At 61.4% G+C, this 46,598-nt stretch carries 41 protein-coding genes and 2 pseudogenes; 14 read left to right on the top strand and 29 right to left on the bottom strand.

Annotated elements, in window-relative coordinates; genetic code table 11:
* Together F4U95_RS24990 and F4U95_RS21650 are read left to right on the top strand one after the other, a co-directional pair.
* Positions 1-520 (top strand): annotated as a pseudogene (locus F4U95_RS24990) (hypothetical protein); the annotation flags it as partial.
* A gap of 33 nt (positions 521-553) precedes the next feature.
* On the top strand, positions 554-1,462 hold the full coding sequence (locus tag F4U95_RS21650) for a S1/P1 nuclease (protein WP_161600428.1): 909 nt from the start codon (positions 554-556) through the stop codon (positions 1,460-1,462).
* A 584-nt stretch (positions 1,463-2,046) separates the two neighbouring features.
* Here the strand turns inward: F4U95_RS21650 and F4U95_RS21640 are convergent.
* Entirely contained in the window at positions 2,047-2,331 is a 285-nt protein-coding gene (locus F4U95_RS21640) for an HU family DNA-binding protein (protein ID WP_120253611.1), read from the bottom strand.
* A gap of 468 nt (positions 2,332-2,799) precedes the next feature.
* Here F4U95_RS21640 and F4U95_RS25470 point away from each other — a divergent pair, with 468 nt between their 5' ends.
* Positions 2,800-3,168: a hypothetical protein gene (locus F4U95_RS25470; RefSeq protein WP_161600427.1), complete on the top strand. Its 369-nt coding sequence runs from the start codon at positions 2,800-2,802 to the stop codon at positions 3,166-3,168.
* A 298-nt stretch (positions 3,169-3,466) separates the two neighbouring features.
* Here F4U95_RS25470 and mobF read toward each other — a convergent pair whose 3' ends face one another.
* The 4 genes from mobF to F4U95_RS21615 form a co-directional block, all read right to left on the bottom strand.
* Complete coding sequence (gene mobF / locus F4U95_RS21630) at positions 3,467-6,409, bottom strand: MobF family relaxase (RefSeq protein WP_120253338.1); 2,943 nt, start codon at positions 6,407-6,409, stop codon at positions 3,467-3,469.
* Positions 6,406-8,406: a type IV secretion system DNA-binding domain-containing protein gene (locus F4U95_RS21625; protein WP_120253339.1), complete on the bottom strand. Its 2,001-nt coding sequence runs from the start codon at positions 8,404-8,406 to the stop codon at positions 6,406-6,408. The genes mobF and F4U95_RS21625 overlap by 4 nt, the downstream gene beginning before the upstream one ends.
* Positions 8,403-8,705 (bottom strand): hypothetical protein, encoded by a 303-nt coding sequence (locus F4U95_RS21620; protein ID WP_120253340.1) that lies wholly within the window; start codon positions 8,703-8,705, stop codon positions 8,403-8,405. Before F4U95_RS21620 ends, F4U95_RS21625 begins: the two co-directional genes overlap by 4 nt.
* Positions 8,706-9,138: 433 nt before the next feature.
* On the bottom strand, positions 9,139-9,369 hold the full coding sequence (locus F4U95_RS21615; protein ID WP_120253341.1) for a hypothetical protein: 231 nt from the start codon (positions 9,367-9,369) through the stop codon (positions 9,139-9,141).
* A 408-nt stretch (positions 9,370-9,777) separates the two neighbouring features.
* Here F4U95_RS21615 and F4U95_RS21610 point away from each other — a divergent pair, with 408 nt between their 5' ends.
* The gene (locus F4U95_RS21610; RefSeq protein ID WP_188117316.1) at positions 9,778-10,128 is read left to right on the top strand and encodes a hypothetical protein; all 351 of its coding nucleotides are present in this window, start codon (positions 9,778-9,780) and stop codon (positions 10,126-10,128) included.
* A gap of 86 nt (positions 10,129-10,214) precedes the next feature.
* On the opposite strand, the gene F4U95_RS21605 is transcribed toward F4U95_RS21610, so the two are convergent.
* Positions 10,215-11,192: an SLOG family protein gene (locus tag F4U95_RS21605; RefSeq protein WP_120253342.1), complete on the bottom strand. Its 978-nt coding sequence runs from the start codon at positions 11,190-11,192 to the stop codon at positions 10,215-10,217.
* A 470-nt stretch (positions 11,193-11,662) separates the two neighbouring features.
* On the opposite strand from F4U95_RS21605, the gene F4U95_RS21600 reads away from it, so the two are divergent.
* Positions 11,663-12,142 (top strand): SRPBCC domain-containing protein, encoded by a 480-nt coding sequence (locus F4U95_RS21600; RefSeq protein WP_120253343.1) that lies wholly within the window; start codon positions 11,663-11,665, stop codon positions 12,140-12,142.
* Positions 12,143-12,322: 180 nt separating this feature from the next.
* On the opposite strand, the gene F4U95_RS21595 is transcribed toward F4U95_RS21600, so the two are convergent.
* The 4 genes from F4U95_RS21595 to F4U95_RS21580 all read right to left on the bottom strand — a co-directional run bounded on the left by F4U95_RS21595 (position 12,323) and on the right by F4U95_RS21580 (position 14,424).
* Positions 12,323-12,610 carry a DUF5983 family protein gene (locus F4U95_RS21595; RefSeq protein ID WP_120253344.1) on the bottom strand — a complete coding sequence of 96 codons (288 nt, stop codon included), beginning with the start codon at positions 12,608-12,610 and terminating at the stop codon, positions 12,323-12,325.
* Positions 12,611-12,650: 40 nt separating this feature from the next.
* On the bottom strand, positions 12,651-12,866 hold the full coding sequence (locus F4U95_RS21590; RefSeq protein WP_120253345.1) for a DUF6117 family protein: 216 nt from the start codon (positions 12,864-12,866) through the stop codon (positions 12,651-12,653).
* On the bottom strand, positions 12,866-13,870 hold the full coding sequence (locus F4U95_RS21585; RefSeq protein ID WP_120253346.1) for a DUF2493 domain-containing protein: 1,005 nt from the start codon (positions 13,868-13,870) through the stop codon (positions 12,866-12,868). The genes F4U95_RS21590 and F4U95_RS21585 overlap by 1 nt, the downstream gene beginning before the upstream one ends.
* An 89-nt stretch (positions 13,871-13,959) precedes the next feature.
* Positions 13,960-14,424 carry a DUF736 domain-containing protein gene (locus tag F4U95_RS21580; RefSeq protein WP_120253347.1) on the bottom strand — a complete coding sequence of 155 codons (465 nt, stop codon included), beginning with the start codon at positions 14,422-14,424 and terminating at the stop codon, positions 13,960-13,962.
* Between the two features lie 390 nt (positions 14,425-14,814).
* On the opposite strand from F4U95_RS21580, the gene F4U95_RS21575 reads away from it, so the two are divergent.
* Together F4U95_RS21575 and F4U95_RS21570 are read left to right on the top strand one after the other, a co-directional pair.
* Complete coding sequence (locus F4U95_RS21575) at positions 14,815-15,198, top strand: hypothetical protein (RefSeq protein ID WP_145986313.1); 384 nt, start codon at positions 14,815-14,817, stop codon at positions 15,196-15,198.
* 157 nt (positions 15,199-15,355) lie between these two features.
* On the top strand, positions 15,356-16,642 hold the full coding sequence (locus F4U95_RS21570) for a HEPN-associated N-terminal domain-containing protein (protein ID WP_120253349.1): 1,287 nt from the start codon (positions 15,356-15,358) through the stop codon (positions 16,640-16,642).
* Positions 16,643-16,719: 77 nt separating this feature from the next.
* Here F4U95_RS21570 and F4U95_RS21565 read toward each other — a convergent pair whose 3' ends face one another.
* Positions 16,720-17,481, bottom strand: coding sequence for a hypothetical protein (locus tag F4U95_RS21565; RefSeq protein ID WP_120253350.1), 762 nt, complete (start codon positions 17,479-17,481; stop codon positions 16,720-16,722).
* Between the two features lie 246 nt (positions 17,482-17,727).
* Between F4U95_RS21565 and F4U95_RS21560 the strand changes: the two genes are divergently transcribed.
* Positions 17,728-21,672 (top strand): PIN domain-containing protein, encoded by a 3,945-nt coding sequence (locus tag F4U95_RS21560; protein ID WP_150412179.1) that lies wholly within the window; start codon positions 17,728-17,730, stop codon positions 21,670-21,672.
* 256 nt (positions 21,673-21,928) lie between these two features.
* Here F4U95_RS21560 and F4U95_RS21555 read toward each other — a convergent pair whose 3' ends face one another.
* The 4 genes from F4U95_RS21555 to F4U95_RS21540 form a co-directional block, all read right to left on the bottom strand.
* Positions 21,929-22,129: a hypothetical protein gene (locus F4U95_RS21555; RefSeq protein ID WP_232016355.1), complete on the bottom strand. Its 201-nt coding sequence runs from the start codon at positions 22,127-22,129 to the stop codon at positions 21,929-21,931.
* A gap of 149 nt (positions 22,130-22,278) precedes the next feature.
* Complete coding sequence (locus tag F4U95_RS21550) at positions 22,279-22,809, bottom strand: hypothetical protein (RefSeq protein WP_120253355.1); 531 nt, start codon at positions 22,807-22,809, stop codon at positions 22,279-22,281.
* Positions 22,810-22,869: 60 nt separating this feature from the next.
* Complete coding sequence (locus tag F4U95_RS21545) at positions 22,870-24,060, bottom strand: DUF932 domain-containing protein (RefSeq protein WP_120253356.1); 1,191 nt, start codon at positions 24,058-24,060, stop codon at positions 22,870-22,872.
* 150 nt (positions 24,061-24,210) lie between these two features.
* Complete coding sequence (locus tag F4U95_RS21540; protein WP_232016357.1) at positions 24,211-29,358, bottom strand: lactate dehydrogenase; 5,148 nt, start codon at positions 29,356-29,358, stop codon at positions 24,211-24,213.
* A gap of 120 nt (positions 29,359-29,478) precedes the next feature.
* Here F4U95_RS21540 and F4U95_RS24985 point away from each other — a divergent pair, with 120 nt between their 5' ends.
* A complete protein-coding gene (locus tag F4U95_RS24985; RefSeq protein WP_161600426.1) occupies positions 29,479-29,691 on the top strand; it encodes a hypothetical protein in 213 nt (70 codons plus the stop codon).
* Between the two features lie 200 nt (positions 29,692-29,891).
* Here the strand turns inward: F4U95_RS24985 and F4U95_RS21535 are convergent, their stop codons facing one another.
* From F4U95_RS21535 to F4U95_RS21485, 10 genes are all read right to left on the bottom strand, one after another.
* Positions 29,892-30,281, bottom strand: a complete 390-nt coding sequence (locus tag F4U95_RS21535; protein WP_120253357.1) for a type II toxin-antitoxin system VapC family toxin — start codon at positions 30,279-30,281, stop codon at positions 29,892-29,894.
* A gap of 14 nt (positions 30,282-30,295) precedes the next feature.
* The gene (locus tag F4U95_RS21530) at positions 30,296-30,562 is read right to left on the bottom strand and encodes an antitoxin (protein ID WP_120253358.1); all 267 of its coding nucleotides are present in this window, start codon (positions 30,560-30,562) and stop codon (positions 30,296-30,298) included.
* Positions 30,563-30,743: 181 nt separating this feature from the next.
* On the bottom strand, positions 30,744-31,529 hold the full coding sequence (locus F4U95_RS21525; protein ID WP_120253359.1) for a PRTRC system ThiF family protein: 786 nt from the start codon (positions 31,527-31,529) through the stop codon (positions 30,744-30,746).
* A complete protein-coding gene (locus tag F4U95_RS21520) occupies positions 31,519-32,178 on the bottom strand; it encodes a PRTRC system protein A (protein ID WP_170267513.1) in 660 nt (219 codons plus the stop codon). Before F4U95_RS21520 ends, F4U95_RS21525 begins: the two co-directional genes overlap by 11 nt.
* Entirely contained in the window at positions 32,178-32,996 is an 819-nt protein-coding gene (locus F4U95_RS21515; RefSeq protein WP_120253360.1) for a PRTRC system protein B, read from the bottom strand. Before F4U95_RS21515 ends, F4U95_RS21520 begins: the two co-directional genes overlap by 1 nt.
* Positions 32,983-34,095: a hypothetical protein gene (locus F4U95_RS21510; protein ID WP_246171672.1), complete on the bottom strand. Its 1,113-nt coding sequence runs from the start codon at positions 34,093-34,095 to the stop codon at positions 32,983-32,985. The genes F4U95_RS21515 and F4U95_RS21510 overlap by 14 nt, the downstream gene beginning before the upstream one ends.
* A 72-nt stretch (positions 34,096-34,167) precedes the next feature.
* Positions 34,168-34,374, bottom strand: a complete 207-nt coding sequence (locus tag F4U95_RS21500) for a PRTRC system protein C (RefSeq protein WP_120253362.1) — start codon at positions 34,372-34,374, stop codon at positions 34,168-34,170.
* A 48-nt stretch (positions 34,375-34,422) separates the two neighbouring features.
* Positions 34,423-34,845, bottom strand: coding sequence for a PRTRC system protein E (locus F4U95_RS21495; protein ID WP_120253363.1), 423 nt, complete (start codon positions 34,843-34,845; stop codon positions 34,423-34,425).
* A gap of 35 nt (positions 34,846-34,880) precedes the next feature.
* Positions 34,881-36,527: a ParB/RepB/Spo0J family partition protein gene (locus F4U95_RS21490; RefSeq protein WP_211364029.1), complete on the bottom strand. Its 1,647-nt coding sequence runs from the start codon at positions 36,525-36,527 to the stop codon at positions 34,881-34,883.
* A gap of 139 nt (positions 36,528-36,666) precedes the next feature.
* A complete protein-coding gene (locus F4U95_RS21485; protein ID WP_232016361.1) occupies positions 36,667-37,590 on the bottom strand; it encodes a DUF7146 domain-containing protein in 924 nt (307 codons plus the stop codon).
* Between the two features lie 222 nt (positions 37,591-37,812).
* Between F4U95_RS21485 and F4U95_RS24660 the strand changes: the two genes are divergently transcribed.
* Genes F4U95_RS24660 through F4U95_RS21475 form a run of 3 tightly spaced genes read left to right on the top strand, consistent with a single transcriptional unit; the run spans position 37,813 to position 40,361 of the window.
* The gene (locus F4U95_RS24660; RefSeq protein ID WP_161600425.1) at positions 37,813-37,953 is read left to right on the top strand and encodes a hypothetical protein; all 141 of its coding nucleotides are present in this window, start codon (positions 37,813-37,815) and stop codon (positions 37,951-37,953) included.
* Positions 37,954-38,005: 52 nt separating this feature from the next.
* Entirely contained in the window at positions 38,006-38,665 is a 660-nt protein-coding gene (locus F4U95_RS21480) for a lasso peptide biosynthesis B2 protein (protein ID WP_120253366.1), read from the top strand.
* 1 nt (position 38,666) lies between these two features.
* Entirely contained in the window at positions 38,667-40,361 is a 1,695-nt protein-coding gene (locus tag F4U95_RS21475; RefSeq protein WP_120253367.1) for an asparagine synthase-related protein, read from the top strand.
* A 27-nt stretch (positions 40,362-40,388) separates the two neighbouring features.
* Here F4U95_RS21475 and F4U95_RS21470 read toward each other — a convergent pair whose 3' ends face one another.
* Positions 40,389-42,404 (bottom strand): Atxe2 family lasso peptide isopeptidase, encoded by a 2,016-nt coding sequence (locus tag F4U95_RS21470; RefSeq protein ID WP_211364028.1) that lies wholly within the window; start codon positions 42,402-42,404, stop codon positions 40,389-40,391.
* Between the two features lie 14 nt (positions 42,405-42,418).
* On the bottom strand, positions 42,419-43,423 hold the full coding sequence (locus tag F4U95_RS21465; protein WP_232016666.1) for a TonB-dependent receptor domain-containing protein: 1,005 nt from the start codon (positions 43,421-43,423) through the stop codon (positions 42,419-42,421).
* Positions 43,424-43,479: 56 nt separating this feature from the next.
* Here F4U95_RS21465 and F4U95_RS21460 point away from each other — a divergent pair.
* Together F4U95_RS21460 and F4U95_RS21455 are read left to right on the top strand one after the other, a co-directional pair.
* Positions 43,480-43,608, top strand: a pseudogene (locus F4U95_RS21460) (ATP-binding protein); the annotation flags it as partial.
* 29 nt (positions 43,609-43,637) lie between these two features.
* Positions 43,638-44,192 (top strand): P-loop NTPase family protein, encoded by a 555-nt coding sequence (locus F4U95_RS21455; RefSeq protein ID WP_120253370.1) that lies wholly within the window; start codon positions 43,638-43,640, stop codon positions 44,190-44,192.
* A gap of 494 nt (positions 44,193-44,686) precedes the next feature.
* On the opposite strand, the gene F4U95_RS21450 is transcribed toward F4U95_RS21455, so the two are convergent.
* Positions 44,687-46,135 (bottom strand): hypothetical protein, encoded by a 1,449-nt coding sequence (locus tag F4U95_RS21450; RefSeq protein WP_150426840.1) that lies wholly within the window; start codon positions 46,133-46,135, stop codon positions 44,687-44,689.
* A gap of 65 nt (positions 46,136-46,200) precedes the next feature.
* The coding region (locus F4U95_RS21445; RefSeq protein WP_150426839.1) for an IS66 family transposase at positions 46,201-46,598 on the bottom strand (398 nt) is incomplete at its 5' end.

The raw sequence follows: 46,598 nt of genomic DNA, 5'->3' as shown, positions 1-46,598 counted from the left end.
CGTGCTCGCTCCCTGCGCCAGCACAATCTCAACTTCACGCAGCTTGCCGATGATCTCTTCCGGCTTGTGCTTCTTGCTCGGCATTCAATGTCCCTTTCATGGTCCAGACTATCATAGTCTCTGGGCCACTCAGCGGGGGGCAGATCACCTATTCGAATCGCAATATGTGAGCGCCATCGGCCTTACGGTAGATGATATCCGCTCCCTAATGCCGACTACCGCTCCTTTGCCTGGCGACTTGTTCGATCATGTAATCGGATTTCTCAACCGAAGCGGCGACCAGATGGAGCATGTCTACGTCCTGGAGAAACGAGGTGCGCTCGACAATCCCAAGGACAAGGACGCCCGCCGCCTAGTCTATAAAACTGCCAGCGCCGGGGCAACGATGCTGCGGGACATGATCGACCGCGCGTGGCGCGAGGCAGCAACAACGAGGCCTGAAGTGGTTGATCCGCTGGATCCGAACAATGAAGATTTCGACCCGGAAACCGGATCAGCTCCTCCGCCAAAGGCGCGCTGAGCGCCTTCTCAAAATCACATCATGGAGTATGCTATGGCCAGCCTGTTCAAACAGCTCTGTGCGATGATCTTCGCATCCCCCTTACTCATCGTCTCCGCACAGCAGCCAGCAGCTGCTTGGACCCGCACCGGTCACGCCGCAATCGGCTTTGTCACGGAAGCGAAGCTCAAGACCGACAATTGGGTAGTCTGGAAAAAGCTCGCAGCCCTGCTGGGCGCAGCCAATCTCTATGACGAGGATATCGCAGGCTGGGCAGACGATATGCGGGCGAACTATCCCGATGTAGCTCATTCAGTGCGCATTCCCGTACTCGGCGCGATACCTGCAGCGTCAGACCCCGCCTGCTTTCCCAGTCAGCCCAATGTCATGTGCGCGGACAAGGCGATCGCTTATTATTCCGCGATACTCAAGAATGAGGCTAACGCGCCGGCACAGCGTCTGGAGGCGCTCAAGTTCATCCTCCATCTGGTAGGCGATCTCCATCAGCCGCTGCACGGAGCAGAGCCGGGCGGATATAATGAGGTGCTCATTGCAGGCGGGGTCCTCGCCCCGACAAACCAGAATGGTACATGGGTCTATCCAACCATCCACGGGGTCTGGGACTATTCCATCGTGAAGCGTCACGGCAAGACAGCGATCGGACTGGGGCAGGAACTTTGGACCAACACGGTCAATCCGCCAGTAGGGTTCACCCCGCGAGACTGGGCCGTCGAGAGCCGGAACCTGGCAAAGCAGCACCTCTTCCTCGATCCTGCCAACCCCAGCGCCAACGATGCCAACAAGGTGACGATATGTGGCGGACGCACGGGAACTGCTTGCCCGTCCAATCCGGAAACCCTGCCAGCGGATTATGAAACCAGGCAATATGCCTTGGCAGTCTATCGGATGAAGCAAGCTGGCCTGCGGCTAGCCGAGCTTCTGGTGAACTTGCTCACGCCTTAAGCTGGCTGTGTACCCGCAATTTCATGAGCGCCGGGTGCGGAAAATTCGCGTCCGGTGCATCCAGCCGACGCCATCGGCTTTCTTGATGATGGGATCGGCGGGGAGAAACGATTGGATAAGAGTATCGGTGAGCACGGATCAGGACCCCTGAAAACCGTGCGCAGGACTTAAAATCCTGAAGCTCGAACCAACAGACTTACCAACAAATCTCATGGTAACCACCTGGGCGTGATGATCCTGTGTAAGATCATGGTTCGGCCGATGTGCTGGGTTGTGCGTGGGGTATTGGTCCCTGCTTTTGGCGGGACGGCGCAAAGCCTAGGGTCACTATGTTTGCGAAGTGTTATGCGTTGGTTGCGGGAGTAGGATTATAAATCATTGCGCAGGTCTTTGAAATTAAGTAAATCTACAACAATTGTAATTAGAAAAGTTCAACTATTTAACCAACAACCAAATTGAACCTCTTGAGACAAATTGAACCATTGTGAAATCAATGTCAATTACATTATCTAATCTCGCACATGACCGAATGGTCACACGTAGAAATCCGTAAAACACCTTCGGAATTGATTATTTTTGGCCAATCAGCGAACGGTGTTCAATCGTTCTATCATTTGCCTACTTGCCTTAAAAAAAGGTCGGTTTTTGGCTTCAACCGCCACCGGCTCGCCAGTCCTGGGGTTGCGGCCTGCACGCGCTCCATAGCTTCTCACGGAAAAGATTCCGAAGCCGCGTAGTTCTACGCGGCCACCAGAATTGAGCTGGCCCACGATCGCTCCGAAGAATGCTTCGACGATCGTCTCGACCTCACTTTGGGTCAGCCCCGGATTTTCCTCAGCGATCCTATCAATCAAATCAGATCGTACCATATTGCTTTCCTGCCCCGTTAGGTCGGGGCACACTGGCAGAGATGCTAAAGCCCGGAAAGATGCGTTTCTATCGTGCCCTTTGCACGACACGCCCTGTGCAACATATAAGGTCCAATGATGCTACCGTGTACCTGCCTTGCCAGCCCTGCGCAGAAGGAGCAACCGCCGCCGAGCTGCCGGGGACAAACTTGCAATTGTTACTCCATCAGACTGTCCGCAAGTGGCCGTAACAATCTTGTCACCGCGTTCAGTCGAATCGACAGGCTTTATTTTGAATTGCCGGCGCAATCGCTTCAGACGAGTAGATCTAGGCGCTGACAATTTGCATATCCCTTTACTGCAAGGCCCGTCGTGGCGTGCCGCATGACCGCTGGCTGCGAATGCTTCCGATCCGCAAAAATATCTGACTGTTCCGCTCGTCAGTTCGTTTGTCCGCCAGGCACCTCTCGGCTCCGACGGCCGCGCGCCATGATCACTGGCGGCCACCGGTTCGGGGCCTATCATTGTTGCGCACTGGAGAAGGTTCTTTTTCAAGACCCAGCGCGTGATGAAGCTGCATCAGCCTATCTGCTCGCACAGGATTTGGAAGCGCCAAAAAATCCGGACGAGGAAATGTCGACGCAACCGCATCGACTATCTCGCCCCGGTACTGCCAAAGACGTCCCTGCCGAACCGCGCGCGCAGGTGCTCGGCGACGCGAAGGCTATAGCGCCTCTGCCGCCAGGCAGTCGGGCTATGATAAATCCCTACCGCCTTCCAGAAGTCATTGGTCGTCGAAAGGCCGGAGAGGAATATCCAACGCGCGGCTTCTGTATTGAAACAGGCGTCATGTTTTAGCCAATGCCGCGTCTGCCGGTCTGACTGGCCTGTGAGCTTTGCGATCCTGGGAACCCACCAGCTGTTGATCTGGAGCGGCCCCAGATCATGGCTCCCGTTCGCATTGGGAACCTCCGCGCCTATCCAGCCTCCCTCCTGATCGCGAAGTCCCCATAATGTCCGCTCGAGCCACGTTGCGCCCCTTGAGGCGGCCTTGATGCAGCGAGCAATCTGGGCGGCCTCGGAGCGGCTTTCGCCGGCAACGGCATGGGGGGTGGACGCGCACATCGCTATCCACAACGCGATTGTGAGCCGGCACTTAGCGATCAGGACCATGATCGCCTCCCCGGTCACGAGCCTGCTTCTGCACATCGCATGGCGGCGGTCGGCTTCCATCGGCCTCGTTGCTCGCCATCATTTTCGTCAGGTATTGGTCCAGTTGGTGCGCTATGTTCAAGGCTCCCGAGGCCAGTCGTGCAGGCAATCCGTGGTCGCCTGATGACCGGCGGCGCAGCCGCGCTTCGAGCAGACGATCGCGCGACTGCGTGCGTCCTTCCAACTGCTCGCTCTTGAGGCTTGCAATATGTTCCGGGTAGCGGCGGGCGAGTTGATCGGCGTGGTCGCGGTCGAGGCGCCCCAACCCCTCTAGCGCCGATGTTTTCGCCCCCGAAGTCCGCTCCAGCTTCTCGACCAGCCTGTCCCGGTCCTGGGTCCATAGCTTCACGCCAAGGCGCGCCCGGGTGATCGCCGTATAATAGTTCTGGCCGTTGACCAGCGGCGAGCCCAGCGGAGCCAGGACATAGACGCGTGCATAGGTGCGCGACTGGGCCGAGTAGATGGTCTCTGCATAGCCATGATCCCAGCTCCTGTGTTTCGACAGGTCGATGTCCTGGACGCTGCCGTCCTTGTCCCAGCGGATGGTGGCAGTACTGCCCTGCAACATCTCGACAGTGCCGCGCTGCGCATTCTTGACCCCAAGCTCATGGGACACGAGGCGCCACTGGATGCGATCGCCTTGCGCCAGATCACGGTTCTCGGAAACGAACACATTGACCTGTCCGCCTTTCGTTAGCCTCGGATCCCAGCGCAGGATGCGGCCATGCTCGTCGACCAGCCTTACCATCGGTCGACCGCGTTCATCCCGCGCCAGCCCCAGCACCCGATATTCCGTATGACGGGCAAGGCCGGCCCCGGCCTGATCGCGTCCGAACGTCACGACCTGTCCCTGTGCATAGAAGCGCGCGAGATGCTTCTCCTGCTCGGACAGACCTGCCGGAGACAGAATGCCAAGCCGCGTATCCTGCGCCGCTATCGCACCCTCGCGCTGCAATACCTCGCGCACCTGGGTATTGACGATCAACCGGGTCGCATTGTCGAGGACGAGGATATTCGTGGATCCCCGCGTTTCAGGCCGAAGGCGCGTCCATTCTCCTACCAGTCCCTTGGCGAGGGCCTCAGCATCGTCGCCCGCTACCACCTTGTCGAGCTGATCGAGAGATCCTGCATAATCGCCTGCGCGCGCCCGCGTCACCGCCTCCTTCATCCGCGCAGTCTCCTGACGGCGCGATTCAGTAAGATGCGCCGTCGACATGCCAAGACGCTGCATCAACCAGAAGGCTTTCCCCTGTTCGATCGCACCTGTCTGCTGGTTGTCTCCCAGGAGGATAAGCCGGGCGCCGGTCCTGCGGCTGATTTCGAGAACCCGTAGTGCCTGACGATTGCCCAGTTGCCCGGCCTCGTCGAGAATGAGGACGTCGTTGGTCGTGAGGCCGTGGCCGCCCCTTGCAAGAAGGCTGGCTACTGTCTGCGACGGTATCCCGGCAGTATCGCCGAGATTGGCCGCGGCCGACGACGTCGGTGCTAGGGCGTGGAGGATGATCCCCGGCTCGGATGCCTGCCGCAGGGATGCGATCAAAGTTGATTTGCCGGCACCGGCGACACCGTGAACCGCCGATACCCGATCGTTGCTACGCGCCGTATCGACCAGCGCTCGTTCCTGTATGGGCGACAGTCCGGCTGTCTCTAAGACTTCTAACAATCGATCGGATGACGCGATCGGCCGAGCATCTCCCATTGCCAGCGCCAGATGCTGCGCCAGCGCCTGCTCGTAGCGAAGCGAGCGCCTGGTCGCCCGCCCGCGGGTCAGAATCTGGTCTCCCGTCTGTTCCCGGGTGGCGAGCAGCTTTCGACGGACCTCATGCCCTTCCAGAAGCGGCCGCATGTCGGAAAAACGCACTTCCCCTACATGGGCAGCCAGTCCCGTCGTGATCAGTCGCCCCAGCGGATTGACCGCTTCCCGTCCTTCCGTCTGCCGCACTCCAAACAGGGCGGCGCGAGCGGCATCGGCCGGCGCAACAGGCCATATTTTCTCGCCCTGTTGTTCGGCTCTCAAGCGCAGGTCATCTAGTGTCAGGGCATGACCGCCAAGGCGCGTGCGCCATTGCAGATGCAGAGCCTCAAGTCCGACCTTCTCTTTTGCTCCCCTCGTTGCACAGAAGGACTGGCGACGGGCCGCCTGCCCCTCGAAACCATGTTGGCGCGCATGCGTATCGATCTGCTCTGCGCGCTGCGACATGGACTCTATGAGCTTTTCCGGGACACCCCGTATTTCGAAGAGGCCTCGCCTGGGATCGACCATGACATCATAGCCCAACGACCGCAGACCATGCGCGAGTTCGTTCCGGTAGATCTGGCCCGAGCTCATCTGTTCTGCGAACATGGCGCGGGTCTCAAGGCTCGCCATTGTCGCGCCTTCTTGCCCGTTCGTCATGTTGAGGACGACGACATGGGTATGAAGATGCGGGTCGAGTTCGCGGCTGGCGTGCTCGGTAAACCGCGCCCACAGCAACCGACCGGTCGTCTCGTGCCGGATTTCTCCGTCCTCCCGACGGCGCAACTGGGCATGTTCTTCGAGCCAGGACAGGGCCGCACTCACCGATCGCTCGTGGACGGTTGCAATACGGTCGTCACCGACCGCTAACGCCATGATCGACACCGACTTGGGAGCGCTCAGTGCGAAGTCCCAGCCGGGATGATGCTCGATACCCTCCTTGCGATGCCGGCCCAAATGCTGTCCGGCTACCTCCCCGCGCAGGAGCTGCTCGAAGATCTTGGCATCGACCTCGCCTGAGAGACCCAGCTCATCGGCTAGCTTGCCGCCCCATTCAGACCCTTCGGTGCCTCCCTTGGTATAATAGTCACCAACCGAATAGTAACGTGCGATGTTGCCGGCCGTGCCGGACAGGCGTCGGGGATGCATCATGCCGGCCTCGAGCGACTGCGGGCACCGCCCTTACGGCCATGCTGGGACAGATCAAAGCCGGTAGGTCGACCGAGCAACGGGGCCGCAGGAGCATCCGGTATGATGGCCGCCGGGACTAGAGATCTTGACCTGCCCATATCGACAGGCAGGCTGTCCCTGACATGATCTGCCTCGAGCGGAAGCTCCAGCCCTGCGTCCGTCGATTTGGCAGCTCGCGCTCTCTTGCGCGCCGGCTTTGGCGGCTCCGAAGGGGAGTCATCGGGTGGAGCGATGGACAGCCTGACGGCCGGCGCTGTCCGTTCCTCGAAGGCGGGAAAGCATGTCGGCTCACGGTTGTAACTGTCGCAAAAGCGCGCGACCGGGAGGTCCCGGCCGAATCGCAGGAACCCGGTCAAGTTGGGCAGGTTAGTGACCTCGGTATGCATCACCAGCGGGCGGGTCACCTGCATGCGCGAGAGATTAACGCCATCACGCATGTCATTGACCCCGTAGGACATGCCTTCATTGGCTTCGACCTGTTCCACCTGCCCCAGATTTTCGGAAACATGTTTGGCCGTCGGGGTATCATTCGCCCTCAGCGCCACCCAGGTCGAGCAGTAGCCGGTGATCGCGGCGGCATCCTGGATACCATAGGTCGCCTCGAGCTGCGGATAGCTCTGGAACCCCAAAATCCCGCACCCGCCATATTTGCGGGCGCGCGCCAGAAAGTCCGAGAGCGACGGCAGCTTCTGGAGCGTGGGAAGCTCGTCAATCACGCAATAGAGTCGGCGATCCCTCTCTGGATCCAGACTCATGATGGCGCTGATGGCGATGTCGAGCCAGACGGTGATCAACGGACGAAGGGAGGGAAGCTGATCGGCCTTCACCGTGATGAACAGCCAGCTGTCGTCCTTCTCGTCGGCCACCCAGTCACGGATCGAAAAGCCATCGAGCGTATCGTCGAGATAGGAGAAGCTGCGCATGACCGACGCCAGTTCAGCGCGGATCCCCGCTGATGTGCGGTCTCCTTCGGTCGATATAAAGGCGGCTGCGTCCGTTCCTTCGGCGAAGGTGGCGAGGTCCTTCAGGGGCGACCGCAGGATCGTGTCGAGCAGGACGGAGACCAGCATTCGCTTGTCGCGCGCCAGCTTGCGAAACACAGCCACGAGTGTGCCGCGCGCGGCCTTTGCCCAGAAGGGATCACCCGACTTGTCGGGTATCGTGGACTCCGCGATCTGGTCGTAATGATAGTCGCGCGGGACATCGACCCAGGGCGACCAGCTGTCGGCGCGGGCGTCCAGAGGGTTCAAAAGGATGTCGTGCCCCGGGCGGTAGAATTTTTCGACGAACGTGCCTGCCGCATCATAGACGATCGCCCGCCGCCCTTCCTTGCGAATGCCGGCCAGCATCTTGACGATAATGTTCGTCTTGCCGGTCCCAGGGGCACCGCAGATCAGGATATGCTCGGGTTCGAAGGCATCGGGTACGGGAATTCCCCCGATCGCGAAGCTGCCTTTGCGGTGTCGCCAGAGCATTCGTCGCAGCTGACGAGGCGAACCGAAGCGCGCGCCGCGCAGGAACTGGTTGGATCCCAGGCCCCTTCCCGTCCTGGTAAAATAGAACCAGGCCCAGAAGAGCATCAGCAGCGCGAAAGCGCCGACCAGCGCGGCCCCGACAAGCAGATGATGCTCCATCGCCAGAAGCGTCTTTGTGGCAACCCCGGACTCCAGAAAGGTGTCCGAGTTGGTCCAATATTCCGGGCCTGTCGGCGCCCGGAACTGCATCGGAGCGCCGCCTGGAACATCGCTCTTGAGCGTGGCCTCGACGATCTTGAACGAGACGTAGCGCTGATAGTCGCTGGCCTTTTCCAGGATGTACCACAAGGTGCCGCCGACCCAGATGACGAGGCTTGCCGTCAGGGTCTGGAGAAACACCTGCGTGGTCATCCGGACATTGTGGACGATGGCCTGCCCGCCCCTCGTCCATGAACCCAGCGTGTCGTTGCGGAAGATGCTCATGAGCGCTCCTCCACGGGATCGATCAGCCCCCGCTCGAGGAGATGTTTGCGAGCGTCTGCGACGCCTCTTGCCAGAAGGTCGGGATGCAGCCCACTTACATAGGCGGCGACGATCGCGAAGGTCTGGATGTTGGTGGAAAGCAGCTCGTCGAAGCGACCATGATAGCCGCCGGCGTCCATGCCTTCATAGCGATCAAGGACGCTGCGGACATAGTCCGCGACATTGGTATCGGAGGCGCGAGCGCCAGCGACGAGACGCTCGTAGAGCGCGTCATTGAACCTGATTGTAACCCTTGCCAAGCGCCGAACTCCTGTTCGTCGCCTGACCGCGTTGTCGATGAAGCCTGCTGCTGGTAGCCGTTTTTCCACATGATATCAAGAGCCTGCCTATCATGTCGGCAAGGGTGGGCGGCTGCCGGATGTTGCCAAGGAGGAACAATATCTTAGCCGGATGTGGCCTTTTGATGACTGCTCATCTGTGCCACCGGCACCGATATGTGCCAGCCTGGCATGATCGGTCACTAGCGGTCAACGCGCGCAAATACGGGCGATTGGCGCCCGCAGCACCCGTGCGTACGGTGCATTACAAACGGCCCTGGGCCGTGCGTCCTGCCTTCGCAGCGGCTCGCCCGCTGCGCCAGTCTCGTGCCGGCAGGCGCGGGGCTTCCCCGGAGGGGATTTGCGACGACCGCGCGTGCAGGACGGTGGCAAAAAAGAGGGGCTTGCGCCCCCCTCACTCGTAGCTCCATCGGTTCTCGTCCAGATGATCGAGGCGGCTGTCCAGCTCCCAGATTGTCATGTGCAGTTCCTCCATATGGCGATAGCGGGCCCAGTCCCGCTCCCGGGCCGTCATCGCCGTCCAGTCGATCATGTCCACATACATGCCGCGTCGGTCGAGTATCCTTTCCACCGCCCGGATCTCGCGTTCCAGCCTCGTAATAAGTTGCGTGCGCGTCTCCATCATTCGTCTCCTTCTTGACATGAGGAGAGCCGCGCGGCGGGCGGAGCAGAGAGGGTCAAGGATCGCGAAGCGACCGCGCAGCGGGCGACGGGGGTGCCGATTTTGTCGGGACCGGAGCGCCAGCGAAGGCCCCGGCAAAATTGGGGGCACCGTCGATCCTTGAGGCTCTCTGCTCCGTCCGCCATCCTGGGCCTCAAGAGAGAGAAGAACTTACCCGCGGCAGCAGTCCGGGAACGCCCTCAATGGGCGTTGGCGGGCTTCATCGTGCAACGCCTGTGCCTGACTCTAGGCTCGATCATGCCTCGCCCTTGGCAAGGCACGATCCGCAGCACATCGACATTGCGCTCTTCGCGCGGATCACCGATAAATAGGGACGGCGGGCAGACCTCCTTCTTTTGCAAGGAGCCATACATGCCCAAGATGAATGACCGTGAACGGCTGGCCAAACTCATGACCGACCAGCAACGGCTGTCGCAGGAAACGCAGGCGGTCCGCAGGTCGCTGCGCGCCCAATATGGCGCGCTTGCTGCCGACATGGAGGTGGAAACGCTTACCGAACGCGAGTTTCGCGATCTGATCAACGAGGCCATTCGCGTCGGCGGCCCTGCGGCCATTGCAGCCCTTAAGGCCCTCTCACCCACAGCCGCCAAGACCGGCCCCGCGCAGGAACAGCGGCCACGCCAAGAGCATGGCGTAGCCGTGCGCAGGAGGCCGGCGACTCCTCAGGGCGCAGCATCGCCGGGCGACGGGACCGGCCTTTAGGCCGGGTCCCTGAGCCGGGCGACCTCTGCCCTCTCGACAAAAAAGAGCCGGCGAGGAAGGCGCACCTCCCTCGCCGGCTGCCTGTCTCACCGGGGCGCCTGCCCGGCCTTTACGAAATAGTGGCGCGGCACGCCGGCGGCGCGCACCAGTCGCCCCAGATGCGATTGCAGGCCGTTGCCTTCGCAGACGATCGCCTCCACCGGCTTCAGTCCCATCAGCGCCTCATTGCGCGCGAACCCCGCCCGCTGGCCCAGCTTGCTCCATTTACGCAGGTCGATCGGCACCAGCTTGACGTCGCGTGATGCCGCCCAGGCGGCCGCAATGGCGTCGCATCCGGTTTCCTGCGCCGTGGTGACCAGTGTCATCGCCGGAATGCGCGCCCGGATCAGGTCCAGCCGCTCCCAGAGCTGCGCATAGTCGGTCCATTCCGCGCCCCCTGAAAAGAGCACGACCGGCCCATCGGGTGCGTGGGCATCCATGCGCTTGCGCCGCCTGGCCGCCAGGAAATCGATCCCCGATATCACCGAGGCGGTGCGCTTCCCCGATACCAGCGTGGCGCGGGGCGCGGACCAGGGCTTGCCCGTTTCGGCGTGGAACATGGCCGCTGCGTGATCGCGCATACACGCCACTGCATCGCGCGCTTCGTCCAGCCCGTTGCAGAGCGCCTGCGCCTCCTCCAGGCTGGTCGTGGCAATCTCGCTCCCGTCCTGTTCGCGGATCAGGCGCCCGACCTGCATTGCTGCCCGGTCCGCCTCACCATCCAACTGATCCGCCACCTTGTGGAAGCTGTGCACGATGCCCCATGCCAGGCGTTGGGCCAGGGGTTCCAGGCGGCTGTCCCGCAGCAGGTCGAACAGCGTCGTCACCAGCATTTCGACCCCCAGCTGCGCTGCCAGCGGGTCCGGCATCTGCGCACTGATAGCCTCGTCGGTGGCGCCGAGACGGACCTGATCGGCAGTTTCGGCAAAGGCGCCGGCGTAGCTGCCGGCGGGCGTCTGCGTTTCTGCGAGGAAGACCTCGGCGACATCGGCGAAGCGGGCGACAGGTTCGATATATGCAGTCATCTTGACCTCCTTGACTTGAAGAGGTCTCCCTTCCGGCACGGGCTCCGAGCGGCGGGGTCAAGGATCGCGCAGCGACCGCGAAGCGGCGGTGGGGGTCACGATTTTTCCTGGCGGCCACCGCGCCGGAGACGCGTGCCCAACGTCCGCCCCGCCAGGAAAAATGGTGGGGCCCCGCCGTCCTTGAGGCCGACGCGGTCCCGTGCCACACTAGAAGGACTTGAGAGAGAGGAAGAGCTGCCCTGCGGGGGGCTCGATGCCCCCCGCAGGGCACAGATACGCACGCTACGTCTGCCTCTGCTCCCCTTCTACCTTCGATCCCGTTTGCGCGCAGCGCCACTGTGGGAACGCTGCCACGGCCAGGGAGCGATCGGCATGGCATCTTCATGCGGGCTGGCGACAGACGGCCCGCATCAGCCTAATATGGGCCTAGGGCAAATCAGGCTTATAACGAGACAAGGGGCGAACGAACGTTGCGTGAGGCAAGGAATGAGGCGCGAATCGACAAGGCGTCGCGGGTGATATTGGCAAGTGCGCGGACCTTGTATCGTGCTTTCCTCGACGCCGAGATGATGGCCAACTGGCGCGCGCCCGAAGGCATGACAGCGCAGGTGAGCGACTTCCGGCCGCAGGCCTGTGGCGGCTATCGCATGGTGCTTCACTATGACGATCAGCGAAACGAGGCGTTCGGCAAGAGCGGGCCAGGCAAGGATGCGGTCGAGGTCCGTTTCGCGCAGATGCTCCCCGAGGAGAAGATCGTGGAAGAGGTGCGGTTCGTTTCGGACGATCCCGCCTTCGCCGGTGTGATGACCCTGGTCACGACCTTCGAGAAAGATCGGGATGGAACGAGGGTCACCTTCAGTGCCCATGACGTGCCGGAGGGAATTTCCGCTGCGGATCATGCTCTGGGCATGGCGCAATCCCTGCTCAACCTTGCGCGGCTGACGGAGTAGTCGGCCGGCATTTAAGCGTCGCGAACAGGTCGATCCCCTGCGCACCTGGGGCCAGAGGGCATCGCGACAATGGATCTGCCGGGCCTGGCCCATCTCGGATCCTCCATCCTTGCAATATAAAAAAAGGGCCGCCGGACGATGCCGGCGACCCACTGGTCGAAGGCAAGGCGAAAAGCCCGGCTACCAGCTGAAAGTCCGCAGTGCGGCGACGGTATCCCCGTCGCAATCGAAGAGGATGTACGCACATCCCAGGGACCGGGCGAAGCGCTGGATCTCCACCAGGTCCGGCGGGATGATCGGCGCGATGTCACCCTCGACCGCATAGGTCGAGACGAACCAGCCATACCAGGTCGATGCGGCCGTAAGGGGTTGCTGCTCGACAGGCAGCGCCGCCCAGGCGGTCAGCAGTTCCGATGTGGCATGGGTCACATGCGCTGTGGAGAGGACAAGATGCGTGCCGATTTCCACCGGTACGGCACCTCGCGGAGAACCGGGCCACGCCGGCGGCTCAGGCGGGCGCAATATAGGCCTCGTAAGGGTTGCCGTCATGCAGATGACCAAAGGGCGTCATGACATAGTCGGTGCCATCGCTTCCGACCGCGCACAGGACATAGCGCGGCTCGCCGGTCACCGCGTCGGTGCATTCGAGCAGCGCGAGATCATCCTGCTTTGCAGCGCGCACCAGCGTCTCGAAATTGCGTCTGTAGCCATCGGGGATCGCCATTACGCCCTCCCCCCTGCCAGTCGGTCACGCAGTCCCACGTCGGGCGCCTGGTCGCATTTGCGAAAGGCGTGGATCGGCACGCCCTCCTCGCGCATGAGCTGATAGAGGTTCTTCTGCACGCCCGATCCCTGGCACAGCACAGCCTCGACGGGGCGCAGCGCCAGGAGCTTGCGGTTACGGTCGAACGCCTCCCTCGCGCCCGATCGGTAGAGCTTGTAGGCCACATGGGGCACCTTCACGCCGGGCCTGTCGGCCCAGCCGGCCGCGATCGCGTCGGCACCGGTTCGCTGACCGGTCGTCACCAGCGTCATGTGCGGCACGCGCGCGCGGATTTCGTCGAGCTTGGCAAAGAGGATATCGGTGTCATGCCATTTGGCGGGGCCTGAGAAGATGACGATCGGCCCCTGCGGCAGGTGCCGCTCGCGCGCCGCCAGTTGCCGCGCGCGCAGGAAGTCGAGCGCATCGATATGGGAGGCGCTCCGGTTCGACGTCCGGCTGCCGCGCGCGGGCGACCAGGGCATGCCCGACATGGCGCCATACATATCGGCCGCGAAATCGCGCATGGTCTCGAGCGCCTCGCGCTGTTCGGTGACGCTATGGCAAAGCAGCTGTTTCTCCTCCAGTTCGCGGGCATAGACCTCGCTCATGTCGGGAGCGCGCGCCATCTCCCCCAGCTCGCGGGCAAGGCCATCTTCGCGGCGTTCAAGCTTGCCGGCTACGAAGTGAAAGGAGTTCACGAAACCCCAGGCGATCTCGGCGGCCAGCGCTTCGAGGCGCGTATCGCTCAGGAGATCGAACAGGCAGGCGATCACGCCACCGCAATCGGCCTGGACGGCGAGCGGTTCGGGCATGTCGAGTTCGGCGGGTGCTTCGCCCGGCCCGGCGATGGTGAGCCCCAGGGGCTCGCCGAATATCGCCTGGAAATCGGGCGTTGCGGTCATTTCCGCGTAAAGTTGCTTCAGGTCGGCGAACTGATGGACGCTTTGAGAATGGGTGCGGGTCATGGCCCTGCTCCTCATGGCTGGCACAGGAAAAATGGGCCGGAGGCAGCCACGCTGCCCCCGGCCCGGTTCATGGCGAACGGCCGATGCCCTCAATAGGGGACCTCGTCCGCCAGATCGGCGCCCGCGCCCATCAGCTCGCCATTGCTGTCGGCCGTGCTGTCGCCGAAGTCGTCCTCGCCGTCGGGCGCCCCGCCGCGCTGCGCCCCACGGCTCACCGGAGCGAACATGTCGCGAGGCTGCTGACGGCGCCAGGCGACGCGAAAGCCCTCCTGCGCATCGCCGAACAGGGCGATCGGGAGCGGTTCGGGCAGGCTCGGATCGTCGATCGAACCCTGGAGGAAGGCCTCGCCGGTGGTGTTCTTGGCGAAGGCTTCCCAAAGCGCGCCCACCTGCACCCAGCGATTGCCGACGTTGAGTGCGAGGATTTCATAGACGGGCGCCCGCTCGTGCATGCTCTCGACCTTGCGCAGCCCAAGCCGGGGCAGATCCATCGTGCGGGTTGCGATCCAGCCCTGCAGACGGCCGTTCATGGTCTTGAATTCACCGATGTTCATAAGACTTATCCTTTGACGCATGTCGCTTTCGGACCATTCCGAACCGACATCCTCAAAAGTCCCTCTCTTCTCTCTGTCCCGTCCTCACCCCCGCCGCTGCCGCCGCCCGCGCGCGCGGGCGCAGGCCGCCGCCGTCGCTACCCTCCTCCTGCGACAATGCTGCCCCTTGGCCTTGGCGCTGCTCTTCGCCGCCACTTGCCCCCGCCAGTTCTTCCTCCGGCAGTCGACCGTCACCCGACAGGGCCGAGACCCGGCGCAGCAGGGGCTCGGTCGGCGCGCAGCGCCGATAGGGCGACGGTGCCCGCGTAGCGGGCAGCCGCCACGCGCCTTCACCCTTGCATTGATGTTCCTCCTATGTTCTCAACGGAGCGTCCCTGGAGAATCCAACTCATGCATGCCTGGCTCAGCACCTATGACCATAATCTCCCGCTCATTGATGTGATCGCCGATCCTGCCGCAGACCCTGTCGCGGTGCGCCTTGCGGCCCTGTCGCTTCAGGTGGGCCTCGACAGCGGTTTCATACAAGCCGAGGCTGTGGCTGACGCAGTATCGCAGTTGTGGATGGAGGAGGAGAATGGGGTCAGCAATGCGCACAGCGAGGGTCGAAGGGACCTGGCAAGGCTTCTCGAGAGCGCCGATGATTATGTAATCGGTCTCTATCGATGCGTTGGTCCCCTCCCCATCGCGGCGGCAGCCACCCTGCTCCATGCTCATGCCAGAATCATGCGGGACCGAGCCGACATGATTGGAATGCTGCGCGCGGCCACAGCCTGACATCTTTCCCTGGCGGCTCCACGCAGACCCGTTGGATGCGCGGTCGCTGGACACCCTATCTTCACTTGCTCCAGATTAACCGGGGCGGTCTCGGCAACGGCTGGTGCGGAGCACCGGTTCAATGCCCCCAAGGGCGTGCGCGAAAAAGGAATAGCCTGTGAATTTCGGTGATGAGCTGAGCTGGGCCGATTGGGCCGACGCGATGGTGTCGCAGGGACAGAGCGATGTCAGCGGCAGCGATCCACGGCATGTCTGCGGAACATGCCTTGCCGATGAAGGTCTGGCCGAGGCGGCGGCGACACTTGCGGGTGCCAGACAATGCGATTTTTGTGGCCGCCGGTTCCGCTCCGAACGGGCAGTGTCGATCGATCTGATCGCAGCCTATATCATGGGCTGTATCGCGCAGGATTATGATATTCCTGAAAATGTCCTCTTCCTCGATCCGGAGAGCGACAATGGCTGGGCTGGAATGACCTGGGACAAATGGGAGATCGTCCAGGACCATCTCAGCACGGAATGGGAGGTCGCCGAGGCGGTCAGCTCCATTCTCGATGATGACAGGCAATGGTGTGAACGCAATCCGGGTCAATGGCTTCCCAGCCGCCAACTGGGCGAGGCCTGGGAAAGCTTCAGTCGTTATGTGAAGCATAGTTCCCGTTTCATGTTCCTTCGGGAGGACGAGCAGCCCAGGGGGTATCATGATCGACAGGATGATGACTTCGTGCCCGCGACCGCCATGCTCGATCTGCTGGGCGACGCGGTTCGATCGGCCGGTCTCATTCGAACATTGGGAACCGGCACGCGCATCTATCGTGCGCGTGCTGTAGGAGAGGGTCAGCCGTGGCACCGTTCTGCCGCAGACCTTGGCCCACCACCTGAAAGTGACAACGGCCCGCCGGCCGGGCGTATGAACGCGGCGGGCATCGCCATATTCTACGGTGCGCTCGATCCCGAAACGCCGCTCCACGAAGCTTTGCAGAGCAATGGCCGGGTTGCGATGGGCGTCTTCTCGCCCCTGCGACCTTTACGCCTGCTCGATCTATCCGGTCAGGCGCCGCTTCCCTATGTCGGGATATTCCATAATGCCACCCGTGGCCAGCGCGGTCTCGCACAGTTCATGTCGGCATTCATTGACGACATCGCCAGGATTTCGGCGCGCGATGGGAGGGAGCATATCGACTATGTGCCCGCGCAGATCGTGACGGAATATTTTCGCAGGGTCTTCCGGATAGATGATGCAGCTCTCGACGGTATCATCTATCCGAGCACCCGCAGCGCGCAGGGCCGCAATATAGCTTTGTTCGTGCAGCGGGACGATATCCAGGGTCTGTCCCGGTGGGGCGAAACACTCCGCTTCCGCCCCCGGCTTTCCAGTTTCTTCAACGTGACGGCGGTGGATGGCGTCGTTCAAGGTTGGGATGAGGTGGCAAGGTCGAGTCTGTGACGGGGATCAGTGTGCCAATGCGAAGCCGATCCAGATTCCAAGACATCCGCAATCATGCTGCCTGCGATAGCGCGTGATCACCTCCCAGCCGCAAATCTTCGCAGGCGGGAGAATTCCGCAGAAGTCGGCAGCACGCATGTCACCACATAATGGGGCTGCAGTTCGTCACCGACACATCGGATATATTGTGCGACAACGCGCAGGGCTGGATTGAACCGCCGACGGGGCCAACCCATCGCAGCCTCCAGGTCAGGTGCCGAAAAGGACTGTTCCGCGCGATGGGTCACCAGATAGGCAGCCAGAAGCCTGGCATCCTCTTGCGGGTCCCAGCCCATGATAGGAGGGTCGAACGCCTCATAGGCGTGCTCGGTCAGCTCGATCAGCCCGGAACCGCCAAAGGAGTCGAGACTTTTCACGAGCCCATAGCCTTCAAGATCGGCAATGGCGTCCTCGATATCCTCGCGCGAAAAAGATGAATCTGCTGCTACCAAACTGTCGACATCCACATAGTCGGGGATACCGTTGCTGCAATTTTCAGTGAGGTAGCTCGCCACGAATGCCTGGGCGCCCGAAAATGTGACCTTCTGTCCGCGATCGGGACGAGACAGCTGTTCCACCGTATCCGTCAAGCCATTGACGCTATCGGTGACCTCGCCTTCCCAGCGTTTGCGGTCATTACTCTCAGGGTCAGGCACGAGGCCATCGATGAGTTCGGTAACCGCAGATCCTACGACCGGGATCGCGCCCGCCAGGGCCTTTGCCGCATGGCGGCCGGCCTTGGCGCTGCTATACTCCAGAGGCGGCTTGATCGTCCCGATGGATTGACTTTGCTCGTCCATTTTCGCGGCTCCTCCATGAAGCGCTTGTCGGAACCTGGACGATACAAAATGAGAACAAATAAGAAAAGACGTTCCGCCGCTCGACGACAAGTTTCGCAATGTGCATTCGCCGAGTACAAGACATTTCGGATGCGCGAGAGCCAGGGGCTATGCCGACCCGACGCGGCACCTGCCTCATGCTGATTATCGGCCGTCAGGCCGCAATCAGGGCTTCCAGATCAAAGCAGGAACAATTATGCTCGTTGCATGTCCGTTACATCGCGAGAGTTGTCAGCGCCAAAGCACTGGCAGGAATTTGAAAATCTGGCGTTCGATGTCTACCGCAGGATGTGGAAGACGAATGATGCCGAAATGCACGGACGCGAGGGGCAGCCGCAGGCGGGTGTCGACGTCTATGGTACGGATCGTATCGAAGGTCGCTTCACCGGCGTGCAATGCAAAGGCAAGGATGGCGATCTCCAGGCTGCTGTCACCGAGAAGGAACTCAGGGCAGAAGTCGCCAAGGCTCGCAACTTCCAGCCGCCTCTCGATGTCTTCATTCTGGCGACCACGGGCCCTAATGATCAGGCGCTCCAGCAGGTCGCGCGACAGATCAGCGTAGAACATGCCAAGCTTGGATTGTTCGAGGTCCGGTTCACCGGATGGAAGACGCTGCGCAATCTGGTCTCGGACCATCAGGACGTGCTCCTGAAATATTATCGTGATGTAGCGCCGGTCGACGTCGTCGAGCAGATCGCCGAGTCATCACAGCAAAATGCCGCTGGCTTTGAGCAGACCCACACGCTGGTGCGCACGGCGATCAAGATGATGTCGGATATCCGGGCAGGATCGGACGACGATGCGCTCGCAGCCCAAGTGTCTGAAACCAGCAAGCTCATCAGCGATGGCTCTCCTCGCGCCGCGATCAGGGCGCTTGAACGCCTCATGGCCAGGGAGGCGGAGAACGCCAGCCCACTTGCACGATATCGGATGCTGGCCGGCCTTGGTAACGCGCATTATGCGCTGGGAGATGAACCGCGCGCGATCGGCCTGTTCTATGAAGCCTTCGACGCCTATCCTGACTATCCCAATGCGCGCGCCACAAAGGCATTAGCGCTGGCGATGGAGGGCAAGCGAGACGAGGCAGAACCGATTGCGACAGCCGCCTTCAAGGATGATCAGAGCTCAGCGAGAAATGCGAGCATCTGGATCGATACGCTTGCATCAGGCACGGCTGTCGCCGACATCGAAGCACAGCTACCGCCCGAGTTGACAGCATCAGCCGATATTCAACTGCATCTTGGATTGCGGGCACGCGAGAATGGCGATGATGCGGGGCATCTGGCTTATGCCGAGGCGGCTTTGCGCATCGAGCCGGACGATTGGCGGATGATGTCGTCGGTCGCAGAAGCATTGGTGCAACCCCTGGCCGCAGTTGAAGCTTTGGGCATCACCCATGAGATCCCCGGACCTTTACGCAAGGACGTAGATCGCGCGATCAGGCTTATGCAAAGCGCGTGGACGAAGCTTGTCGAGCAGGATTCCAGTTTCCAGGGCCGCCACGTCGCTGCCAATCTCATCAGTCTGCTCGGAATGCTTGGCCGCGACATCGAGGCCGAGAAGATCCTGGATCAGGCCCTCCTGGCCAATCCCGATTATGCCGCATATGGCATTTTCGAAGCGCGCAGACTGGCGGCGAACGGCGACTGGGTCGCAGCGGCCAAGATGCTCGACAGTCTTCCAGAAAGCGAACTGCCATTCGATGCATTTCTGCTTCGAACTCATGCCGCGTTTCAGATGAAGGACGCGCAAGCGGCAATCGCCTGGTCGAACAAGCTGGGCGTTGCCGAAGGCGCGGATGTGCCGCCAGCCGAGCGCATCGAGCTTGTCGAAGCGATGCAGGTTCAGGCGGCAATCCTGGGCGGTGTTGAGAGGGACACGGCCGTCACGGCGGCTATCGAGAAAAACCCGAACTCTATCGTGGTCAGATCAATATTGTTCGATGGCCTCGCGCAGGACGATCCCTTACGGGACCGACTGGTAAGCGAGATCGAGGCCCTCGCGCAAAGCGAGCTGAGCGTACGTGAACGCATGCACGCCGCCGAGACGCTCTATGTCTCGGGTCATTATTCGATGGCGGCCGATCTCTATGCGCCATTGCATCAAAAGACCGATAATTTCGCCTTGCAGCGGCGGCTGCAGGCATTGAACCTTGCCGATCGCCGGGCAGAGGCTCGCAAATTGTTCGAGTCCCTTCCGCCTGATCTGAAAACATCCGACGGCTATCTGCCGGTGGGCGTCGCGATCTACGAGCGCTCGGGCCTGTTAAAGCCGGCGCTCACTCTTGCAGAGCGCGCCCTGCAAAAGCTCGATGTGCTGCGCAATCGACTGATCTGGATCCAGTTGCTCACCCGCCTTGGCCGGCCGGTGGACTTCAGGGCCTGGCTGCAGCAGACACCGCATGACATCGAGGGCGCAGCTCTTGAACTCATCAGCCTTGCCCAATTGGTGGACCGCTATCTCGAAGACGCGCCCAGAGCCTTGGCATTTGGCTATCGCGCACTTCGAGACGGCTATGCGGAGCCGCGGATCCATTTGGCCTATGCGCTCGGCCTCATCATCGGCGGACGATCAAGCAAAGTCACAATGGCGGCTCCGGACCGGGTGGAAGCGGGAACCGGTGTCGTTCTCATCAACGACGCGACTGGCGAAGAGCTTCACCGCATCATCGAAACAGCGTCCGACCCGCGCATCGAGCGCGAAGAATTGTCGCCGGAGGACGGCTTTGCCAAACGCCTGCTAGGTCTGCGGGTCGGTGAAACGGTCGAGATAGCCAAGCTTGGAACAGCACCGCAGGTCTTTCGTGTGGGCGAAATCCAGACCCAATTCCTGTTCGCCTTTCGGCGGACGATGCGGCAATTTCCCGCTCTGTTCCCGGACAACAGCGCCTTTGGATCGATCACGATCGACGACAGCAAGGGCGACGACCGGTTCGAGGAAATGTTCGCGATGGCGCGGGCGCGTGCCGATCGGGGCAAGGAACTCGAAAACCTCTATCGTGACAGCGTCGTACCGATCCCGATGTTCGCGCGATTTGCAGGAGCCTCGATCTTCGATGTCTGGGAGAATTTCAGCCATCCCAAGAGCCTCGGCCTGAAGGCGGCCCTTGGCGAGGAGGCAGAGTTCGCAAGTGGGCGCGCTTGCGCCGGCAACGGCGTGATGGTCGTCGACCCGCTGTCTGTATATGCTTGGTCACGCATGGGGCTTGGACCAATTTTGAGCAAGCTCAAGGACCGGCTCGCGGTCGTCCAGTCGACCATAGACAGCCTTCGGCACCTGGTCGAGGAACGTGAGGGCAATCATGGCCGTAAATCGGGCACCTTCGGCTATGATGGCGTCAGATACTATCTTGAGGAGCTTACAGAGGAGGCTGCCGCCCGGCAAATAGCCCAAGCGAAGGCCGCGCTGGAACTTGCAGAGGCCTTGCCCGTGGTGCCGGCGGAGACCGATCAGCAGGTGCCTCAAAGCGTTGCCGACATGCTGGCAGATCTCAATCCCGCTTATCATGACAGCCTCATAGCCGCATTGGCACCCAAGCGCGCCCTGTTGACCGATGATTTCGGGCTTCGCGTCGTCGCGCAGGCAGCTGGCGCAAACACGACCTGGACCCAGGTCTTCGTCCAGCGGGTCGGACTTCCCGGCAAGCTCACCCATCCTGAATATAGACAGGTGGTGGCCGCCCTGATGGATGCCAATTACAAGTTCGTGCAATTCAGTGCTGCCGAGGTCATCGGCCAGTTGCAGGACAACGGCTGGGACGCCGACGATCGTCTGCGCGACTTTGCCCGCCATCTGACTAGCCAGACGCTCAACCAATCGAGTGCAGCCAGGGTCGTCGCCGATGTGATGCTAAGAGCCCGGCAGCTGGCAGGCAGCGCGAATGCCGCCGTATTTCCCAAGCTATTGATCGAAGTCGCCGATGGCGTGGGAAGGGCTAAGGAAGCCCATGCACTGCTCGGCCATGCTCAACAGGCCATGCGGGCATTGCAGGCGCACGCCTATATTCATGTGATGCTGCCCCGCAAGCTCATGGGCACGACCTATTTGAAGCCGGTCAATCACCTCATTGCCGAGCCGGCTCAGCTGGCGTCGCAGGACATTGATGGCTTCTGGGAGGCACTAAGAGGTGCAGGACTGCGTACGCCTTCATGACCTTTTTTTCATCTTCAATCAGACCTGTCCAATAGAAGGGCCCCTTGCTTCCGCGATCGGCAATCGAAAGAAGCCTCGGGTCCCAAACTATGCTCATGGCTTGCGCGTTGGAGGGAGCCATGATCCTGGACCATCCGCTGATTGCCGTCACCGCAGTTGCGCGAGGCCCAGCCCCATAGGCAGCATTTGCACTGTCACGTCAGTGCCGACCGCTGTGAGGCCGACTGCCGCGGAGGAAGCGCGGTCTTGCCAGCAATCAACGCAGAAGACGGGCGAGATGACCCGCATAAACAGCCACCGCCGCCCAGTAGGCCGCCATGGGCGGTTTGCGCCTGCGCCAGCTATGATCGGCCCGGGACTTTGCATCAGCGCGCAAATCCAGCAAAAGCGCGCGCAGCGCCGCCTTTGACGCGGGCTCCAACGCCAGCATCTCGCACAGCGCGGGTAACGCGAGCATGGGGTTTGCCCGCTCAGCACGGCTCGTTATCCTGCGCATGGCAGCACCTTGCCGTTCAATTGCGTGGGGCGAAGGCAGGTCGCGGACACAAGCAAAACATCGCCAGCGGGGCGCGCCGAAGCCAGAGCGACACGCACATGAGCAGTACATCAATTGAATTGCTGGATGACGCCGGACTTCCCGTCGAGGTTAGCAGCGTCGGTACCCGGCAAAGGCGCCAAAATGACATGACTGCCTAAGGTCAGGGGATGGGCGTCGACCGCAAGCCAGCACATGATGTCAGGGCCTGCACGATCGCAGGCTCCACAGATGATGTCGTCGAACATCGAGGATAAAAACCAAGTCTGGGTGCTCTCATCCCATCGCGCCACGCCATCGCAGGCAAGGTCGTCACTCCCGCAAGCCTTGCAAACCGGTCGCACCACCTCTACCGCCGGGGCCTCTGGATCATCATCTGGCTCGGGTTCGTCGACCAGGACAATGTCGACATCGATAGCGAAGTCCGGGATGCGCCTGTCGTGATAGGGGCTCATGACAGCGCGATCACGCGCGATCCGCTCGGCTTCATATTCGTCCGGAGCCGCGAGGCTGTAACGCTCGATCGCGAATATCGTCCGGTCACAGCAAAAGGCGACGCGCGCTTCGAAGTAGCACGTTTGCGTGCCCTTATGGTTAGTCATGGCAAATCTCCTGCGAGCAAGATTGCGGCGCCGAAGGGACATATCGGCGGCGCCTGTGGATCAGTTCGATTTCTGGAGGATGCGCTTGGCCTTGCCCTCAAGCTCGAGACGCGCGTCCTGGTTCGTCCGGGTGCGTGCCACCGCCGTGATCCCCTGGACGAAATCATAGAGAGAGGCCGGCGGATGCCCTTCCTCGGCAAGGACCGAGGCAATGATCCGCCCGGTCTCGACCTTCGAGAAGCCCTGGTTCCTCAGGAAATTCTCGCGATCTTCATCCTTGCGCGCAATGATCCGCTCGCGCGCCGCGCGAATGCCCTGGATGAAGTCGCCAGGCGAAGAGTCGGCGAAGTGCGCGAGCGCCGGCGCGGCCTGTGTGGCGAAACGACTGGCAGCGAACTTGGAATGGCGTATCGATATCTCCTCGAAATTCTCGACGCCCCACAGGTTGCGGTTCATGCAGACCGCGCGGAGATAGAAGGTGGCGATGCCGAGCGACTTGGCGCCCACCTCGCTGTTCCAGCAATAAAAGCCGCGAAAATAGAGGTCCGGATCGCCGTTCGGGAGCTTGCCTGCCTCGATCGGATGGGTGTCGTCCACCAGGAAGAGGAACACATCCCGATCCGAGGCATAGAGGGTCGTCGTCTCGGCGCTGATGTCGACACAGGGGTTGTAGACCATCGAGCCCCAGTCGAGGACGCCCGGCACCTTCCAGCGGGTATCGCCCGTGCCGTTGCCGGCAATGCCCATGACCGCCTCGACCAGTTCATGGTCCCAGATCCGGCCATAGTCGGGTCCCGTGACCGCTCGCAGTTCCGTCCGCCCGTCGCGCGTTTCGAGCAATTTTACATGTTCTCCCCTATGAGCGATGAGGCCGTGCTGCAGGTTGATGCCGGCAAGCGCCGCGGGCAGGTCGCGCAGATAGCCCGACGGCGCACCAACGAGGCTGCAGAGCTGACCGAAGGACCAGTGTGTCGGCGCAACCGGCACGTCCGAGCCGGGCGCGATAAGGCGCAGGCGCTCGGGGGCATCGCTGTGCGCTGCCACGCGGATAGCGCGGCTCTCGACGATCCTGGTCGAGGCGAGGTCTGCCCGCGCGCGAACCTTGTCATGGAGGCTACCCAGCGAAAGGAAACGCTCGTCATCGGGGCGGCTGAACCATTCGGACGAGACGCGGCCGATATTCTGGCCCCGGCTGATATCGACCTTGTAACCGCCGGTGGCGGGCCGATCGGACAAAGCAAGTGCGGTCATGGAGGGTCTCCTGTTGACAGATGAGGACCCGCTCCCCGCGAGCCCATCCCCCGTTCCCCTCCTCCCCTTCGCGCCGAGATCGCCCCGTCGCTGAACGATCAGCCGCTGACCTTCCGGAAACGGATCGAGATCCGCAGAAAGCCACAGGGGTCACGCGACCCGCGCAAGAGGCGCGTCCAGACCGGCGCCATCCCCAAGGTCGGGCATGTCGGGTTCCAGCTCCGGATCGAACTCCCCCCTGGTCGTCACCAGTTCCGCTTCAAGCGCGGCGAGTTCGGCCTGCTTGTCTTCCAGCATGGCGGCATCGGGAAATCCTTTTCCGATACGCGCCTCAAACGCCGGCAACCGCCGCTCATCGGCCTCAAGAGCGGCTCGCGCTTCGGCGAGATCGGTATCCAGATGGCAGATGGATGCCTCAAGCCGGGCGATCAGGGTGCCCCACCTAGTCCTGTCGGTCACCGTAAAATCGCGCTGCTCGCCATGATGCAGCAAGGCGACCTTCGTCGACAGGCACCAGTTTCCATCATCGTCGATGGTTTCAAAGGAGCATAGCTCGACCTCGAAGCCGTTGAACCTGCCGATAATGAGGGTGGCCGGCCTGCCCTGCATCCGCATCTCGCGCGCATGTAGCAGGATATGGTCGGCAGCCGCCCTGACATCAGTGACAAGGGCCTTGCCATGATCGAACATGACCAAGCCAGGCGGCGGCACGAGGCGCCGGGACAGATCGCTCTCGAGACAGGCGATATGTTTGCGGCCCCTTTCGATCGCGGCGCTGGTTCGCGCGATGGTCCGTCGAATGTTGAACTGATCGTCGATATGCGCATCGCGCAGGCGCAGGAGGCGCGCCACCTCGGCGTCGAGCCCCGCCTTGCGCATCAGCCTGTCGTCGCCCGATGCAAGCGCCTTGGCCAGGGCAAACTGGTTGACGTTGGAACCGACATCCTCGATCCGCCGTATGGACCGGTCGCCCGACATCGCCATGGTGATGAAACGCGCCTTGCGCTCGAGCATCTGCCAGTTGCTGGCATCCATCGAGCCGCTGGTCGCATAGCCATAAAGCTCGATTTCGTCATTCTGGTTGCCCTGGCGCTCGATCCGGCCCTCACGCTGCTCGATGTCCGAGGGTATCCACGGCACATCGAGATGGTGGAGCGCCTTGAGACGCTGTTGCGCGTTAACGCCGGTGCCCATGGTGGCGGTGGACCCGATGATGATGCGCTTGGCGCCCTGGTTGAGATCGTTGAACAACCGCTGTTTTGCGCTGTTCTTCTTGAAGTGCTGCATGAAGGCGATCTGGTCGGCGGGTATGCCAAGCGCGATCAGCCGCTCGCGGATCCAGACATAGGCGGAAAAGCCGCGGGTTTCGAGCGCTGCCTCGGTGCCCAGATCCGAGAAGATCATCTGCACTGCGCCAGGCAAGGGATAGGGTCGGCCCGTCTCGGGGTCGCGGTAGCGATGATCGCCGGTGTCGCGCCAGATGCGGTACACATTGTCGATCAGAAGATTGAGCTTGTTACCCTCTTCATCGCCCATGGCCGGGTCGACGAAACGCAGGTCGATCGCCGAGTGCCGACCGTCGGTGATCACCGAAAGGAGGATGTCGTCTCCCTTCTGCGGGCGTCCGCTACGCTGCTCGATCGCCTTGATACGCCGGGCGAGCACGCGCTGATAGGCCTTGAACGGCGCGCCGGAAGGGGCGACGATGATCTGCCGCTTGCCGCCACGAACCACGGGCAGACGGACATGCTGGCGCAGATCTTCCTTAAGGACGACATCGGCGACACTGCGATACATCGCCATGAGATCCGCGACGTTGACGAATTCGCAAAAGCGCGTGACGGGCTTGTAGCTGCCGCTCGGCTGGAGCTCGAGTTCGGTGCGCGTATCGCCGAAATTGGCGGCCCAGGCGTCGAACTCGTGCAGGCCCTTGGCGTGAAGCTCGTCGGGCTGCATGAACCGCTGGAGCGTATACATCTCGCCCAGCGTATTGGTGATGGGCGTGCCCGAAGCGAGGATGAGCTCGCGCCCCGGATTGATGGCCGACAGATATCGGGTCTTCACATAGAGGTCCCAGGCGCGCTGCGAACCGTCAGGGTCGACGCCCTTGAGATCGGAGAGATTGGTCGCGAAGGTGAGCTTGCGGAATAGCTGGGCCTCGTCGACGAGTATCTGATCGACGCCGATTTCCCCGATATGGACAAGATCGTCCTTCCTGGCGGCAAGACCTTCGAGCCGGCGGCCAAGCCCTTCCTTGAGGCGCTCGATCCGCTTGCGCGACACGCGATCGTTCCGGTCGATCCCTGCGATAAGTGCTTCATAGCTTGCGAGCTGATCCCCGATGAGACCGCGCTCGAAGGCGGACGGCGTGGGAATGAACTTGAAGGCGTCATGGGTAATGATAATCGCGTCCCAGTTGCCGGTCGCGGCACGGCTCAGGAACCGCTGGCGCTTCTCCCTGACGAAGTTGGTGTCGTCGGCGACGAGAATGCGCGCGGTCGGGTAGAGCATGAGAAATTCGCGCGCAATCTGGGCGAGGCAGTGGTTGGGCACCGCGATCATCGGCTTGTTGACGAGGCCGAGGCGCCGCTGCTCCATCACCGCCGCGCACAGGCTGAAGGTTTTGCCGGCGCCCACCGAATGGGCGACATAGGTCGTGCCCGACGCAACGATGCGCCAGACGACCCGCTTTTGATGCTCGCGCATGCTGATCGTCGTCGATGCGCCGGGAAGCGTCAGGTGTCGGCCATCGAACGCACGCGGCACCAGGTCGTTATAGGCGTCATTATAGAGGCGCACGAGCCGGTCGGCGCGCGCATTGTCCTGCCAGACCCAGCTCTCGAAGGCCGACTTGATGGCAGCCAGCTTCTCCTTGGCCGCTTCGGTATCGGTCGTGTTGAGTTCGCGACGCTCCGATCCGTCCGCGTCGCGGATGAGATCGTAGATTTTGGGAATGCCAGAATTGAGGGCGTCCTCCAGCAGATCGGCGGCGCTTCGGCGCGGCGTGCCCCAGATGGAGGTCGAGCTGACATGGCCGGCGAACGGGGCCTTGTCGATCGTCCAGCTGGCAAGCTCGCGCGTGTGGTGAATGCTGGTCTCGATTTCCATGCTGTCGGCGATGAAGGCCTCGATGACGTCCACCGGAATCCAGGGGGCACCGAGGCGCGCGGTGATCTCGCTGGGTTTGAGGTCGACCGGCTGCACCGCCTCGAGCGCAGTCATGACGGCAGCGAAGCGCGGATCGGTACCAACCTTCGCGCGCGCGCGAGCAAGCTTCAAGCGTACCGGTCCCGAGAGCGCCTCGTCGGCCGGCACCCAATGGTCGAAGGCGGGCGTAGTGCGGACAGGATCGAGATAGATGTCCCCGGCAAGGGCAGCGAGAGCCTCGGCTTCGCTCAGGTCAAGCTGCTGCGCGATCAGTGGCAGATCGACGCGGCCACGCTCATGGAGCGAGAGCGCCAGCGCATCCTGCGGACAATGGATGTCGTGGACGACCGGCGGGCGCACGACCCGCTCGGTGAAGATCGGTCCCGGCATGCCTGTATCGCTCGCCTCGTCATAGGTCTCGATCGAGGCGACGAGCCAGACATCGGGGTCGTCGAGAAAGGGCTGAAGATTGGGCCGGCGCTGATATTCCTTTTCGGCGCCGGTTGCAGGATCGGCGCGAACGCTTGTGACGCTCTTGTTGATGGCCCCATGCTTCCTGGCGAAGCGACGATAATGATCCGTCAGCTGCTCCTGAAGATCGGCATAGGGCTCGTCCGCCATCTGCGCGCGCAGGATCGAGCGAACCTTGTCGCGAACGGGAATGAGGCCGCGGATGATGTCGGCATGTTTGGGGAAAAGGCCGGCATCGCCCCGCCCTGCCTTCACGGCGACGATCGAAGACGCGCCATCGACGATCTGGTGAAGAAGCCCGTCGGAGAGAAAATAGCTTCCTTCCTTCAATGCGCTTTCGTCAGCAGCGTTGCCGACATTGACACCCGGTCGGACTTCAAAGCGCTCGCGCAGGGGCATAGTGCGCGGAACGGCATGAAAACTGCCGGCATGACGCGCGGCGATGCCGCTGAGGGCTGATCCAACTGTGTCGGGAAGATCGACGCCAGGAAGAGCGGTGCAGTCATAGTCCATGCCGAACCGGCCGCTTCGCCATGCGTGCGTGCCCAGCACATGATCGGGATTGTCGAGGAAGTAGCGATTGATACGCAGCGGCCCCTCGCCCTCGTCGCTGCCCGGAACCTCGCCAAGCTCCAGCCAGTCAACGCAGCCGCGCCGCTCATCGCCGAGATGCTTCTGGAACAGCAGGATATCGACCACGACGTCGGTGCCCGCTTCCTGGCGCATCGCCTTACCCGGCAGCCGCACCGCTCCAAGGAAGTCGGCCATGGAGCCGATATGGGAACGGGCCCTGGGATCGCTCTTGTCGAGCGTGTAGCGGGACGTCACGAACAGCGCGATGCCACCGGGCCGCAGATGCTCGATCGACTTTGCGATGAAGAAGTCGTGGAGTGAGAGCCCGAGCTGTCCGATCGCAGTGCGATCACGGATGGAGAGGTTGGAAAATGGCGGGTTGCCGATCGCCAAGTCGAAATCCTGCGGCAGTACGGACTTGTCGAAGCTCTCGCAGCGGATCATCTGATTGGGATAGAGCGCCTTTGCCACCCGGGCTGTGACGGGATCATTCTCGATGCCTACGAACAGGCTGTCGGACGAAAGGTCTTTGGGCCGCAGCCCCATGAAGAGACCGCTACCGCAGCCCGGCTCGAGGATCTGCCCCCCTTTAAATCCAAGGATGGAAGCCGCCTTCCACATGGCCCGAACGATATGCGCCGGCGTGTAATGGGCATATTGCGTAGCCCTTTTGAGCGAGTGAAGCTCCGCATCCGACACCAGTTGCGCAAGGCTTTGGCCGGCCTCCCGCCAACCTTGGCGATACTCGCCCGACCGATCGGGAAACATGCCGTTGGCCAGGTCAGACGCGCCAAAACCTGTAAACCGGGCGATGCGCGCCTGCTCGTCAGGGTCAGCGGCCCGCTGCTCGCGCTCAATGAGGGTGAGAAGTCTGATCGCCTCCACATTGTCGCAGGCGCGCTCCAGCCAGGTCGGCGCGAGCCCATGTTCACCTGCAAGGGAGAAATCGAGCAGTTTCGGCCGGGACGCGGGAACGAGCTGGCCGCTCGCCAACCCAAGGCGGGGCGGCGGCTCTGATATTGCGTCCATCGCACCGATGGCGTGCGCGACGATCTGGTCGAAGTCGAGACTCATCTGGAGAGCCAGCGCGGAGGCACTGTTTGGCATGGGGGGATCCTTCCGGGATGGACGCGAAGGCACCGGAACCGCGCGTGGCTCCGGTCCGCTCCGCCTGGCGGAGCGCCCCATTCACCTCCCCCTTTCCTTCAGAGCGACAGCCCGGAACGCATGCTCGCGGCCGCTCAGCAGCGGCTTTTCGGAGCGCCTCTCAAGATCGAGGGACGCAAGGCCGGTCCCCGCCGGGCGGTCAGGTCAGCCAAGGCGAAGAGACGAAGCAAACTGGCGGAGGAGATCGGCGATAGCGGCGCGCGCATGGCGCTTGTTGCCGATGATGGTTTCGGGGACGAGCATGTCGCCTCGGCCAGACCCATGACCGCGTAGAGCGCGCCGACATGCCCGCCGTCGATGCGGCGGTCCGGGAACGCACAGGAGAGGACCGAAAAAATCTCGGGCTTTTCCCGCCTCAAGCAGCTAGCCACGCTGGCGAGAAAGACGCTTTTGCCATTGCCAGGCACGTCATCAAGCAGCACGAAGCTACTGATATCTCAGGCGCCCCAACATCTTCAGCAGAGCCATTCGCGTCAGTGGATCCAGTTCTCCACGGGAAGCGCGCGTATACGGCGAAACTCCCGATCATTTGCTGTGACCAGGGTGAAGCCGAGCGTATAGCAGTGCGCCGCGATCAGAAGATCGTTCGGACCGATCGGCTGCCCTGCTGCCTCCAGCTCTGCCCGGATTCCACCATATTCAGCGTCGGCAGGCATATCAAAGGGCAGAACCTCGATACCCTCGAGAATGGCTTCCACCTGGGCGAGCAGCCTTGCAGAACCCTTCTTGGCGCATCCATAGCGTAGTTCGGCGGCGGTGATGATACTCACGCAGACCGCATCCGCTCCGATCTCGACGATCTTTTCATAAATCGCGCCCTGCGGATGTCGCACGAGATCGGACACGATGTTGGTATCGAGCATGTAACGCGGTGCGCTCAAAGCTCCACATCCCGTAACGGAAGAAGCGCTGCGTCGAGATCGTCGGGCAGTTGATCTTCTGGCGGCAAGGGAGACAAGCCGCGGAGAATCTCGATCAGCCCACGCTTGCGCAGCGGCTCGATGATCAGCCGATCACCTTCCTTATGGATCAGAACTCTTTCGCCGGAAAATTCAAACTCCACAGGTATCCGCACCGCCTGATTGCGATTATTGCGGAAAAGCTTCGCCTCTCTCGGGGCATTGTGGGCTGCTGTGCCGGCCATGATCGTCCCTTATGTATATGCCAATATATATGCCAACATGGGCTCAGGTTCAATAGTCCCCTGATGCCTCGCCCTCTCAGTAAAGCGCAGGTCGTCATCAGGACCCACGGTCGTTCACCTGTCCTTGCGCCAACACTTCCCAGGCTCGGGCACATATATCAGCGAGTGCGCGGCAAACGCCTCAATCCAGTATCGGGGCTTGCCCGGCTTTAGCGCTCACCGGCAACGGGATTGGCACGGTCTGACCACTGGCAAGATTGATGAACGCGCCGGCATGATCGATGGAGCCGCGCGCAAGGAGATCGAACAGAAGCGCGAGTGCATGGCTTGCGATGACACGGTTGACGAATAGCGACTGGCGCTCGAGGGCGTCGGCAACCGAACAGGATGGCCTGTCGTCATCGGCCATGCTCTCGTCGGAAAGCTCCGGGAAAAATTCCAGCACCGTCGGCAGCCGACCAGGCCCCCGATTCACACCATCGCCCGGACAGCCAATGATAAATTGGCCGTCTCGGGCACGATTGCCCAGATCCATCCAATAAGCGGGCTTTCCCATCGCCTGGTCGATCGCCTGCCCTAGCGCCCCGCGTGCCGAGGCCGTGTCGACACAGCTGATCAGCATATCGACACCCCCGATGCCAGCCGCTGCGGGCGCGCGCCCGTGTATGGCTTCCCAAGCCAATCCATGCGCGAGATTGATCCGTTCCGTGAGCGTACGCGCCTTGGATTGCCCCAGATCGCAAGCAAAAAAGGGCTGCCGGCCCAGATTGGCCCCGGTCACAACGTCATCGTCGACAACGGTGACGTGGAGCGCGCGAGAGCAGATCGCACGCAGCGCCGTGTCGAGCGACGCCAGGCCCATCAGCATCTGCGCGCCACTACCCCCGCAGCCCACGAGCAGGACGCTGATCGAACGCCCGTTGAAATGGGGCGCGAGATAGTGGCGGCGGGACAGATCAGATGACATGTCGATCTCCTTCGAAGGGGCTGCACGGCAACGGAATGAAGAGGCCGGCCGCACACAGGCGCATCGCCATTACGGGCCCATCGGGATGGCCAAGCCGGCCGAGCACGAGTGACAGCTTCGTTGCATGCATGTCGTCGGCATTGTCGGTGGCGCTGAAATAGGCGGCGCCGCGGCCATGGCTGTGAATGTCGCAGATGAGGTGCCAGCCCGGTTCAATGATGGGCGGGCGGTAGACGAGCCGCGCAGGCGTCGCCTCCTCGATCTCGGGAAAGTTGGTGACGAACCTGCCGGTCGCCTCGTTCCAGAGGATGAAGGCGGCCGCCTCATGCGGGAGAGCACCATGGAAATGATCGACGATCGCTTCGAAATGCTCGCGCGGGACAAGTCCGCAGCGCAGTGCGGCACGCGGCATGCCCATGTCGCCATAGGGGAGATAGCCTGCAATGGGCGGCGTAACAGGCAGGTCGAGAACAAGCCATGGCCGACGCAGGATGAGCATCACGCCATCCTTGCCGACAGCCAGCCCATGACTGGTCCGCGCGTCCTGCAAAGCCTCGAGCGCCGGCGACCTGCCGTGTGGAGGGACCGCATAGCAGGGGATCGCTGCAAGTATCGCCGCCGCGGTCGGGTCCTTAGCGAGTATGGTCATCACGCTGCCCCGCGTGCGATAAGATCACCAACCGTCACCCCGGCATCGCCGCATGGCTTTCTCGCTTGCCGGCGGCCGGGGAGGAATGGCTTGAGGCGTCGGACCGGAAAGCGCGTTGCGCGCTGCGCCGCAAGCGCATCCCAGAGCCGGACGAGACCGCCTTTGCCGGTGAGCGTCAAATCCTGACCAGGGTTGGGATGGGTCGACCAGGAATCGAACACCGCGCTTTCATAGTCCGCGATGGATGCCACCGTCAGCGCCTTGGGCTTTGCGATGTTGCCCCAGCAGAGCTTGCCTTCGATGAATATGTTGAGGATCGGGGAATGCAGGACCGGCGTGTCAGCTGTTGGCCGGCAGCTTCGCGGCAGGGCATAGACGTCGAGCCCGGAGCGGGTCGCGATGAAGAGATGGGCAGGATAGGGCACTGGCACGCTCGTGCGCCCTGATAGCGCCTTGAGGTCCGCGGGCGGGTTGGACAGGGCAAAATAGCCTGTGCGCACCTGCTCCGCCGTCCACCAGGCCAGCATCTCGGGATGGGAGACAAGGACATTGTCGGGTAGGATTTCAGGCTGGACGCAGCGTCCCAGGGCCTGCGTCCAATGCCGCAGATGTGCCTGCGACAAGGGCTTCCCTGCGGCAATCGTCGGCCGGTCCAGATCGTCGCGTACAATTCCATGGATGCTGGCGAATGCCGGAGCCGCCAGCGGGGTACCATGACCCGACTGCCCGGCCGCCCCCCCGGACCTGTAGAGGAGAATGGCGTTGGTTAGCACTAGGCCGCCATCGGATTCTCCAAAATAGACGCTATGATTTGCCATGGGAGGCTCCCAGGATAGTTGGATCGAGCATGATCAGCTCCTGCGCAGTGGTGAGAAGCTTTACGCCGAGTTGAAACGAGGAGAGCCATCGGTCGATCTTGTCGGCTTGCGGGAGCACGCAGATCCCGGCCAGATCGAAGAAGCCATATTCCATGCCATGCTGCGCAACGTCGTCGACCTCGCGCGCGAACTGGTCGACCGGCACCAAAGTAAGCGGCGGCAATGGCGAGCATTCCTCGGTGCCCGGGAAATATTCGTAGGCGGTATCGAGATGGAACGCCCACGCATTGTCGTTCGGATCGAGGCGGTCAATCTGCCTATGCAGATGGTCGAGCCTCCTGATGATCCCGCGCAGCCTGGCTGGAAGGCTGCGCACGGACATCGCCTTGTCCCGGATCATCCAATCGGGGCGCCGATCGTTCATCGTGGATGGCAGGCTCAGACTGTCGAGGTCTTCGGGGTCAGCGCCGTGGCAGGCGATCATATATTCAAGCGCAGCAGCGTCGTCGGTTTCGCCTTCCCAATAATAGCGGGATATCTCCTCGAAGAGATCCTGGTAGGCAAAGACGGGCAGCACGCGGCTGAGCGTTCTCTCGAGCGCAGCGTAAGCCGCTGCCCGCCAGCTGATGGGGGCATCGCCTGTCTCGATCCAGCCAAGGTCAAGCTGGCCGATGCTCTCACAGGTGATGGTGACGACCGGCGATTGGTTTTCCTCGCCACTCAGGATAGCGATGCGCAGGTCGGCAAGTTCAACCGGTGCGAGAATGTCGAGCGCCACGGCGCGAAAGGCCCGCTCGATCCGACGGCGCGCCTCAACGCGCGTACAAGCTTCCTGCGCACCCTCTCGACCCGCCACCCAGCGCCCAAGCAACTTGTGGTGCAGAGCCAGCGGTTGGTCGAAGATCGCCGGAACGTCCGCGCCGAGCGCGACCATGCGCCCGGCAAGATCAGCCGAGCGGTGGGAGGCGGAAACCGGCTGGCGGCGCGAGGCGGTCGGACACATGCTTTTGCGTGATCGGCCCATGGCAGAGTTGGGCATGAAGGGCCTGAGCTTGCTTGCTGCAGACTGGCATGGGGTCACGATTCTCGTCGCCATCATGTGCCTCGATCCATTGGAGGAGCGTCTTGCGCGGTGCTGGCTCGATCGCCCCGCTTTGCTTGCGCGACACGGTCAGCCCTTGGTGCCGACGGCGCGGCGATATTCAGTCACATATGCGCCGCCCGATATGCCGGCATCGATCGTCTCGGCGTTCAGGATCGCTGGATAGAGGGTCGCATGATAGGAGCGCAGGCTTTGGGGATCGCTCGCGAGATGCGGGGGAACCGGGAGATCGATGCCGTCGTAGCGATAGGCCCTGGTGAGATGATCGATTTGCATGGGGGTAACCTCCTGTTTCTTGATCGGACTGCGGTGTGGCCAGGCTGGTCAGAACAGAGTGGCAGGTTCATCCGCTCTGGCCCCGGCCGGGGGATTGCTCGCTACCGCCGGCTTCGCGCTGTGCGCGGGCGCGGTTGGCCTCGCCACCGCCTTGGGCCTGGCCGCCTCCGCGGCAACGGTCCTGGCCGCTTCGGCAGAGGCGCGCTGGTCGGCGATCTGATCCCCCAGTGTCCTGCGCGTGGCGATGAGCTGCCCAAGAGCGCCGTCGGCTCCCCTGGCGAGCTCGGCATCAATCTCTGCGGCGCTGGCGGTGAGCGAGATCGGCCGGCTCTCGCTTGCCTCAAGTTTCTGGCTATCCCCCACGGCCTTGCGCGGAATGACGGTCAGGGTGACGATATCGTCCGGCCCGGCAATGAGGTCGAAGGCGAGCGAGTAGCGCGAAAGCAATGGGAGCAGACTGGCGATCAGCATGGCGATTGATCCTTGTTGGGCTGGCAGGAGTGCGATCAGGCGGCAATCGACGATTCTTTGAGCGGCGTCTCCTCTTCGGGCGGCGGCCCATATTGTCCATCGAGCGTCATGGCGGCCGGCAGGCGGCCGGCCCAGCTGAACCCCGGACGATTGAGCATGGCGACGAGGAGCTCGCTTTTCTTGCCGGCAAGCAGTTTGGCGAACGCCTTTGGACCGATATGGGTGATCAGTCCGCATTCCTGCGCAATGAACATCAGTTCATCCTTGGTGTAGCGTTCCAGGAATGCCTGATCGACCTGCCAGATGTCGCGAACATCCACTTCAAAGGTCCGCGCCAAATGTGCCACATGGGCGAAGGCCTGGACGTCCTTTGCGTAAGCTGCGCCGATGATCGAGAGGATGTTGGCCGCGCGAGCCGGTGCAAGCGCCAGGATTTGCGCGATCTTGGCCTGATAGTCGAGCCCTGGAAATTCAGGCCCGACCAGCACGCCCGAGCGCGACGTCAGCGTCTCGGGCTTGATCTGCGAGAGGGTGCCCGACATCGCGGCAATGAGGATCGCTGCCTGGGCATGAGCGGGATTGGCCGCAAGGGTTCGCGCGAGCGCCGTCCGCCACATCGCCTCACGAAGCTCGATGGTGCGGGCAGCGATCGAGGTCGCGCTGACAGCTGCCTTGTCCCGCGCCACCGGAGCGATCACGGCGCGGGCCGGTGTTTCGGGCGGGCCTGCCGCCGGCGTCTCGATCCCAATATTCCCGCCAGCCTGAGCCATCGCCTCCTGATCGCAAGCGGCCGACGTAATCTTATCTTCGTCGTCGTGCCCCTCATCCCCATCGGCACGACTGGCCCCGACGTCCGCCTGCACCTGCACCGACGTCTGCGCCTGGAGGTCGGTCCGGGTCAGTTCGGCGGCTTGCATCTTGAGGTCAAAACAGCCTGGATTGGTGCAAAAGCCATCCTCGACATGGGTCTCGAAGAGCACATGCTGGGTCGTCGAGTTGAACGGACAGGCGGTGCATTCAGTCTTGTCGAAGCAGGCAGCGCCGAGATTCTGGGTGACCCGCATCAGCAGATCTCGGGTCTTCGAAACGTCAAGGCCAGCTTTCAATATGGTGTCGAGCGCCTTTTCCTGTTTGTCCACGGGAATGACGGCGAGCAATTCGGCATGGCCGATCTTGATCCGACGCTCGTCCAGTGCGCATTTGACCGGCTCACAGAGTTCTGCGAGCGCCAGACGCCGCGCGAGTTTGGAGGTGGACCAGCCAAGCCGGCGCACGGCCTCGGCGCGGTCGTTCTTGCAGGCCGCTAGCACGCGCACGGCGGCATCGGCCTGTTCGGTTTCCGATGCGTCGTCGCGGATATCATTCTCGTCGATTGCCGCTTCGAGCGCCTCCTGGTCGGACATCTCGCGAATGATGACGGGTATCGAACCCGAGGCACCGAATACTTCCCGGGCGGCTCTCCAGCGACGTTCGCCAAGGACGATGGCGAAGAGGTCGCTGCCATCGGGCGCCGGCCGTACGATGATGGGCTGAAGGACACCGCGCAATCCGATCGACACGACGAGTTCATCATGCTTTCTCCGACTGAAATAGCGGCGAGGATTATCGCCTTTGACGATCCTGCTGATCTGAAGCGTCGCGACATCCGAAGGGATTGATGCGGCCAATGCTTGTCTCCTCATTTTCTGGGCGCGTCGGACCAGGGTGCTGATCGCTTCCCGCACGCCCTTCCCCACCCCCCTCCCTCCTTCTCCAGCAAGCGTGTCAGACCGCCGGGAGAGGGAGCAGATGTGCAAGGCGCAACAGGCAAGAGCCATCGGCTCAGCGCAGCAGGGCCGGCATATCTGGCAAGGTGCGGCCGGCCCTCGTCCCTATCCCTCTCCTGGCTGTAAGGAGCACGTCGTTCCAGTCGTTCAGGCCCCACCAGGGCCATATCGTCTCGACGAAACAGCGTCGCGCCTCATAGGCTAGCCGCGCACGCAGCTCGGCCTTCCGTCCGGCGCCATCAGCGTCGGGCAGAAGGACAAGATGTTCTATTCCGGCAGGCAAACTGAGCTGGTGCAGGCGCTCGCTTCCCAGCGCCGCCCAGACCGGAAAGCCCAGCAACAGGGAGGCGGATTTAGCGCTCTCGACGCCCTCGGCAATCCCCAGTTTGTGCGTTGGAGCCCGCAACCTCACGGCTCCGGACAGCGGTCGCCCCAATGTCCGCTTGGGACGCAGGAGATCCTGCGCCAGATTGCTTCCATCCGCCTCGAGAAACAGCCGCTGGAGAGCGACAATACGGCCGCGATCCTCAACCCCGGCCAGCAATGCAGGCCTGAAGCGCACATCGCGCCCCCGTCCGAGCGGCGTTCGAGGATGCCATCGCAGGCTCTTAGACAAAGTATGGATGCCACGGTTGCGCAGATAGACCTGGCCTGGACTCGACGCCACATCGCGCGCCTCCTGCCAGAGCGCCCGGGCGATGTCGCCGGTTCTGTCTGGCGCAAGAGCGCTGGTCGCATCCCGGTCCGATCGCTCCACGGGTACGTCCAGCGCCAGGTGCCGGATCGCCCGCAAGACTTCCGGGGGCGTGCAGCCGGCGAAGCATTTGAAAAGGAGGCTGCTGTGCCCCACCCGCACGGACAGGCTGGGCGTGTGGTCGTCATGCGCGGGGCAACGGCACATGGCCCCGTGCGCCTGCCAGGTGCCGCCAAGCCTTTGCACCAGTTTGGCGGCCGCCATTTGGAGGGAAATCAGGTTCATGGGCATTCCTCGCGCAGCATCAGCCCAATCCCCACCTCCCTTCCCCTTCAGCCTGTCTCCACCAAGTATAAAATCGTGCGCCTAAGTCTTTTTCAATCATCGACAAAGCAATTGGTACGAAGGCCATAGTCCAGCATCCGGACCTTCTCCGCTTCATCTTTGAAAGCTTTCGCCTGATGCTTTGGAGGCCGCGATTCTGCGGTTCAAATGAAGGAGCGTGACATGAAGAAGAAGACCGTCCGCAGCCGTCGGCTGATCGATTTGGGCGCTGCAACGACCGTGACGAAGGGTGGCGGCAACAGCCTCACCAATGACGGCGTCAGCGGGCAGCGTATCTATGCGCCGAGCCTGACCGCCGAGTGATCGGCTCCGGGCGTGCGCCCTGCGCGCGCGCCCGGATTTGGAGCATTGTGCCATGTCCTATGGACTGCGTCCGTCCCTATATCATGTCTGGCTGAAAGATGATGTGATCCTCCTCGACCTGTATCATGACAGATATTTCGCATTGCCGCAGGAAGCGCGTCCCTTGTTCAAACGGGTGATCGAAGAGGGCAACGAAGATGAAGATGAGCTTGCCGTTCTTAGCCGGGCTCTGGGTGGCGACGCCCTTTGTTGGATCGATCACGAAGCCCCCGATCATCGAGCAGGACATCTCCAACCTGTTCGTTGCCTGGGTATGGGAACTCAATCAGTGGCTCCAGGAGCGGCGCTCAGGGCGATAGGATATCGCTGCCAGTCCGGCCTGTGGCTTCGATTCTCATCGTTAGAAGAAATCATAGCCAGACTGCAAAAGCGCAAGGCTGGCGTCATCGCCGAGGTCGGAAAGGATGATGCAACTGGCTCGATCGCCCAGGCCTTTCAAAAAATCGCACCCTTGTTTCCAATGGATGATCGCTGCCTGAGCACGTCCATCTCCCTGATCATGGCGCTCTTTGATCGTCACCTTCCAGCGACTTTCGTGATCGGGGTTCGGGCCGGACCTTTCGCGGCTCATTGCTGGGTTCAGCAGCGAGACCTGCTGATCAACGACGACCTCGAGAAGGTGCGCACATTCTCGCCGATACTGGTGATTTGAGATGGCCGTTCGCTACCTGCTCATCATCGATCGGAGCGAGGGGGATATCCCGCCAAAGTTGGTCGTTCCCGCCGGTTTCACAAGGGTCGAGGTGGAGGCACCTGGCACATTCTACATCAATGATCCCGCCGCTTTTCGACCGGGTGAATCTGGTGACTATAGCCTGTTAGGATTGTTCTTTTCAGGCAATTGCGCGCCGCCTGATCATCTCGAAACCGGTCGAACTCTGCTGCAGCGAGGATGGGGCGCATTCGTCGCCTTTCGTGCGGACACGGGCGGATATAGCTTCATCCGCGATCCCTCCGGTCAGTTGCCCTGTTTCTTTCGTACCGTCGGGCCACGCTGCTACATCGCGTCCGACATCGACCTCCTGCGTCAAGCAGATGGCCGGGACATCCCTGTCGACTGGGATGAAGTGAGCGACACGCTTCTCTTCACCAACCATTTCGCCGATCGCACCGCCTTGCTCGGAATCACTGAACTTCTGCCCGGGCAGGAATTGCGTGTCGACCAGACGAGTGAACAGGTGTTGACGGCCTGGACCCCATGGGACCATGTGACACCCGCGATCATGTGTCCGGACGTTGCAGTCACCAGTTTGCGCAACGCGTTCGATCGGGTTTTTCAGGCGCTTGCCAGCCATCACCAATCGCCGATCATCACCGTGTCTGGCGGGCTGGACTCATCCATAGTCGCCTTGGGCATGTCGCAATTCAGTGATCGGGCGAAGCTGTTCACTTTCTTCACACACGACGACCCATTGGGTGACGAGCGCCATTTTGCGAAGGACATCGCGCACGCCTGCTCTGCTCCGCTGATAGAGGCACCATATCGTTTCCCCGATTTTTCGACCTGCTGCAGGACCGAAATGTTCCTGCCTCGCCCGACACTGCGGAGCATAGCTGGCCTGGTAGATTCCATGCTCCTCGATCAGGCATTCGTCGGGGGGCATAGCGCGATACTGGGCGGCTATGGCGGAGATAATGTCTTTGCCATGACGGCGTCTGGCTATGCATTGCGGGACTGCGTGGAAAGTCGTCGACCTGTCGGCGAAATTGTCAGAACCATGCGTGACCTCAGGCGTCTGACTGCTGCTTCCTATCTTGATCTTGGACGTCATGCCGCTCGGGTCTGCATATCGCGCCAGAGATATTCATGGCCACGCGAGGTCAAATTTCTGAGCAGGGATGCTGCAAGCAAGGTGAAACCGGTACGATATCACCCTTGGATGGAGGCCCCAGACGGAGCCTTGTCCGGTTCGAGGGCGCACATCGCGGCAATCATCCGCAGCCATAACTTCCTGCAATGGTTCCCCCGAACCGGTTCTGCCGAAAATTTGTCGCCCCTCCTTATGGCGCCGATCATGGAAGCCTGCCTCTCCATACCCAGTTGGATCTGGTGCGCTGATGGCCGCGACAGGTCCATCGCAAGGCGGGCCTCTCCGTCACTTCCTCAATCCATCGCCTATCGAAAGAGCAAAGGGTCTCCGGTAGCGCTGCACACGCGATTTTTCGAAACCTATCGCCGCGAACTGAGTGATCTTCTCTGCGATGGCATGCTCGTTAAGAAGGGAATAGCTGATAGGGACGCGATCTTCAGCTACTGCGCGCTACCAACGCCCGTTCGAGATCTCGCCTTCTTACGAATCCTGGAAATTGCAGATGTCGAAATTTGGTGCCGGCAGCACTCCTCGTGAAAGGCATATTTTCAATGCCGTTCACGTCTATCGGTCCGTCTCAGGAGAGGAAGCGAGCATGTCTGGAACGGGACCTTTGCCGTCTTTGACCAGATGATAGTCGAACCATGCGATGTTCCGGAGATAGCTGGCCCTGCGATGCGCTGGCTGCCAGAAAATATGATACTCATCCGGGAACACATATAGGTTCAATGGCTTTTTCGCCTGCCTGAAGGTCGCTTCGACTTCGAGGGTCTGAAGATATTCTCGATCCGCAGTCTGAATGAGAATTGGTACATCGATCTGCTCGGCATTCAGTGAAACGGAATACTCTCTGGTGCGCTCACTGCTTCGATCTTCCAGGCGTGGAAAGCCGGCGGTCGTCGCAACGTCTGACAGATAGGGGCCGATGGTCACATTGACACCCATTGTGTCGCTGCAGCAGGTACCCATCGAGACGGCGCGAAATGTCTTGTTGTGGATGAAGGTATAAGTGGCCTTGTCCACCCCATCGCTGAATCCAGTCAAACCCACCCGTTCAGGATCGGCAATGCCCTCGTCGACAAGCATCGAGATGGCCGTCATGATGGACGAGGCGCCGCTCCTCTTGTCGCTCCAGTCGGCAAAGCCACGCCGGTCCACCTCGGCCTGATCGACTGCTGGGGCCAGAGCGCCTGTGTGCTCCGGGCGATTGTAGACCAATACCGCCATGCCTTTTGCGGCGAGAGGATAAACTGGAAAGAGGTCACCCGTGCCACCTCTCAGAAAGCCACGTGATTGATATCCCACTACCACAAGAGGGAGGCGAGAAGGCCTGTCGCGCGCTACTGGCAGTACCAGATCCCCATAGCATTCCAGCCCAATGTCGTTTCGCCAGTGCAACCGACGAACATTCCCAATTTTTGCCGCACGCCATTCAGGATTGGGGTCGAACAAATCTCGCTGGGTGCCGGTTGCATAGTCGATAAGCACCAGTCGCCTTGGTGCCTTCGAACTCTCTACGGCGCAGATGAAATGAGCCGGCGTCGCCCGACAACCGGTCAACAGATCTGAGGTGACCAGCATCTGTCGTCGGGTTCCACCTCGTAGGTCCCATATAGAGAGGCTGGTCATGCTCCCGCCCCATCCCGCAGGACTGGCGATAATCAGGCTGTTCTCGTCACGCCACCAGATCTTTCGAGCGATCGCACATCTTATGTCTCTACAGGCATATTGCCTGCCGTCATGCATGGATGCGAGAATTTGCCTGGGCCCGTTGATTGTATGAGCGCTCTGGTACGAGATGTGCGCCGTGTTGCCGTGCAGATCTTCGGCCGTGGCGACTATGTCAGGGCTGCTGTCGAACGCATCGGAATGGGCGATCTCGCGAGACTTTCCGTCTGCGAGCGCGACTGCAAATGTGCGGGCCGGTTTCAGCGTTGGAAATGGCGTTGAGCGCCATTCCGGCATCCAGCGCATATCGAAGCGATATCCGTTCATCCCCTCCTGCGCGACAGCCTGCGCCGCGGTCAACTCGTCCGGGCGCGACACATAAATCAACTCGCTTCCATCGTCGCTCCACCGGACGGATCTGACATCGACAGGCGAGTGCGTCACCTGGACAGCTATTGCGCCCGCTATATCATGACGCATCACCTGAACGATCCCGTTTTGCCGCTCCAGATAGGCGAGTGACCGCCCATCCGGAGACCAGCGGGGCACCAGGGTGGAAATCACGCCGCCACCATAGTCAGTGAGGTTCGCAAGGTCGTAACGAACCAGAAGCACGCCGCCCTGCACCATTATCGGATCACTGACCGATCGCGACCTGACGTCTATGATGACGAAGCCCTGACAATATTCGTTTCTGTCGGCGTCGGCTCTCCGCAATGCGACCGCGACCTTTGTGCCGTCGGGTGAGACTGAAAAGGGCGGCTCCATATCGGCGAGCCCCCCGATATCGCGCAGGTTCATCAGCACGGCGGCATCGATCTGTTGCGGGAGAGACATGTCATGGTCCGGTATCAAAGCAGACCTACAATCGACCGACGCTGGAGCCGCGCCGGCCGCGGCTGCAACGAGCATCCAAGTCAACATCGTCAGAAACTCTTGGTCAGGGAGAGGCTCAGATAGCGACCGATCGCTGAATAATTGGTCGAATCATACGGCGCATATATGACTGAAGCTTGGCGGATACGGTCCGGCATCTTGTCGAACAGATTGAGCGCCGTGGCCTGAATATCGATCCCGCCGGCCTTGCTTCCCAAATGATGCCTGATCGAGAGGTCGAAAGTAGTCAGGCCGGATACTTTGTCAGTTTCAGTGAGCCTGTTGTCGGTGACGCCTCCGATATAGTTTGCGATCAGGTTGATCATGAGCGCGCTTCGTGACCAGCCAAGACCGCTGCGCATCTTGAACCGGGGTGGATTGAAAATCGTGCCGGAAAGGTCGATCGGTCCGCTGGCCGGAAAAAGCTTCCGGCTTGTGTCCAGGTAGCTCGCATTGCCGTACAGTTCGAACGATCCTGCATCAGTCAGTTCGAAACGGTAGCGCACAGCCAGGTCGATGCCCTTGATCCGATCCTGTGCGACATTTCGATATCGCGCGTCCATTATGGCGTACACGCTGGTAGGATCGAAAGGCGTGCCGAACCCGGTCTGATCATCGAGGCCAGTCGGTGACAGGGCGATTGCCGATGCAATCGCTTCCGCGCCTGGCAGCAAATTGATGAGGTCGGCAAAGGCGGGATCGATCAGGGCGCGGCTCCAAGATGCGATCGGGGCCACGACGCGATTGCTGTAATTCACCTTAAACGCGCTGACTGATGCCTCAAGCCCGGGCATAGACTGCGGGTGCAGGACGAAGCTGGCTGACAAGCTACTTGCTTTCTCGGGCGACAAGTCCGGATTACCGCCATCGATCAGTATGACCGTCTGGCCCGGAGGGGCTTCTCGCTCGCCACGCAAAGTCCCTTCAAGGAGATAGACCCAAGGGGGATTGATCCGCTGATACAGTGTCGGTGCCCGGAACGAGCGGCCCCAGCTGAGCTTGAGATCAAAATCCGCGGTCGGTCCCCAGATCAGGCCGAGCTTGGGAGTCGCCAGACGCCCGACGCCCGGATAATCCTCATATCGAACGGCAGCCTCCAGGGTCGCTCGAGCATCATCGCAAACGGCGCTTCTTCTCCACGGTCGAACTGGTCAATGCGCTCGAACAGGAAAAGGCCCAAGGAAAAGCGGAGCAGATCGCTGGTAGGATGGCCCACTCCGATCTCGTCATCCTCGACGAGAGGCTGAAGGCTTTTCGACGCAGTTCCTGTTGCCGCTCAACGACCTAATTGACGCGTTCAATCGCTCACTGCTGAGCACCCCCGGCGAAAGCGTGCAGTTCAAATCGGCCCACACGGTTGAGCGCACATCGCTTGCCATGCGGCTCCGTTACGCTGACCCAATCGAAAACGCCCAGTACCAGACGGATCTACCGCCACAGCTGGTCCTGAGCGAAGGGCAGATGGCGGCGAACGGCTTCAGCATATTGTGCGCCGCGAGCACCGCCTATCGATGGTCTCGCTGGCGGGCCTTGCTGCTCGACGATCCGCTTCAGCATAACGACATCATTCACGCGGCGGCATTCGTCGACGTCATGCGGAACCTAGTCGAAATCGAAGGATATCAACTGCTCATGTCCAGCCACAAGCGGGACGAGGGGGAGTTCATCGCGCGAAAATTCGATGCGGCAGGGCTTCCCTGCACTGTTGTCGAACTGACCGCCGTGTCTAAGGACGGCGTGCGCTCGGCGCCTCCGCGTCACAATGCGGCCGCGCGCCGATTGCTGAATGGTCCGGAAACTCGCTTCGGGACGCCGGCGGCTTGACGCACGTATCGTAATCCCGTCAATGAGTCCTCCGCTCGAGCTCGATCAGATCCATCGCTACATCGTTCACCTGCTAGGAGAGGCGTTGGCTTTGGCGAGAGGCTTCGGAAGGCCCGACGACTTTGTCATCCCTCCGATTGTTATAGAATTGCTCTCATATGAATAGTCGTAATAGAGGTATGGACTTGCTTTAGGTCTTGAATTGAGCGGCCGCTTCGTCCGGAACCGGTCATTCGCTATCGACTTCCAAAACGACGGGTTTGTTCCAAGCCCTGCCTATCGCGGTCGCCTCTTTGTGGCCGTTCAGCTGCCGATTTTCCGTTCCCAAGTGCGGCCGGTCCGCTATGCCATGCTGGATGCCCAAGACCTGACCGGTAGAGCTTCCAGATCACAAATGGCGGAAGCAGCCGCCCGCACGGCGATGGTTGGTTCCGTGCCAAAAGAGACTTCGTCGGCCGGTCGTTTGTCCAAATCGGCCGCTGCCGCGCCAACACCTAGCTGCCGCCGAGCTCGTCGCTGGCCGAGATGGCGTTGGCCGCTTCGTGTCTGGCGACGAGATCGTCGATCATATTGTTCAGATTCAACCCGATCCCCGCGATGTTCGGTTGCAGCTGAACATAGCGGGAGAGGGCCTTTAGCCTCTGTAGAAGCGGCGCAACCGCGGCGGGCTCCCGCTCGGAGGCAATGTCGTCCAACGCCTCTTGTATCGTCACAATATGCTGAAGCCTCAGTCTCTCGAAATATAGCTCCGACGTCACCGCAGCTTTGAGCAGATCGCGGGCATCGCTGAGCGCTTCTGGATCGCGCCGCGCGAGCGCGATATAGAAGAAGGTGAAAGCATGATCGGCCCGCTCGGGCACCTCGAGTTTCGTCACCGCGACGCGGCGGATCAGCGCATACGCCTGGTCGGTGTTGCCAAGATACAGTTCGCATTCGGCTTCGAAGGTCCGAAGGGCCTGATCGGGCCCTTCTTCAAACGCCCTTCGATAAGCTTCGATTGCTTCCTGATAGCGCTCAGCATAGCGCAATGCATCGCCGAGCTGCCGGCCGACTATCGCACGGCCGCTGGCGGTCAGCTGCTCCTTGTCGTCGGCAAGCGGTACCAGCCGGGTGACAGCCTCATCAAGGAAGGCGCGATCATGATCGATAACGCCTCGGCCCTCCAGAACTTTGCAGAACCAAATGATGGCGTTGACGCTGAACGGCTTTTCAGCTTCGGCCGCACGGCCGACAGCGATGGCCGCTTCGAAGCGCGCGGCCGCCCCCGTGTCATCACCCGCCATCAGTAGCTGAAAGGCGTAGGCGCCGCGATACTGCAATTTGTCCGCCAAGCTGCGCGTGCGCGAGACGATCGCGTCATAAAAGTCAAGGTGCTCGGAAAGACCCATCGCATTTCCGTGAAGGTCGACGTGGATTTGCAGCAAATCCACGTCCTCGCAGGCGGGCGTAATATCCAGGCCAGCGATCTTCTCGGCGGCGGCAACGCGATCCCCCTGCCAAAGGGCGACGATCCCGCGCTGATAGGCAAGCTTGGCCCGCCATCGCGGATCGTCAATTGCGCTTTCAATATCGTCCAGCAAGGCCGGCAAGCGGTTGAGCCAGCCTAGTCTGCCATAAAGCCACATCAAATTCTCGAGATGGGCGTTCAAAGCATTGACGTCGACGAGCATGAGTTGGTCGCGTGAATAGATCGGGTGCGGGACGTCCAGCGGCACCGTATGGCTAAGGTGCCAGATACGATACTGGGTGATATCTGCGCGGACATGCAGCAAGGCCGCAAGCCTCCGCTCCGCATTCGCATCCGCCTGCCAGACTCTTCCTACCTGCCTGTTGGGGATGCGCTTCGCACAACATTTTCCGAAGCGCTTCATCGATCCGCAAAGGCACGGCGCCTTGCGATCGGGAAGAAATGGACGATAGGGCTTAACCGGCGACTTGAGCATCTGTCGCTCATAGCCCGATTATGGTCTCACGAGAATTGGGGTAAGCGGGGCCTGGAGACCGCAGATCAGGCGGCTGCGGCGATCGGTTGCTGATCGGTCCGCCAGTTCCACGGCATGAGTTCATCCCAGCGAGTAGCAGGCCAGTTGCCAGCGATCCTGGCGATGACGTCGGCGATATAGGCCTGTGGTTCGAGGCCATTGAGTTTGGCGCTCTCGATGACGGAATAGATGGCAGCGGCGCGATCGCCGCCTGCTTTTGAACCTGCGAACAACCAGTTTTTGCGACCCAGGGCCACGCAGCGCATGGCGCGCTCGGCTATGTTGTTATCGATTTCCAGACGTCCATCATCGAGAAAGCGCGTCAGAGCGACCCAGCGCTTGCGACCATAGGCAATGGCCTTGGCCATCTCGGATTTGGGCGAAAGGCGGCGCAGGGCATCGTCGAGCGCCTGGCGCAGTTCGT

The sequence above is a fragment of the Sphingobium limneticum genome (genome assembly GCF_008710165.1).
GTDB classification, from domain to species: Bacteria; Pseudomonadota; Alphaproteobacteria; order Sphingomonadales; family Sphingomonadaceae; genus Sphingobium; species Sphingobium limneticum.
This window is presented reverse-complemented; position numbering and strand designations above follow the sequence as displayed.

Coding starts and splice junctions, on each gene's coding strand:
- F4U95_RS21650 (WP_161600428.1), top strand. CDS start 554: ATGGCCAGCCTGTTCAAACAGCTCTGTGCGATGATCTTCGCATCCCCC.
- F4U95_RS21640 (WP_120253611.1), bottom strand. CDS start 2,331: ATGGTACGATCTGATTTGATTGATAGGATCGCTGAGGAAAATCCGGGG.
- F4U95_RS25470 (WP_161600427.1), top strand. CDS start 2,800: ATGATCACTGGCGGCCACCGGTTCGGGGCCTATCATTGTTGCGCACTG.
- mobF (WP_120253338.1), bottom strand. CDS start 6,409: ATGATGCATCCCCGACGCCTGTCCGGCACGGCCGGCAACATCGCACGT.
- F4U95_RS21625 (WP_120253339.1), bottom strand. CDS start 8,406: ATGAGCATCTTCCGCAACGACACGCTGGGTTCATGGACGAGGGGCGGG.
- F4U95_RS21615 (WP_120253341.1), bottom strand. CDS start 9,369: ATGATGGAGACGCGCACGCAACTTATTACGAGGCTGGAACGCGAGATC.
- F4U95_RS21610 (WP_188117316.1), top strand. CDS start 9,778: ATGCCCAAGATGAATGACCGTGAACGGCTGGCCAAACTCATGACCGAC.
- F4U95_RS21605 (WP_120253342.1), bottom strand. CDS start 11,192: ATGACTGCATATATCGAACCTGTCGCCCGCTTCGCCGATGTCGCCGAG.
- F4U95_RS21590 (WP_120253345.1), bottom strand. CDS start 12,866: ATGGCGATCCCCGATGGCTACAGACGCAATTTCGAGACGCTGGTGCGC.
- F4U95_RS21585 (WP_120253346.1), bottom strand. CDS start 13,870: ATGACCCGCACCCATTCTCAAAGCGTCCATCAGTTCGCCGACCTGAAG.
- F4U95_RS21580 (WP_120253347.1), bottom strand. CDS start 14,424: ATGAACATCGGTGAATTCAAGACCATGAACGGCCGTCTGCAGGGCTGG.
- F4U95_RS21575 (WP_145986313.1), top strand. CDS start 14,815: ATGCATGCCTGGCTCAGCACCTATGACCATAATCTCCCGCTCATTGAT.
- F4U95_RS21565 (WP_120253350.1), bottom strand. CDS start 17,481: ATGGACGAGCAAAGTCAATCCATCGGGACGATCAAGCCGCCTCTGGAG.
- F4U95_RS21560 (WP_150412179.1), top strand. CDS start 17,728: ATGTCCGTTACATCGCGAGAGTTGTCAGCGCCAAAGCACTGGCAGGAA.
- F4U95_RS21555 (WP_232016355.1), bottom strand. CDS start 22,129: ATGCTCGCGTTACCCGCGCTGTGCGAGATGCTGGCGTTGGAGCCCGCG.
- F4U95_RS21550 (WP_120253355.1), bottom strand. CDS start 22,809: ATGACTAACCATAAGGGCACGCAAACGTGCTACTTCGAAGCGCGCGTC.
- F4U95_RS21545 (WP_120253356.1), bottom strand. CDS start 24,060: ATGACCGCACTTGCTTTGTCCGATCGGCCCGCCACCGGCGGTTACAAG.
- F4U95_RS21540 (WP_232016357.1), bottom strand. CDS start 29,358: ATGCCAAACAGTGCCTCCGCGCTGGCTCTCCAGATGAGTCTCGACTTC.
- F4U95_RS24985 (WP_161600426.1), top strand. CDS start 29,479: ATGCTCGCGGCCGCTCAGCAGCGGCTTTTCGGAGCGCCTCTCAAGATC.
- F4U95_RS21535 (WP_120253357.1), bottom strand. CDS start 30,281: ATGCTCGATACCAACATCGTGTCCGATCTCGTGCGACATCCGCAGGGC.
- F4U95_RS21530 (WP_120253358.1), bottom strand. CDS start 30,562: ATGGCCGGCACAGCAGCCCACAATGCCCCGAGAGAGGCGAAGCTTTTC.
- F4U95_RS21525 (WP_120253359.1), bottom strand. CDS start 31,529: ATGTCATCTGATCTGTCCCGCCGCCACTATCTCGCGCCCCATTTCAAC.
- F4U95_RS21520 (WP_170267513.1), bottom strand. CDS start 32,178: ATGACCATACTCGCTAAGGACCCGACCGCGGCGGCGATACTTGCAGCG.
- F4U95_RS21515 (WP_120253360.1), bottom strand. CDS start 32,996: ATGGCAAATCATAGCGTCTATTTTGGAGAATCCGATGGCGGCCTAGTG.
- F4U95_RS21510 (WP_246171672.1), bottom strand. CDS start 34,095: ATGATGGCGACGAGAATCGTGACCCCATGCCAGTCTGCAGCAAGCAAG.
- F4U95_RS21500 (WP_120253362.1), bottom strand. CDS start 34,374: ATGCAAATCGATCATCTCACCAGGGCCTATCGCTACGACGGCATCGAT.
- F4U95_RS21495 (WP_120253363.1), bottom strand. CDS start 34,845: ATGCTGATCGCCAGTCTGCTCCCATTGCTTTCGCGCTACTCGCTCGCC.
- F4U95_RS21490 (WP_211364029.1), bottom strand. CDS start 36,527: ATGAGGAGACAAGCATTGGCCGCATCAATCCCTTCGGATGTCGCGACG.
- F4U95_RS21485 (WP_232016361.1), bottom strand. CDS start 37,590: ATGAACCTGATTTCCCTCCAAATGGCGGCCGCCAAACTGGTGCAAAGG.
- F4U95_RS24660 (WP_161600425.1), top strand. CDS start 37,813: ATGAAGAAGAAGACCGTCCGCAGCCGTCGGCTGATCGATTTGGGCGCT.
- F4U95_RS21480 (WP_120253366.1), top strand. CDS start 38,006: ATGTCCTATGGACTGCGTCCGTCCCTATATCATGTCTGGCTGAAAGAT.
- F4U95_RS21475 (WP_120253367.1), top strand. CDS start 38,667: ATGGCCGTTCGCTACCTGCTCATCATCGATCGGAGCGAGGGGGATATC.
- F4U95_RS21470 (WP_211364028.1), bottom strand. CDS start 42,404: ATGCTCGTTGCAGCCGCGGCCGGCGCGGCTCCAGCGTCGGTCGATTGT.
- F4U95_RS21450 (WP_150426840.1), bottom strand. CDS start 46,135: ATGCTCAAGTCGCCGGTTAAGCCCTATCGTCCATTTCTTCCCGATCGC.